Origin of the sequence: Kitasatospora sp. NPDC088346 (assembly GCF_044740765.1) — a bacterium.
In the GTDB taxonomy this organism is placed as follows: Bacteria; Actinomycetota; Actinomycetes; order Streptomycetales; family Streptomycetaceae; genus Kitasatospora.
This window is the reverse complement of sequence record NZ_JBIURH010000006.1, coordinates 111,745-166,437: the sequence shown is the minus strand read 5'-3', so window position 1 is coordinate 166,437 and position 54,693 is coordinate 111,745. Positions and strand designations below refer to the sequence as shown.

Sequence of the window (54,693 nt, the reverse complement as noted above, 5' to 3'; positions counted from 1 at the left end):
CAGGAAGGCGGTGATCCGCCGGTACGCCGCAGGGGTGCCCAGCCAGTCGGCGGGCTCCCACTCCTGCCAGGCCACCAGGCCCTTGTTGCGCAGCAGTTCGATCCTCGGGTGGTCCTTGGGGTAGCCGCGCGGGGCGGTCTTCAGCGGGTCCCGCCCGGAGACCACCGGGCCCGCCCGGTGGACCTCGGCGATCACCCGTTCCAACTCCGCGCCGGTCACGTCCTCGGCCACGGCGGCGCGGTAGCGCTCCAACTGGTCGGAGGCCAGCTGGTACATCCCGTTGCCGCAGGCCAGCCCGTCGGCGGAGAGCTGGATGTAGCCGCCGGCGGCCAGGTAGCCGCCGATGTGGGTCTTGTACGGCGCCTTGTCGGCGCTGAACCGGACGTCGCGGTTGGGGCGGAAGATCTTGCCGGGGCCGAACTCCGGCTCCAGCCGTTCCAGCAGCTCGGCCATCGGCTCGCGCACCGCGCGCTCGTACACCTCCCGGTGCTCGGTCCAGAAGGCCTTGGAGTTGTCGGCCTCCAGTCGCTCGTAGAACTCCAGCGCCTCGTCCTGCCAACCGTCGAAAGTCACCGGGTCAGGCTATCCGCGGAGCGTGTGGCCCGCCGCACACCGTGCTCCCGTCGCCAGGGCGGCTACCGATCGGTAGCATGCGGGCATGACCAGCGCAGAGAACGCCACCACCGCCGCGCCCGACGCCCGCGCCGAGCGGCGTGCCAAGCGCATCGCCAAGCACCTCACCCGGTTCGCCGCCCAGCACGGCGGCAGTGCCGAGGGCGTCGTCGAGTACGTCGGCCGCACCGCGACCCGGATCGTCGTGGTCGGCGCGGACGGCGCCTGGGGCGACCAGGTCGCCCCGACCCACGCCGTCGGCCTGCGGGCCGCCCAGCTCGCAGGCCTGACCCTGCACGACAGCTTCGAGGGCGAGCTCGGGCTCAAGGTGAGGACCAGCGCCTACGAGTGGAAGCGGATGGCCGGTATCCAGATCGGCGGCTGACCGGACGGGGTTCAGACCGCGGTGGCCTGCGGGGCGGGTGCCGGCGCGTCGGGGGCGGGCACGACGGCGGCGGGCTCGTCGGCGCGGGTGCGGAGCGCGAACGGGATCCGCAGCGCGGCGATCCAGGTCAGGGCGGCGCCCACCATGTGCACGCCGACCATCACCTCGGGGGCGTCGGTGAAGTACTGGACGAAGCCCAGCAGGCCCTGCAGCACCAGCACCAGCATCAGGTCGCGGACCCGGTCCCGCGCGGCCCGCGGCGCCTTGACCGCGGCGAACACGAAGATCACCGCGATGGTCAGGCCGACCGCGACGAAGGCCAGGTCCGCGTGGGCCTGGGCGAGCCGGTCGTAGTCCAGCATGATCCGCCGGACCGGCTTGTCCATCGTCCCGGAGGAGCCCGGGTGGTGGCCCGCGCCGGTCACCAGGGTGCCGGCCAGCACCAGCAGGCCGACGACCAGCACCAGCACCCGGGACAGCCGCAGGATCGGCTCGGCGACCAGCGCCCGGGGCGCGCCGTCGCCCTCCTTCGAGCGCTCCCACATCAGCACCGCGACCCAGACCAGCGCCATCGCGGCCACCATGTGCAGCGCCACCACGTACGGGTTGAGGTGGGTCAGCACGGTGACGCCGCCGATCACGGCGTTGCTCATCACCAGCCAGAACTGCGCCCAGCCGAGCCGGGTCAGGCCGCGCCGCCAGGGGGTCGCGCAGCGGGCCGCCAGGGTGGCCCAGGCGATCGCCGCGCACAGCACGTAGGTGAGCATCCGGTTGGTGAACTCGATGACCCCGTGCAGGCCCATCTCGGGCGTCGGGGTGAGGCTCTCGCCGGTGCAGCGGGGCCAGGTGGTGCAGCCGAGGCCGGAGGCGGTGAGCCGGACGGCGCCGCCGGTGAGCACGATGACCACGCTCATCACCAGCGCGGCGAGCGCGGCCCGCCGGACGGTCTCGGCGGTCGGGTGCCAGCGGTCGGCGAGGAGGGAGGAGGGGGTACGCACCCGTTCATCCTAGGTGGGCTTACGTCCGATCTTGGGGCGGGGCGGCCGCTGCCGGGATCCGTCGCGCCCGGCGGACTCTTCGAGCGAATCGGACATTGGTCTCGACCAATCTGCCGGACGCTCGACCGGGCGCGCGCGGTCACGCACCCGCCCGCCGTCCACCTGTTGACCACGCCGCCCCCGCCCGTCGACCACTGCGGGATGTGACGGTTCGCCAGATGTGTCGGAATTGCGCCCGATTCGCGGGGATTCCCCCCGGGGTGGACGCAGTTCCGTCCCGGATCTAGGCGTGAGTGGACCTCCTGTGGTGAGGTGCGGCCAGATTCACGCCATTCGGCTGAAAAGAGGAGCAGAGCATGGCAGGGCAGCGACGCATATCCGGTGGTCTGGTCGCAGCGGCGGCCGGTCTGGGCATCGTGGCACCGCTGGTGCTGGCCGGAAGCGCCTCCGCGCACACCAACAAGACCCAGATCACCTGCGAGAAGGTCACCGTCGACCTGACCGCGTACAACTCCAAGAGCGGCAACACCGTCACCCTGGTCATCGGCGCCGACAAGGTGCTCGACAAGGTGGCCTTCGGCAAGTCGTTCCACCAGGAGTTCACGGTGCCGGCACACACTGCGGACGTCACCGCGACCCTGACCGTGCAGACCGACGAGGACAAGGAGGGGAAGAAGGGCTGGAGCTTCACCAAGCAGCTCACCGCCCACGAGTGCCCGGTCCCGTCCACCAGCCCGAGCACCTCGGTCTCCCCGTCGTCGAGCACCAGCGGCACCCCGACGGCCAGCACCACGCCGTCGCAGAGCACCTCGGGGACCCCGAGCTCCACCCCGAGCGTCTCCGCGACCGGCCCCGTCCCGAGCGCCTCCCCGAGCGGGCCGCAGCTGGCCTCCACCGGTGGCGGCGGCAACGCGGGGGTCCTCGCGGCCACCGGCGTCGGCGTGATCGCGATCGGCGGCGGGGTCATGTTCCTCGTCCGCCGCCGCCCGTCGCGCCGTCACTGACGCATGGTCACTCCCAGCGGAAGAACCGGCTGGCTGCGCCCAGTCCCAGAACGGCCCAGGCGGACAGGATCCCCAGGTCCGCCCACGGCACCGAACCGCCGTACTGGAGCACTGAGCGCAGCCCGTCGGACAGCGCGCCGACCGGCAGCAGCTCCAGCACCGGCCGCACGGCCGCGGGGAACTTCGACAGCGGCACCACGACACCGCCGGCCAGCAGCAGCAGGACGAACACCAGGTTGGCGGCGGCCAGCGTGGCCTCCGCGCGCAGCGTGCCGGCCATCAGCAGGCCGAGGCCGGAGAACGCGGCCGTGCCCAGCACCAGCAGCGCCAGCACCGCGGCCGGGCCGCCCTGCGGCGACCAGCCCAGCGCCAGCGCGATCGCCGACAGCAGCAGCACCTGGAGCACCTCGGTGACCAGCACGCAGCCGGTCTTCGCGGTGAGCAGCGCCCAGCGCGGCAGGGGCGTCGAGCCCAGCCGCTTGAGGACGCCGTAGCGGCGCTCGAAGCCGGTGGCGATCGCCTGGCCGGTGAAGGCGGTGGACATCACGGCGAGCGCCAGCAGGCCGGGCGCCAGGAAGTCGACCCGCCGGCCGGGCCCCTCCACCGCGACCACGTCCACCGCGCTGAACAGCACCAGCAGCACGGTCGGGATGACCACCGTCAGCAGCAGCTGCTCGCCGTTGCGCAGCAGCATCCTGGTCTCCAGCGCGGTCTGCGCCAGCAGCATCCGGCCGACCGGGGCGGCCCCGGGTCGGGGTTCGAAGGTGGTCACGAGCGCAGCTCCCGTCCGGTCAGTTCCAGGAAGACGTCCTCCAGGCTGCGCCGCTGCACGGCCAGCTTCTCGGGCATCACGCCGGCCTCGGCGCACCAGGCGGTGACGGTGGCCAGCAGGCGGGGGTCCATCGGGGCCTGGACCCGGTACGAGCCGGGGGTGGGCTGGGTGGCGTCCGCGCCGTCCGGCAGGACCTTGCGCAGGCCGGTCAGGTCGAGGCCGGGCGGGCCGTCGAAGCGCAGGCTGCTCTCGGCGCCGCCCCGGCAGAGCTCCTCCGGGCTGCCGCTCGCGATCACCCGGCCGCGGTCGATCACGGCGACCCGGTCGGCGAGCTGTTCGGCCTCGTCCATGTGGTGGGTGGTGATCACCACGGTCACGCCGTCCCGGCGCAGTTCCCGGACCAGCTCCCAGGTGGCGCGCCGGGCCTGCGGGTCGAGTCCGGCGGTGGGCTCGTCCAGGAAGACCAGCTCGGGGCGGCCGACCACGGCCATCGCCAGGGCCAGGCGCTGCTGCTGGCCGCCGGAGAGCCGGCGGTAGGTGGTGCGGCCGCAGGAGTCGAGGCCGAGGCGCTCGATCAGGGGCTGCAGGGGGAGCGGGTCGGCGTAGAGGCGCGCGGTGTGCCGGAGCATCTCGACGGCCCGGGCGCCGGCGTAGACGCCACCCGTCTGGAGCATCACGCCGATCCGGGGTCGCAGCCGTGCGGCGTCGGCGACCGGGTCGAGCCCGAGCACGCGGACGGTGCCCGCGTCGGGGCGGCGGTAGCCCTCGCAGGTCTCGACGGTGGTGGTCTTGCCGGCCCCGTTCGGACCGAGCACGGCGGTGACCGTGCCGCGCTCGATGGCCAGGTCGAGGCCGTCCACGGCGAGCTTGTCGCCGTAGCGTTTGACCAGCCCGGCCACCTCGACGGCGGGTGTTGTCTGCATACCGGGGAGTCTAAGAGGGCCGCACGCGGGGGCCGTCCACCGCCCTCCTGTGATCGTTTTCGCAGGTCAGGTAAGCCTTACCTGCGTGATTGAAGCCACGGATGAGGCGTGGGTCACGGCTTGTCCTTCCGGAAGGAATTACGCAACAATCGTGTTGTGAAATACATGCGCGAGCACAGCCCTGAGTCGGAGGCCGAGTCGGCCTCCGGCCCCGTGCTGCCCGCGCCGGCGGCCGAGGCCCCGCTCGACGGGCACCGGGCGACCCGGGACCGGGTCGCCCGCTCGATCCTCGACCACGGGCCCTCCTCCGCCGCCGACCTGGCCAGCCGCCTCGGGCTGACCGCCGCCGCAGTCCGCCGGCACCTGGACGCCCTGGCCGCCGCCGGCCTGGTGGAGTCCCGGGACCAGCGGGTCTACGGCAGCCGCGGCCGGGGCCGTCCGGCCAAGGTCTTCGCCCTGACCGAGTGCGGCCGGGACGCCTTCTACCAGGCGTACGACCAGCTCGCCGCCGACGCACTGCGCTGGATCTCCGACGCGGTGGGCGGCGGCCCGGCGGGCGAGGAGGCGGTCGCGGCGTTCGCCCGGGCCCGCTTCCACAAGCAGGGGGAGAAGTACCGCAGTGCCCTCGACGAGGCCGACGACGGCCGCCGGGCCGAGGCGCTCGCCCTGGCGCTGAGCGCCGACGGGTACGCTGCCACGGTGCGGCGAGTGCCCGCCGCGACGGCCGCCAAGGCCCCGGTGGGGGCCCAGCTCTGCCAGCACCACTGCCCGGTCGCGCACATCGCCGAGCAGTTCCCGCAGCTCTGCGAGGCGGAGACCGAGGTCTTCTCCCAGCTCCTGGGCACCCATGTGCAAAGGCTGGCCACGATCGCCCACGGCGACGGGGTCTGCACCACCTATGTGCCGGCACCCGGTGCCGCACCGTCTCCCGCGCGTGAGCGGGAGCCCGGTGCCGTGCCGACTGTCGGTACGTCCCGACACGAATCGGCTCGTCCGCGCGGAGGAACCTCGCATGACTGACATCGCACACCCGGAGCTCGAAGGCCTGGGCACCTACGAGTACGGCTGGTCGGACCCCGACGCCGCCGGTGCCACCGCCAAGCGCGGCCTCAGCGAGGACGTCGTCCGCGACATCTCGGCGAAGAAGTCCGAGTCCGAGTGGATGCTCAACCTGCGCCTCAAGGGTCTGAAGCTGTTCGGCAAGAAGCCCATGCCGACCTGGGGTTCCGACCTCAGCGGCATCGACTTCGACAACATCAAGTACTTCGTCCGCTCCACCGAGAAGCAGGCCGAGTCCTGGGAGGACCTGCCCGCCGACATCAAGGCGACGTACGACAAGCTCGGCATCCCGGAGGCGGAGAAGCAGCGCCTGGTCGCGGGTGTCGCCGCGCAGTACGAGTCCGAGGTCGTCTACCACCAGATCCGCGAGGACCTGGAGGAGCAGGGCGTCATCTTCCTGGACACCGACACCGCGCTCAAGGAGCACCCGGAGCTCTTCAAGGAGTACTTCGGCACCGTCATCCCGGTCGGCGACAACAAGTTCGCCTCGCTCAACACGGCGGTGTGGTCCGGCGGTTCGTTCATCTACGTGCCGAAGGGCGTGCACGTCGACATCCCGCTGCAGGCCTACTTCCGGATCAACACCGAGAACATGGGCCAGTTCGAGCGGACGCTGATCATCGTCGACGAGGACGCCTACGTCCACTACGTCGAGGGCTGCACCGCCCCGATCTACTCCTCGGACTCGCTGCACAGCGCCGTGGTGGAGATCATCGTCAAGAAGGGCGGCCGCTGCCGCTACACGACCATCCAGAACTGGTCGAACAACGTCTACAACCTGGTCACCAAGCGCGCCGTGGCGTACGAGGGCGCGACCATGGAGTGGGTCGACGGCAACATCGGCTCCAAGGTCACCATGAAGTACCCGGCCGTCTACCTGATGGGCGAGCACGCCAAGGGCGAGACCCTGTCGATCGCCTTCGCGGGCGAGGGCCAGCACCAGGACGCCGGCGCCAAGATGGTGCACATGGCGCCGAACACCTCCTCCAACATCGTCTCCAAGTCGGTGGCGCGAGGCGGCGGCCGGACCTCCTACCGCGGGCTGATCGAGATCGGCGAGGGCTCCAAGGGCGCCAAGTCCAACGTGCTCTGCGACGCGCTGCTGGTCGACACCGTCTCGCGCTCGGACACCTACCCGTACGTCGACGTCCGCGAGGACGACGTGTCGATGGGCCACGAGGCGACCGTCTCCAAGGTCAGCGAGGACCAGCTCTTCTACCTGATGAGCCGGGGCATGACCGAGTTCGAGGCGATGGCGATGATCGTCCGTGGCTTCGTCGAGCCGATCGCGCGCGAGCTGCCGATGGAGTACGCGCTGGAGCTGAACCGGCTGATCGAGCTGCAGATGGAGGGATCGGTCGGCTGACGCCCGCCGCCCGCCGTCCCACCCGCACTTTTCAGGAAGAGAGCACTACGACAGCCATGGCTGACGTCAACACCACCTCCGGCGCCACGACCGCCGGCTCGATCGAGGTCGGCACCGCCGGCGCCGGCGCGCAGCTGGCCGGCCCCGGCACCGGCCGGGCCGCGGTCACGCAGCCGATCGACGCCCGCGTCGCGGTCAAGCCCTCGTACGACGTGAACGACTTCCCGGTGCCGACCGGCCGCGAGGAGGACTGGCGGTTCACCCCGCTGCACCGCCTCGCCGGGCTGCACGACGGCACCGCGGCGGAGGCCGTCCGGGGCGAGGACAAGATCGACCTCGGCCTGCCCAAGGGCGTCAGCGCCTCGCTGGTCGGCCGGGACGACGAGCGGATCGGCCGCGCCGGCAAGCCGGTCGACCGGGTCGCCGCGCAGGCGTTCAGCTCCTTCGAGCAGGCGCTCGTGGTCACCGTCCCCCAGGACGCCGTGCTCACCGAGCCGGTCCGGATCGACGTGCACGGCGAGGGCGGGGTCGCCTTCGCCCACGTGGTGATCGACGTCAAGCCGTTCGCCGAGGCGGTCGTGGTGATCAACCACACCGGTACCGGCACCCGGGCCGCCAACGTCGAGCTGCTGCTCGGCGACGGCGCCAAGCTCACCTTCGTCTCGGTCCAGGACTGGGACCGCGACGCCGTGCACGTCGCGCAGCACACCGCGCTGGTCGGCCGGGACGCCTCGCTCAAGTCCGTCGTGGTCACCTTCGGCGGCGACCTCGTCCGGCTGCACCCGCGGGTCAACTACGCGGGCCCCGGCGGCGAGGCCGACCTGTTCGGCCTGTACTTCGCCGACGCCGGCCAGCACCTGGAGCACCGTCTGGTCATCGACCACGACACCCCGCACTGCCGTTCCAACGTGGCGTACAAGGGCGCGCTGCAGGGCCGGGACGCGCACGCGGTCTGGGTCGGCGACGTGCTGATCCGCGCCGCCGCCGAGGGCACCGACACCTACGAGCTCAACCGCAACCTGGTGCTCACCGACGGCGCCCGGGTCGACTCGATCCCGAACCTGGAGATCGAGACCGGCGAGATCACCGGCGCCGGCCACGCCTCGGCGACCGGCCGCTTCGACGACGAGCAGCTGTTCTACCTCCAGGCCCGCGGCATCCCGGCCGACGAGGCCCGCCGCCTGGTGGTCCGCGGCTTCTTCGCCGAGCTGGTCCAGCAGATCGGCGTCGCCGAGATCCAGGACCGCCTGATGGAGAAGATCGACGCGGAGCTGGAAGAGACCGTCGCATGAGCTTCCTCCGCGCCTGCGCGCTGACCGACCTCGCCGAGGACGAGCCCAAGCGGGTCGACCTCAACGGCGTCCCGGTCGCGCTGGTCCGCACCGAGGGCGAGGTGTTCGCGATCAACGACACGTGCTCGCACGCCAACGTCTCGCTCTCCGAGGGCGAGGTCGAGGACTGCATGATCGAGTGCTGGCTGCACGGCTCCAGCTTCGACCTGCGGACCGGCAAGCCCTCCGGACTGCCCGCCACCAGGCCGGTCGCCGTCTACCCCGTAAAGATCGAAGGGGACGATGTGCTCGTCTCCGTCAACCAGGAGTCCTGAGTCCACATGGCAACGCTTGAAATCCGCGACCTGCACGTCTCCGTCGAGGCCGAGAACGGCCCCCGCGAGATCCTCCGCGGCGTCGACCTGACCGTGAAGCAGGGCGAGACCCACGCCATCATGGGCCCCAACGGCTCCGGCAAGTCCACCCTGGCGTACTCGCTGGCGGGTCACCCGAAGTACACCGTCACCAGCGGCTCGGTGCTGCTGGACGGCGAGGACGTGCTGGAGATGTCCGTCGACGAGCGGGCCCGCGCCGGCGTCTTCCTGGCCATGCAGTACCCGGTCGAGGTCCCCGGGGTCTCGGTCTCCAACTTCCTGCGCACCGCCGCCACCGCCGTCCGCGGCGAGGCCCCCAAGCTGCGGCTGTGGGTCAAGGAGGTCAAGGAGGCGATGGCCGCCCTGCACATGGACCCGGCGTTCGCCGAGCGCAACGTGAACGAGGGCTTCTCCGGCGGCGAGAAGAAGCGCCACGAGATCCTCCAGCTGGAGCTGCTCAAGCCGAAGATCGCGATCCTCGACGAGACCGACTCCGGCCTCGACGTCGACGCGCTGCGCCAGGTCTCCGAGGGCATCAACCGGGTCGCCTCCTCCGGTGAGGTCGGCACCCTGCTGGTCACCCACTACACCCGGATCCTGAAGTACATCAAGCCCGACCACGTCCACGTCTTCTCGGCCGGTCGGATCGTCGAGTCCGGCGGTCCCGAGCTGGCCGACAAGCTGGAGAACGAGGGCTACGCGGCTTACGTGAAGGGCGGCGCTTCCGAGTGACACTGCATCCCGGCTCGGCGCTCGCCGGGCCCCTGTCCGAGGCCCAGGACTTCGGCGACGCGATCCGCAAGGACTTCCCGATCCTGCAGCGCGTGCTGCACGACGGGAAGCCCCTGGTCTACCTCGACAACGCGGCCACCTCGCAGAAGCCCCGTCAGGTGCTCGAAGCCCTGAACGCCTACTACGAGCGGCACAACGCCAACGTGCACCGCGGCGTGCACGTGCTGGCCGAGGAGGCCACGGCGCTGTACGAGGGCGCCCGCGACAAGGTCGCGGCGTTCATCAACGCGCCGAGCCGGGACGAGGTGATCTTCACCAAGAACGCCTCGGAGTCGCTCAACCTGGTCGCCAACATGCTCGGTTGGGCCGACGAGCCGTACCGCGTGGACGCGGACGCGGAGATCGTCATCACCGAGATGGAGCACCACTCCAACATCGTGCCGTGGCAGCTGCTCGCGCAGCGCACCGGCGCGGAGCTGAAGTGGTTCGGGCTCACCGACGAGGGACGGCTCGACCTGTCCACCATCGACGAGCTGATCACCGAGAAGACGAAGATCGTCTCGTTCACGCTGGTCTCCAACCTGATGGGCACGGTCAACCCGGTCGAGGCGATCGTCCGCAAGGCCCAGTCGGTCGGCGCCCTGGTGCTGATCGACGCCTCGCAGGCCGCCCCGCACATGGTGCTGGACGTGCAGGCGCTGGAGGCCGACTTCGTCGCCTTCACCGGCCACAAGATGCTGGCGCCGACCGGCATCGGCGTGCTGTGGGGGCGCCAGGAGCTGCTGGAGGACCTCCCGCCGTTCCTGGGCGGCGGCGAGATGATCGAGACCGTCACCATGGGCGCGTCCACCTACGCCCCGGCGCCGCACAAGTTCGAGGCGGGCACCCCGCCGATCGCCCAGGCGGTCGGTCTCGGGGCGGCCGTCGACTACCTGTCGGCCATCGGCATGGACCGGATCGCGGCCCACGAGCACACCATCACCGAGTACGCGGTGGAGCGCCTGCTGGAGGTGCCCGACCTGCGGATCATCGGTCCGCGCACCGCCGTGGACCGCGGTGCGGCGATCTCGTTCGTGCTCGGCGACATCCACCCGCACGACGTGGGCCAGGTGCTGGACGAGCAGGGCATCGCCGTGCGCGTCGGCCACCACTGCGCGCGCCCGGTCTGCCTGCGGTACGGAATTCCGGCGACCACCAGGGCGTCGTTCTACCTGTACTCGACGCCGGCCGAGGTCGATGCGCTGATCGACGGCCTGCACCACGTCCGCAACTTCTTCGGCTGAGGAGACGGGGCCCACGATGAAGCTCGACTCCATGTACCAGGAGATCATCCTGGACCACTACCGCAACCCCCACGGCAAGGGGCTGCGGGACGGTGACGCGGAGGTGCACCACGTCAACCCCACCTGTGGTGACGAGATCACCCTGCGGGTGAGGCTGGACGGCTCGACCGTCGCCGACGTGTCCTACGAGTCGCAGGGCTGCTCGATCAGCCAGGCCAGTGCCTCGGTGCTGAACGACCTGGTGGTCGGCCGGAGCGTGGGCGACGCACAGGTGATCCAGGAGGCCTTCCTGGAGCTGATGCAGAGCAAGGGCCAGGGCGAGGGCGACGAGGAGGTGCTGGAGGACGCGGTCGCGTTCGCCGGCGTCTCCAAGTACCCGGCCCGGGTGAAGTGCGCCCTGCTGAGCTGGATGGCCTGGAAGGACGCCACCGCCAAGGCCCTGGCCGAGCAGCCCGCCATCCATGACTGACCTGCCCGAGGAGGGCGTACACATGAGCGACACCGAGACCACCTCGGACGCGGAGCCGAAGGCCCCCGAGGCCGTCGCCGGCGAGGGGCCGACGGTCATCGTCGGCACCACGGCGGGCACCGTCTCCGTCGAGGACCTGACCGAGGCCCTGATGGACGTCGTCGACCCCGAGCTGGGCATCGACGTGGTCAACCTGGGCCTGATCTACGGCATCCACATCGACGAGTCCGATGTGGCCACCATCGACATGACGCTGACCTCGGCGGCCTGCCCGCTGACCGACGTCATCGAGGACCAGGCGAAGACCGCCACCGACGGCCTCGTCCAGGACCTGCGGATCAACTGGGTCTGGATGCCGCCGTGGGGCCCGGACAAGATCACCGACGACGGTCGCGACCAGCTGCGGGCGCTCGGCTTCAACGTCTGAGCCCCGCCGCCGGCCCGCTGACGCCACTGCCCGGCCCTCCTTCGGGAGGACCGGGCAGTGGCGTTTTCGCGCTGTCGCGGTTCAGGGCCAGGGTTCAGGCCCGCGGTTCAGGCCCGCGGTTCAGGGCCAGGGTTCAGGCGCGCGGTTCAGGCCCGGGAGGGCCGCAGCACCGCCACCGCCAGCGCCACGCAGGCGACGGCGGCCAGCCCCACGAAACCGCTGACGGCCGGCAGCAGACCGAAGCGCTGGGTCAGCGCACCGACCGCGACCACCGGCGCCGAGCTGCCCAGGTAGACGATCACCCAGAGCGCCGACAGCTCGCTGCCCCGGCGCTCCGGGTCCATCGCCGCCGAGGCGGCGGTGAACAGCGAGCGGAACGCCACGCCCTGGCAGGCGCCGCCGAGCACGCTGCCGATGAACAGCAGCGCCGGGGTCCCGGTGTACTGGGCGGCCACCACCAGCCCGAGCCCGGCCGCCAGACCGGCCGTCCCGAGGGCGATCACCAGCCGGTCCGAGGTCGGCGGCACCAGCAGCTGCGCCGCGGCCGAGGAACCGAGCAGCAGCGCGGCGACCACCGCGCCGGTCATCCGCGACGGCGAGTGCAGCAGCTGCGCGGAGAAGGCCGGCGCCAGGCTCAGGTAGGTGCCGAACACCGCGTACGAGGTGAAGCCGGCCGCGGCGGCCAGCAGGAACTCCCGGCGGCCCCGGCGCGGCAGCCGCAGCCGCTGTGGGCGCAGGTGCGCGGGGGTGGTGATCCGCGGCGGGGAGGCCGGCGGGCGTTCGCGGCCCGGCATCCTGGGGTGCACCAGCGCCAGCGGCACGCACAGCGCCAGCAGCGCCACGGCGTGCAGCAGGAACGGGGTGACCAGCGGGTGATCGCCACCCGAGAGCGAGGCACCGACGACCGGGCCGATCGCCACGCCGCCGGCCGAGCAGGCCAGCGTCAGCTTGGCCGCCAGCGTCGGGTGACCGGGCAGCAGGTCGCCGAGGGCCGCTCCGGCGGCTCCGGTCGACAGGCCCACGGCGACGCCCTGGACGGCACGCCCGACGGCCAGCTGCCAGAGGCTGCCGGCGGTGGCGAACAGCACGTCGCCCGCGGCGGCCAGCGCGATCGCGGGCAGGATCAGGGCGCGCCGGCCGAGATGGTCCGACCAGTGGCCGACCGCGGCGAGCACCGGGATCAGCGCGAACACGTACACCGTGAACAGTCCGGTGACGGCGACCGGGGTGAGGCCGAGGCGGTCGGCGAGCACCGGGTAGATCGGCGTGGCCAGGTTGGCGCCGATCAACAGCAGCAGCAGGGCGACGGCCACCAGGCCGACACGGATGCCGCGCAGCGCGTTCCAGCGGCTGACGGCGGCGAGCCGGAGCTGGGCGCGGGGCGCGAGCTCCAACGGGAGGAGGGCCTCCGACAGTCGGCTTCCGGGGAACCTGGTGGGTCCGGAGCCGGCGGGGGAGAGGTCCGCCATGGCAGGGATCTCCTGTGGCCGGGCACCACCGGGACCCGGCTGCGCCCGGGGTGGTGGCACGGCGGAGGAGCCCGGTTGGGGCGGGTGGGTGCAGCAAGGGGAGTGGGCTTCGTTGCCCGGGGGCGCGCGCGGGGTGTGCGCGGTGCCCAGCGAAGGATACGTGGTCCGCACGGACGCCCCGCGCCGTCCCCCCGGTCGGCCGGGCATCGGGTGTGCCAGGCCGATACGCTGGGTGGACGGGCCGACACACAGCGATCGGCCCGGCAGTGCCCACCGTCACTACGGGAGATCGCGCAACGATGGCCGGACGAAGCCGCAACACCCCTGACCACCCGTCCGCCGCCGGGGACGGCGAGCCCGGCGAGGGCCTGCTGCCCGCCGACTTCGACCTGGCCGACCTGTACGGGGCCCGGGGCGGTGACGACGAGGACCTGGACGACTCGGCGGTGCTGGTGCCGCCGATCACCCTGCCCGCCGACGCCGAGCTGGTCACCGCCGCGCTGGCCGTACCGTTGATCGCGCACGCGCTCGCGCTGGCGCGCTGGACGGCGCCGCGCCGCCCGGTCGACGAGTTCGGCGACCTCACCGAGGAGGACCGGGAGGCCGCGGCGCGGCTGCTCGGGCTGGCCCCCGCCGAGGGCGAGGTGTCGGAGGAGGCGGTGGTCGAGGCGATGCGCTCCTGGGCGCTGGCCTGCGACCTGGACCTGGTGGAGACCGGCACCACCGCCGAGGGCACGCACGCGGCCGTCCCCGGCCCGGACCTGGAGGCCGCCGAGCAGGGTGACCCGTCGGTGGTGCTCGGCCTGTGGCTGGACGCGGCCGGGATCATGCGGGAGCTGGCCGCCGAGGCCGACTCGCTCGCCCCGGAGGGCGAGAGCGACGACGAGGACGCCGCCGAGGCCGAGCTGGCCGACGTGGAGCAGGCCAGGGAGGCCGCCACCGAACTGCTCGACGAGGCCCTCCAGGTGCTGTACGAGATGACCGCCTTCGCCGACCCGGGCGAGGAGACCGTCCCGCTCGGCGTGCTCGCGGCCCTGCTGGTGGTGCCGGAGGGCGAGGAGCCGGACGAGGAGATGCTCGGCGAGATCACCGACCTGATGGTCGCGCTCGACCCGATGCTGGGCGACCTCGCCGAACTGGGGCTGATGGAGCACCGCCCGATCGATCCGGAGCTGTTCGAGGAGGAGGACGGCGAGGACGTCGTCGCCCCGGCCCCGGACACCGAGCCGGACGACGAGGAGGCGGCCCGGTTCGGCACCGTCCGGCTGACCCCGCTCGGCCAGTACGCGGTGCGCGAGTGGCTGATGGAGCAGGGGTACGACGCGCCGCTGATCGGCGAGCTGGCCGACGGGGACGCCCAGGCGCTGCTGCGCGGCATCACGGAGGCGGGCAACGTGCTGCCCGACAAGGAACTGCTGGCCTGGCTGGCCGGCCGGGAGCCGGAGGGGGCGGCCCGCGAGCTGCTGGCCGCCGCCCGCGGTCTGGACGCCAACAGCCCCGTCCGCCGGATGCTCTGCGCGGTGGCGCTGGAGGAGCTCGGCGAGCCGGCCCGCCCCGCGGCGCTGGAGGTGGTGGACGACCCGGAGCTGGGCGGGGGCGCCCGCGCCTGGCTGCGCGCCCAGGGCGTCGACGTCGCGGCGCCGGAGCGTCCGGTGGCGCTGTGGACGGCGGTCGACTCCTTCGCGGCGGTGATGCTGACCAGCGAGGGCGACGCGGGCCGGCTGCGCGAGCTGGTCGCGGGGCTGCCCGTGACGGACAACCCGGCGAGCTACTTCGGCGAGCTGTGGCGGGTCGAACACCCCTACACCGCGCAGGTGCTGGAGATCGTGGGCGAGCTGCACCTGGACCGGTCGGTGGCCAAGGAGGCCCGGAAGGCCGCCTTCAGGGCCAGGTCGCAGCAGCGGTAGCCGGAGGTCGGTGATCCGGGCGGGCCGGGGTCGGGCCGGGCCGGCCCGGATCAGGGCAGGTCGAGCTGGCCCGCGGCGGTGAACGGGAAGAACGGGTTGTGGGCCAGCTCCCACAGGTGGCCGTCCGGGTCCTCGAAGTACCCCGAGTAGCCGCCCCACGAGGTGGCGGTCGGCGGCTTGACCACGGTGGCGCCGGCCTCGACGGCGGCGGCGAGCGCCGCGTCCACCCGTTCGGGGGACTCCAGGTTGACGGCCAGGGTGACGCCGCGGAAGCTCGGCTCGCCGGCGGCCGGGATGCCGGCGTCGGCGGCCAGTTCCTCGGTGGGGAAGAGGCCGAGCGCGGAGTCGGCGGTGCGGAACCAGACGATCTCCGGGCTGGAGGCGGCGGAGCGCTGCCAGCCGAGCGCCTCGTAGAAGGCGGTGCTGCGGGCCAGGTCACCGACGCCGAGGGTGACGATGCTGATGCGGGCCGGGAAGGCCGGGGTTGCTGTCATGGCGCCAGCGTAGGCAGGGACGCCGACATCCCGGCGCGGGCGCGGCCGGGAGGCCGGTGCCGCGCTCGTGCTCGTGCGGGGGAAGCTGATGCCCCGGTAGGTGGCTGGGCCGTATGGTGGGGCGGACGCGGCGCAGGTGGCGGGACAGGGCCGCCGGCCGGGGAACACGAGGCTAGACGCGGGGGTGCGGCAGAGGATGAAGAGGCAGCGCACGAGCGGGCCCCAGGATCCCGAGGACTTCTACGCGGACCACGAGGCGTACAACCGCCGGGTGCTGCGGGAGGCCGACTTCCCGGTGTACGGCGTGGACCGGGGCGTGCACGAGTCCGCCGGGGCGCGCGAGGGCGGCGGCACGCTGCCGGGCACCGCGGACGCGGGCCCGGGCGCCCCCGTCCGGTCCGGCCCCGAGCACCTCGGCCGCGAACCCCTGGGCCGGGAGCCCCTCGACCGGGAACCCCTCGACCGGGACGCGCCCGACCGGGACGCCCTCGCCGAGTACGAGGTGAGCGACGGCGAGGTGGGCTGGGTCGAGGTCCGCTCCGGCGACTGGAGCTCGGTCGAGGGCCCGTACGTCACCGTGCGCACCTACCGTCCCGGTGCCGAGCGGGCCAGACCGCTGCCGGACCTGGAGGACGTCGTCGAGGACGAGCGGGACCGCATCTACGAGCAACTGGACGTCGACGAGGGCGACGGTCCGGGCCGGGTGCGGGCGATGCGGGAGTGGATCACCGTCGAGGGCGAGCCCCGGGCGGTGCAGATCCACGAGGACCGCCGGCCGGACGCCGGGGCCGGGCCGGTCTGGGCGGGCCGGCTGCGGGTGGACGGCATGACCGTGACCGTGACCGGCCGGGGAGTGCCGCCGGGCGAGGTCGAACTGCGCAGGATCGAGGACTTCGAACGCTACGTGCTCGGCCGCACCGCGCTGATGCGGCGGCTGGCGAGCCGTCAGCAGGGCCAGGACGTCCCGGTGGAGGAGCGCGAACTGCCCCCCGTCAGCGGGCTGGAGGCCCACCGCGGGGTGATCGAGCACAGCGTCAGCGAGGTGGTCGCGATGGAGGCGCAGATCCGCTCCCGACGGGCGCCGCGGCTGCCGCGGCGGCTGCGCGGCGAGGCCGGCACCCTGCGCTGGGAGGCCGCCGTGCGCCAGCAGATGCGGCTCGCGTCGGAGACCCGCGAGGAGGCCGGCGAGGCCGTCAGCGCGATGGTCAACCAGCTGACCAGGCTGGCGCAGAACACCGACTGGCTGGTGGGCACACCGGACGGCCGGGCGGCGGTGGAGGAGGCCATCCGGTACACCGTGTTCGCCAGCGAGGTACCGAGCCTACCGGCCCAGCGGGCCTGGGAACGGCTCTGGGCGGGCGCCGGACCGGAGGAGTCGGCCGGCCTGGAGGAGAGCTGGCTGGGGGCCTGGGAGCAGTGGCGGGCGGAGCGCCCCCGGCACTGAGACCGGGGTGGACGGGGCCCCCGGGGGAGCGTACCGGGCCGCGCGGGCGGGGTAAAGATCAGGTCATGGCTTCGAATACGGTTCGCCAAACGCCACGCTGACGCAGTGTCGGATTCACCTCCGGTTCACCCGGCGGGCCCAGCCTGCTGGGCGTCGGCGGTCTCCGTCGAAGACCCCTCAGCCGCGACACCGGGTGCCCCCGGTGGCGGCCATCCCACAGGAGTGACCGATATGCCGCTGTCCCGTCGGGACTTCGTCAACCGTTCCACCCTCCTCGGCGCCGGTGTGCTGGTCGCCGGCAGCGCCGAGGTGCTGGCCACCGCGCCCGGTGCCATCGCCGCGCCGACGGGTGGCGAGGCCCCCGCCACCGAGGCCGTCGAGGCGGCCCGTCGGGCCACCGGCTACGGCGAGCTGGTCAAGGACCCGGCCGGGGTCCTGGCGTTGCCGCACGGCTTCAAGTACCAGGTCATCACCTACACCGGGAAGACCAAGCTGGTCACCGGCGAGTCGACGCCGAGCAACCACGACGGCACCGCCGCCTTCCCCGGCAAGCACGGCGGCACCCTGCTGGTCAACAACCACGAGCTGGCCGGCGCCCGCGCCAACTGGCCGCACCCGGTGCCGCTGCTGGAGGGCCACGTGTACGACCCGGGCGCGGCCGGCGGCTGCACCGTGGTCGAGGTCCGCCAGGGCGGCCGGAAGGTCACCGAGTGGGTCGGCATCGCGGGCACCGCCACCAACTGCGCCGGCGGCGCGACCCCGTGGGGCACCTGGCTGTCCGGCGAGGAGACCGAGGACAAGGCCGGCAAGAACGGCTTCACCAAGGACCACGGCTACATCTTCGAGGTCGACCCGTACGACCAGGCGGCCAACCGCGACCCGCAGCCGATCAAGGCGCTGGGCCGCTACGCCCACGAGGCGGTCGTCGTCGACCAGAGGCGCGGCCACCTCTACCTGACGGAGGACGCCTCCAACCCGAACGGCCTGCTCTTCCGCTGGACCCCGCCGGCCGGCTTCCGGCACGGCAAGGGCAAGCTCCGCGGGCTCGCCGCCGATGCCGGCAAGCTGGAGGCCTTCAAGGTCTTCGACTCGCACGGCACCTTCGTCGACGACCTCTCCCGGGCCGTCAAGGTCGGCACCACCTACGGCGTGGACTGGGTGAACGTCCCGGACCGCGACGCCAAGACGGTCTCCGTCCGCAAGCAGTTCACCGACGGCCAGGTCACCCGCGCCCGCAAGCTGGAGGGCATGTGGTGGGGTGACGGCGGCTTCTACTTCGTCTCCAGCTTCGCCCGCACCGAGAGCCCGGTGCAGCACGACGGCCAGGTCTGGTTCTACAACCCGGCCCGCCGCACCATCACCCTCAAGGTGCTGCTCGGCGTCAACACCGACGTGATGGGCGACCACGGCAACTACGACGGCCCGGACAACATCACCGTCTCCCCGTACGGCGGCCTGGTCATCGCCGAGGACGGCGAGGGCCAGTCGCACCTGTTCGGCACCACCGAGGACGGCCGCACCTACCCGATCGCCCGCAACGACCTGAACATCGGCACCGCGGAGAAGCCCGAGTTCAGCGAGTTCACCGGCGTGACCTTCTCGGACGACGGCGAGACCCTGTTCGCCAACATCCAGGTCCCCGGCATCATGGTCGCGATCACCGGCCCGTGGTGGCGCCTCCAGCACCGCCGCGGCCACGGCTACGACTACTGACACCACCCGGCGCCGCACCCCGGCCCCGGAGCACCGGCCGGCTGCCCGCCGAGGACCCGTCAGGCGTCCTCGGCGGGCAGCCGCAGTTGCAGCATCGCCAGCAGCCGCTGCTGCGGCTGCGCCAGGTCGAGCCCGGTCAACTGCTCGGCCCGGCGCACCCGGTAGCGCAGGGTGTTGGGGTGGATGTGCAGGGCGTCCGCGGCCACCCGGACCTCGCCCAGGGCGTCCAGCCAGGCCAGCACCGACTCCGCCAGCCGGGTGCCGTGCCGCCGGTCGTAGCCGGTCAGCGCCGTCAGCCGCGGGTCGCGCAGCCCGTCCCGCTCCTGGAGCAGCGCCAGCACCTCGCTGACCAGCACCTCCGCCTGCACGTCGATCAGCGCGGCCACCTCCGGGTCGACCCCGCCACGGCCCATCGCGTCCAGGATCCGGTCCGCCTGCGCCCGCGACTCGGTCACCGCCGCCAGGCCGTCGACCGTCGGGCCGATCGCCGCCCGCAGCTCCACACCGAGGTGCTCCCGGGCCGCCGCCACCACCTCGTGCGCCCAGCTGCGCAGCGTCGCCACCGGCAGGGCCGGCGGCAGCTCGGGCAGCAGCACGTACACCCGGTCCTCGATCGGGGCGAGGATGCCGCCGCGGTGGCGGGCGGCGGTGTGCACCGAGATCAGGCCGGTCACCTCGGCCCGGGTCAGCTCCCGCTCCGGGCCCTGCCCCGCCGCGTACGCCAGCACGGTCGCCGGGCGGCGCAGGTCGAGCCCGAGGTGGGTGGCCAGCGACTGCGGCCCGGTGGACCCCTCCAACAGGCCGGTGAGCAGCGTCCTGGTCAGCCGGACGTCCGCCGACAGCTCGCGCCGGCGCCGGATCAACTGGGCCGCCGCCACCCGGGCCGCGCCGACCAGCGACTGCTCGGCCAGCGGGGCCAGCGGCCGGGCGCCCTCCTGCACCCAGATGGTGCCGAGCGGCTGGGCGCCGGCCCGGATGCCGATCGCCAGGCGCCGGCGGATGCCCAGCTCGGGATGGGCGTCGATCTCGATCACGCCGTCCGAGCTGCGCAGATGCTGGAACACGCCCCACTCCCGCAGCTTGGAGAGGTACGGCTCCGGGCCCTGCCAGCCGAGGATGGACAGCCGTCGCAGGTCGTCCACCTCGTCCGAGTCGGAGGAGCGCGAGTACGCCAGCACCCGGCTGGAGGTGTCCTCGATCGAGACGATCCCGCCGGTCAGCACGGCGACGGTCTGGGCCAGCGAGAAGAGGTCGCCCGTATTCGGCTCGGCCGACGCCGGGGTGTCGGGGCCGGCGATGATCGCCCGGGCGAGCGAGTCCAGGTGCTCCCAGCGGGTCTCGCGGCGCACCGACAGCAGTGCCACGCCGGCCTCGGTGGCCGCCTCGCGCAGCGCGGCCGCCTGCCCCGGGGCGTCCAGCTTCACGGCGACGGCCGCGGCCCCGGCCCGTCCGGCGGCGCGCAGGGCGGGCAGGGCCGCCCGGCCGCGGGCACCGATCGCCAGCACCAGCTCACCGGCCGCGGCGGTCGCCTCGTCCTCCGGATCGAGGATCGCCACGTCCCGGACCGGGACGTCCAGCCCGGCCGGCGCGGCCTGGAGCTCGACCAGCGGCTCACCCAGCGACATCAGCAGGTGACGCAGCGGGATGCCGCCGGAGGGGGCGGGCGCCGTCATCGACCCTCCTTGGTCCGCTCGGACAACTCCGTCCGGATGACTTTAGCCGCCAGGCCAAATAAGTGCCCCCGTCCACGGGTTTAGCGTTCGTCCATGGCCGCCGTGTGACCCGCGCCGGCTCCCCGCCCACGACTCGAAGGAGAGCGCGCCCCATGGATGCTGTGACCCAGGTCCCCGCGCCGGTGAACGAGCCGGTCCGCAGCTACGCCCCCGGCAGCCCGGAACGGGCCCGCCTGGAGGCCAAGCTGAAGGAGCTGGGCGGCCAGGAGCCGATCCAGCTGACCATGACGATCAACGGGGAGCGCCGGATGGGCGCCGGCTCCGAGATCCACGTTGTTCAGCCGCACAACCACGCGGCACGGCTCGGCACGCTGCGCAACGCCACCCAGGACGACGCGCGCGACGCCATTGACGCTGCCCTGGCCGCCGCCCCGGCCTGGCAGGCGCTCTCCTTCGACTCGCGGGCCGCGATCTTCCTCAAGGCCGCGGACCTGCTGGCCGGCCCCTGGCGCGAGACGCTGGCCGCCGCCACCATGCTCAACCAGTCCAAGACCGCGCAGCAGGCCGAGATCGACTCCTCCTGCGAGCTGATCGACTTCCTGCGCTTCAACGTGCACTTCGCCCGGCAGATCATCGCCGAGCAGCCGATCTCATCGGACGGCGTGTGGAACCGCAGCGACCACCGCGCGCTGGAGGGCTTCGTCTACGCGATCACCCCCTTCAACTTCACCGCCATCGCGGGCAACCTGCCCACCGCCCCCGCCCTGATGGGCAACGTGGTGCTGTGGAAGCCGTCCCCGACCCAGCAGTACTCCGCGCACCTGCTGATGCAGTTGCTGGAGGCGGCCGGCCTGCCCAAGGGCGTCATCAACATGGTCACCGGTGACGGCCTGGCCGTCTCCGAGGTCGCGCTCAAGCACCCGGACCTCGCCGGCATCCACTTCACCGGCTCGACCGCCACCTTCCAGCACCTGTGGCGCGAGGTCGGCAACAACATCGCCGGCTACCGCACCTACCCGCGGATCGTCGGCGAGACCGGCGGCAAGGACTTCCTGGTCGCCCACCCGTCCGCCGACCGCGCCGTGCTGAAGACCGCGATGACCCGCGGCGCCTTCGAGTTCCAGGGCCAGAAGTGCTCGGCGCTGTCCCGCGCCTACGTCCCGGCCTCGATCTGGGCCGAGATCAAGGACGACTTCCGCGACGAGGTCGAGTGGCTCACCATGGGCGACGTCACCGACCTGTCGAACTTCATGAGCGCCGTCATCGACGACCGTTCGTTCGCCAAGAACAAGGCGGCGATCGACCGCGCCAAGGCCGACCCGAAGGTCGAGGTCCTGGCCGGCGGCAGCTACGACGACTCGGTCGGCTACTTCGTCCGCCCGACCGTCCTGGTCTGCGAGGACCCGGCGAGCGAGTACTTCCGCGACGAGTACTTCGGCCCGATCCTGGCCGTGCACGTCTACCAGGACGAGAAGTACGACGAGATGCTGGCCCAGATGGAGTCGGTGTCCAGCTACGGCCTGACCGGCGCGATCATCGCCCAGGACCGTGAGGCGATCGAGCACGCGATGCGCGCGCTGCGCCACGCCGCGGGCAACTTCTACATCAACGACAAGCCGACCGGCGCCGTCGTCGGCCAGCAGCCCTTCGGCGGCGGCCGGGCCTCCGGCACCAACGACAAGGCCGGCGCCAAGCAGAACCTGATGCGCTGGACCTCGACCCGGTCCATCAAGGAGACGTTCGTCCCGCCGACGGACTACCGCTACCCGCACATGGGCTGACCGGCCCGGTGCCTCCGGGGGCGGCGGTGACCCACCCTCACACCGCCGCCCCGCCCCCTCTCCTCCCCGCTCCCTTCTGCTGAACCATCTTCAGGAGTACCGATGCTCCGTTCCGCCCTCCTCGCCGCGTCCCGCTCCCCGCAGGTGCGCACCCTGGTCGAGAAGTTCCCGCCCACCCACGCCATCGTCGAGCGCTTCGTCGCCGGCGAGCTGCTCGACCAGGGCATCTCGGCCACCGACGAGCTGGTCGCCACCGGTCGCAAGGTGACGCTCGACCACCTCGGCGAGGACACCAAGGACGCCGCCCAGGCCGCCGGCACCGCCGAGGCGTACGAGCACCTGCTCGCCGCGCTCAAGGACACCGGCCTCGCGGCCGACGCCGAGGTCTCGGTCAAGCTCTCGGCGGTCGGGCAGTTCCTCCCGGTGGACGGCGAGAAGATCGCGCTGGAGAACGCCCGGCGGATCTGCGAGGCGGCGGCCGCCGCCGGCACCACGGTCACCCTGGACATGGAGGACCACACCACCACCGACTCCACCCTCTCCATCGCCCGCGAGCTGCGCGCGGACTTCCCGTGGCTGGGCGTCGTGCTCCAGGCCTACCTGCGCCGCACCGAGGCGGACTGCCGCGAGTTCGCGGCGGCGGGTTCGCGGGTGCGGCTGTGCAAGGGCGCCTACAAGGAGCCCGAGTCGGTCGCCTTCCAGGGCAAGCACGAGGTGGACCTGGCGTACGTCCGGGCGCTGAAGGTGCTGATGGCCGGCGACGGCTACCCGATGATCGCCTCGCACGACCCCAACATGATCAAGATCGCCGGCCAGCTGGCCGAGTGGAACGGGCGCTCGCGGGACAGCTTCGAGTACCAGATGCTCTTCGGCATCCGCCCGGAGGAGCAGCTGCGGCTGGCCGAGGCCAACACCATGCGGGTCTACCTGCCGTACGGGCAGGAGTGGTACGGCTACTTCATGCGGCGCCTCGCGGAGCGCCCGGCCAACCTGACCTTCTTCCTGCGCGCGATGGCCACCCGGGGCTGACCTCCGGTCGGCCTCGGACGGGGCGCGGTGCACCGGGGTGCACCGCGCCCCGTCGCCGTGCCGACCCGGGGCCGGTCGGTCCGGTGATGCGGGGCGCGGCGTGGCCGCGGCGGCGATCTGGCAGGATGCCCGCCGATGACAGAGATCACGAACTGTGTCCGGTGCGGTGGGACGGTCGCCCCCGACGGACACTGCTGGGACTGCGGACAGGCTCAACCCGGTTTCCGCGCACGGGTGGAGAGCACGCTGGGGGGCGGCGCGGAACGGGACGGCGCGGACGGGGACCGTGCGGCCGGGGTCAGCGACCGGGGGCGGCAACGGGGTGTCAACGCCGACGCGATGGCACTGACCCGGGCGGCGGGCGGCTGGACGATCGGCGTCGTCTGCGACGGGGTCTCCATGTCGCCCCGGTCCGAGCGGGCCGCCCGGGTCGCCGCCGAGGTCGGTGCGGCCACGCTGGCCGCGCGGCTGGAGTCGGGGACGCTGCCGGAGTACGCCCTCACCGAGGCCGCCGTCCGGGCCGGCCGTGCGGTCAGCGCGCTGGCCGCGTCCGCGGACGCCGCGCCCGCCTGCACGTACGTGGCGGGCATCGCCGGCCCCGGAGGGATCTGGAGCGCCTGGATCGGCGACAGCCGGGCCTACTGGCTCCCGGACACGGGCCCGGGCATGGCGCTGACCGAGGACGACACCGGCGAACTCGACGCCCTCGCCGCCTGGTTGGGCGCCGACGCGGACGCCCCCGAGCCGCAGGTCCGCAGCTACCGTCCGTCGGGGCCGGGCCGTCTGCTGCTGTGCACCGACGGCCTGTGGCGCCACCTCCCCGACGCCGGAGGCCTCCGCGCCGCGCTCGGCCCGGCCGGTGGCGGCCTGCTCCCGCAGGCCCGGGCGCTCGTCGGGCACGCCCTGGACGCCGGCGGCCAGGACAACATCACCGCTGTCCTGCTCGCGGTGCCCGGAGCTCGGCCGCCCGCAGCCGGTACGGTCCGGTACGCGTCCCCCTGACGCTTGTCCGACCGTTCCCGCCGGGGCCGTTCAGCCGCGCGAGCCGTGGCGGCGGCGCAGGGCGATCAGGATGCCGGTGCCGAGGGCGACGGCGGCCGCGCCGGTGACCGCGAGGGGGCGGGCCGCGGCTCCGCCGCCGGTCTCGGCCAGCTCGGTGGCGGCCAGCTCGGTGTCGGCCGCGGCCGGGACGGCGCGGGGTGCGAGGGTCGGGGCGGACGGGGTCGGGGTCGCGGTGGGAGCCGGCGTCGGGGTCGGCGTCGGCGTGGGGGTCGGCGTGGGCGTGGGCGTGGGCGTGGGTGTGGGGGCCGCGATCACGCTGAAGGACTGTTCGGCCCGCGAGTAGTACTCGGTGCAGGTGCCCTTGCCACCCGGTGCGGCCGTGCCGTTGACCAGGTCGTCGAGGGTGAGGAAGCGGTCGGTGTCGTCGTCCAGCAGGGCCGAGCCGGCGGCCCAGGAGAAGGTGTAGTCGGCGGCCGTCGCCTCGCGCTTGGCGGAGGCGCGGAACTTCAGCGTCAGCGTCTCGCCCGCCGCGAGCCGGTACTTCCCGGGCGTGTAGCGGAAGTTGAGGTGGACGACGTCCCACGGCACGGGCTTCCAGTCGCCACCCGCCGTCTTCGACTCCAGCAGCACGGCGTCGCCCTCGTCCACCGCGGGTTGGATGAAGACCAGGGCGTCGAGGTCCTGGACGGCGTGGCCGGAGGTGTTCCGGATCGTCAGGGAGGTCTCGACCGGCGCCCCGCCGCGGACCAGCTTCGCCCGGTCCAACCCCTGCCAGGTGGTGGGCAGTTGGACGCCCGTCCGGCCGCTGTGGCAGGGCCGGTCCGGAAGGCTCCCGGCGGGAGCGGCGGCCGCGGCGCCGGCGGCCGGGCAGAGGACCAGGAACGCTGCGGCGGTGGCAGCGAGAACGCGAGAAGTCTGCACGGTGTGAATCCCCCATCATCACCACGTCGGTGGCCGCCGTCCGGTGCGGCCTGCGCACACGAACGACGGTGTGGCGGGCAGCCTACTGAAGCGCGGACCCGCGCCGGGCCGGGGTGCGCGAAAGGGTGCGCGAAAGGGTGCGCGCTACGCCGTCCGGTGCTTGAATGGCTGGTTTCACTACGGTGGTCGGCCAACGGGGAAGCAGGCACGGAGATGCGGAAGTCGTACTACGCGGCGCACACCTACATGATCCTGGGAGTGATCTCGGGGCTGTACTACCGGGAGTTCACCAAGGCGCACCACTTCGTGGGCGACACCCAGCTCGCCGTCGTCCACACCCACCTGCTCGCGCTCGGCATGCTGGGCTTCCTCATCGTGCTGGCCCTCGACAAGCAGTTCGGACTGTCCGGGACGCGGCAGTTCACGGCGTTCTTCTGGTGCTACAACGCGGGCATCGCGATCACCGTCTCGATGATGCTCGTCCGGGGCAGCGGAACCGTGCTCGGCAGCCGGGTGCCCGAGGCCGTGTCGTGGATCGCGGGCCTCGGCCACACCGTGCTGACGGTCGGGCTCATCCTGCTGTTCGTGCTGCTCGGCAAGCGCATCGGCCCGGCGGGGAAGGGCTCGGCGGAGCCGGAGGCGGTCACCGCACCAGTCGGCTAGGAACCGGCGGACGAGCCCCGGCCGGTCGGTCGGTCCTGTCCCGGGTCCTCCCACAGCCCGGTGGCGCGGGCGTCCACGCGGGCGGCGATCCGGGCGAGCGCCTCGGCGGCGGGCACCGGCTCCGGGCGGCGGCCGTCCCGCAGCCGCAGGGCGACCCGGCCGTCGACGGCCTCCTCGGGGCCGATCACCGCCTGGTACGGCACCAGCCGGGCACCGCGGACACGGGCCCCGAGGGTGCCGTGCTCCGGCCCGGCGAGTTCGGCGCGCAGGCCCAGGTCGAGGCAGTCCCGCACGAGCTCTTCGGCCTGCGGGAGTTGCGCGTCGGAGACCGGCAGGACGGCCACCTGGACGGGCGCCAGCCAGGCCGGGAACGCGCCGCCGTACACCTCGATGAGGTGCGCGACGGCCCGTTCGACGCTGCCGATGATGCTGCGGTGGACCATGACCGGGCGGTGCCTGGCGCCGTCCGGGCCGATGTAGTGCAGGTCGAACCGTTCCGGCTGGTGGAAGTCGATCTGCACGGTGGACAGGGTGGCCTCGCGGCCGGCGCCGTCGACGATCTGCACGTCGATCTTGGGTCCGTAGAAGGCGGCCTCGCCCTCGACCGCCTCGTAGGTGATCCCGGCGGAGTCCAGCACCTCGGCGAGGAGGGCGGAGGCGCGTTCCCACATCGCCGGGTCCGCGACGTACTTCCCGCCGGCGCCCGGCAGCGAGAGCCGGTGACGGACCGCCCGGATGCCGAGCGCGGTGTACGCCTGCCCGATCAGTTCCAGCGCGGCCCGGGCCTCGTCGGCGGCCTGGTCGAGGGTGCAGAAGATGTGGGCGTCGTTCAGCTGGATCGCCCGGACCCTGGTCAGGCCGCCGAGCACACCCGACCGCTCGGCGCGGTACATGCCGCCCAACTCTGCTATCCGCAAAGGAAGTTCCCGGTAGCTGTGGGATCGGGAGCGGTAGATCAACGCGTGGTGCGGGCACAGGCTCGGCCGCAGCACGACCTCCTCGCCACCGAGTTCCATCGGCGGGAACATGTCCTCGCTGTAGTGCGACCAGTGCCCGGAGAGCTCGTACAGCTCCCGTTTGCCGAGCGCGGGGGAGTAGACGTGCCGGTAGCCGGCCCGGCGCTCGACACCACGGACGTACTCCTCCAGGGCGTGCCGCACGGCCGCGCCGTCGGGCAGCCAGTACGGCAGCCCGGCGCCCATCAGCGGGTCGGTGTCGAACAGGTCCAGCTCGCGGCCGAGCTTGCGGTGGTCGTGCATCGCGGTCTCCTCGCGGGGGTGGAGGCGAGTGCGAACGCGGCGAAGCCCCGGGGCACTCGCCCCGGGGCTTCGGACAAAGACGACTGTCAGCGCGCCGGGACACTCTCCGGCGTCGTCGTCACAACAGCAGCGCGCTTCATACCGGCCACGCTAGCAGCACCCCGGTCCACCCGAAACGCCTTTTCCCGGCCCTGCCGATCAGAGCAGCGGCTGCGTGTCGAGCTCGAACCCGAACGGCTCCGGGAGGGCGAGCGGCTTGCCGAAGGGAGCGAGGTGCACCTCGGTGTACTCGTCGCCCTCGGGCCTGCTGAAGATCGTCGCGAGGGACTCCTCGCGGTCGATCAGGAGGTGGAGCGGGATCGCGGCACGTGCGTAGCAGTGGCGCTTCGCGATCCTGTCCTGGAGGGGCTTCGTCGAGGTGATCTCGGCGACCACGGCCACGCCATCCGGGTCCATCCAGGGGGGAGCTCCCCGGAAGAGCCGCAGGTCGAGCCGTGCGAACGTGGCATCCGGGATGGCGTGGTCCTTGGGACACCGCCCTCCGCTCGCAAGCCGCAGGCCCTTGTTCCCGGAGACCTGCATCCGCACGGACGACTGCCGGGTCACCTGATCGATCAGGAGGCCGATGAAGTCCTCGTGGTCCCCGTCGGCCGGTGGCGTCACGACGATCTCCCCCTCGATGATTTCGGTCGGAAGCCCTCGGGGGTGGCGAGACCCAGGAAGCCCTGGAGGAGGGTGTCGTCCTGCGTCGGGTCCTCGTGTGCCATGGCACTCATGATGCCCCCTTCGGTGAGTCGGGAGCACGTTGTCGGCCGTGCCGGCGGCGCAATCCGTACCCGGTCGATGTTCATCCGATCGGGTGCGCGCCGCCGGTACTCCCGCGAGCTGTCGCCTCCGTGCCGCACCGGCCCGTGTGCTGCTCGGCGCCGCGGAGGAGCGGGCGCGGTTGCCGGCCGGCACCCGGCCCCGGGCGGCGGCCGGTCAGCGGGCGAGGGCTGCGGTCGCGGCCCTGACCTGGGCTTCGACCGAGGCCTTGGCCGCGGCCATGTTCCCGGCGTCGGCGCTGATGGCCTGTTCCTGGTAGGCGAAGTCGACCGCGTACCAGACGCCGACCACGTTGAACCTGGTCCGGCAGGCCGCGTCGGCCGTCGCCACCTGCAGTTCCCGTGGCGAGGGCTGGGGGGACCTGCGCCACTCCAGGTCGCCGATCGCGGCCAGCGGGTCCGGGTAGTCGTGGCCGCTCTCCTTCATGCACTGCGACCAGCGGGCGAACACCGCCTTGGTGCGGTCGTCGTCCATGGACTGCCGCAGGGTCGCGAACTTGGCGTCCGTGGAGGTCTTCGGGTCGCCCACGGTGCCGTCGGCCGCGCCGGTGAGCTGCGCGGCGGCCTCCCCGATGCAGCCGTGGTCCGGCACCTTCTGGCCGTTGAGGGTCTGCCCGCCCGGGCCGAACCTCGTCTTCGGGTCGTCGGCGCCCCGTTCGGCGAGCGCCACCTGCGGTGTGGTCTCCGCGGCGGGGGGCGTCCGAGGCGTCGTGTCCGGCGGGGTCCCGCCCTCCGGGTGGTAGCCCCACTTCGCCATCAGGGCGGCGTCCTGGTGGCCGTACCGGCCGTCCGTCCGCAGGGTGGGCGCGTCGCTGTCGCGCGGTACCGCGGGCGACTCGGGCGGCGTGTAGGAGGCGAATCCGAGCCGCTGCATGCAGCGGGTGAGCAGGAGCTCGCGTCCCTTGGTCACCGTCGCCAACTGGTCGGGGTCGAGCAGGTAGGCGTCGAGCGGCAGCGGCTTGTCGTTCGCCGAGTCGAACGTGGGGGTGGCCGTCACCGGGGGCGGTGCGACGGGGGCCGCCTGCCGGGTCTGCTGCCGCCCGCCGTCGGACGCCGGTCCGGCGGCCTCGGTGCAGCCGGCCGCGAGCAGGGGCAGGGCGATCAGGAGGGCGGCGGTGCGACGCGAGCGGCTGAACACAGGCGTGATCACTTCCGGATCGGTGGGCGGGCGGGACGGGACGCCGGTGCGGCCGGCTGACGGACGGTCACGTAGGCTTCGGCGAAGCGGTCTCCGGCCAGTGCGAATGGCCGGAGACCGCGTTTGTTCGCCCGACGGTGTCAGGGCAGGGTCACACCCCGGTTACCACCGGCCGGACGCGTTGTTGTTCTTGACGGACGCGTTCAGGTCGCCGGTCGCGAACGAGCCGAAGCTCTGGCACGCGACGCTGCAGTCGTAGCCGCTGTTGTAGTAGACCGTGAAGGTGCTGTTGACCCAGCTGTCGACCGACGCGGCGTGGTTCTTCACCGCGACACCGGCGCCGCTGCCGCCGTTGCGACCGGCCTGGAAGGTCTTGCCGGCGTAGTCCGACACCGGGCCGGTCTGGACGTAGACCGCGCCGTACCCGTAGGCGGCCGAGTTGTAGTACAGGCAGACCTGGCCGGACGTGCAGTCGTAGGCCGGGGCGGCCGAGGCGGGGGCCGCCGTGGCCAGTCCTGCGGCCAGCAGGCTGCCGGCGACCGCACCTGCTGCGAGAAGCTTCTTGACGAGCATGCGATGCCCTTCCTTCCCATGGAGCCGGAATCTCCGGCGCCGCTACGGAGGCGGTTCCGCCCTCCGTTTCGTGCCCGCGAGGCGGCCTTGCGTTTCCCCCAAGTCCCGCTCGCAAGGCCATACTTGTTCCGGGTTGTATCGTCCGCGTAGCGTCTCGGCGACCTCATGCTGATGGATCATCAGGTCGGTGAATCGGCGCTGATGGGAGGGGTGTTGGGGCGATACGCGAGCTGTTTCCCGAGTCAACTCCTGAGCAACTTGCTTCCGGTTGTGACGAGTTGGTCCGGGGCAATTCCGGTTCCGCGTCGCGCGGGACGGTTCGCCCGCCGACCGTCCGCGGCCGAACCCCGGCCCCCGGTGCAGGGCGGCGGAACGGCGAAAGCCCCGCCGGGCTCGGAGCCGGGCGGGGCGGACGCGGGAGACGGACAGGCCGGCAGCAGCGGCGAGCAGGACGGCAGAGCTACCCGGCTACAGCATCGCCGCGGCGGGCTTCACCATGCTGCGGGCGGTCTTGGCGTCCACGTACTCGCCGAGCGCGGTCATCACCCACTCGCCGGAGAACTGGCGGACCAGCTTGCACATCGCGACACCGGTGTGCGGCTCGGACTGGGCCAGCTCGAAGCGGACCAGCTCCTGGCCGCTGCCCGCGTCGACCAGCCGGCAGTAGGCGTTCTTGATGTCGGTGAACTTCTGGCCGGAGAAGGAGTTGACCACGAAGACCAGGCCGCAGACCTCGGCCGGCAGGCCGTCCAGGTGCACGGTGATGGCCTCGTCGTCGCCCGCGCCCTCACCCGTGAGGTTGTCGCCGGAGTGCGCGATCGCGCCGTTGAAGATCGAGAGCTTCATGAACCACGCCGTCTCGATCTTCTTGCGCTGGGCGTCGAAGGCGATGCAGGAGGCGTCCAGGTCGATGTTCCTGCCGCCGCGGGCCGGCTCCCAGCCCAGACCCATCCGGACCGAGGACAGGAACGGCTTGCCGCCCTTCTCCAGCGACACCGAGCCGCCCTTGACCAGGTTGACCCGGCCCTTGTCGAGGGTCACCTTGCCGACCGACGGCGGGCCGCTGGGCCGCGGCGGGGCGACCGACCCGTCCCGGCTCCCGGCCGTCGAGGGGGCGGCCGCAGGCGCCGGAGCGTCCTCGACCGAGACCCCGAAGTCGGTGGCGATGCCCGCCAGCCCGTCGGCGTACCCCTGGCCGACCGCCCGGACCTTCCACTCGCCGCCGCGCCGGTAGACCTCGACCACCACCAGCGCCGTCTCCCGGCCGAGCCGGGGCGGGGTGAAGGTGAAGAGCACCCGGCCGGAGTCGGCGTCCCGGACGGTCGCCGTCGGCTCGGTGCCGGCGAAGGCGGCCCCCGTCTCGTCCAGGCTGGCCGTGACCACCACCCGGGCGATCGCGGACGGCACCGCGCCGGTGTCCACCGTGATCGCGTCCGGCCGGCCCGACCCGGCCGGGCGGTGGGTGACGCCGGGGCCGTTCGGGGCGTTGAAGAAGACGAAGTCGTCGTCCGACCGGACCTTGCCGGCCTCGGTCAGCAGCAGCCCGGAGACGTCCAGCGCCTTGGGGGCCGTCACCTCGACCGTCACCCGGGCGACGGGGAGCGGGGCGTTGCCGCCCTGGGTCAGGACCGTGGTCACAGTGATCCTCCTCGACAGCTTCGGACATGGGGCGGCGGCGACCGCCCCCACCCTAACCACACCGGCACCGCGGCAGGGCGCGACTCGGCTGGAAGCGGAATCACTTGTCCCGCCCCGCCCGGCCGGGCAACGATGCAGGTATGTCAGCCCTTCAACGCTCCGAGGCGATCCGGCGTGCCCGCCTGCTGGACGTCCGCTCCTACACCGTCGACCTCGACCTGGACCGGGGCGAGGAGGTGTTCGGCAGCACGACGGTGATCCGCTTCGGCTGCGCGGAGCCCGGTGCGGACACCTTCGTGCAACTGGAGGCGGCCGGGTTCCGCCGGGCCGAGCTGAACGGCCGCCCCCTCGACCCGGGCGCGCTCGCCGGCCACCGGCTCGCCCTGGACGGGCTGGCCGCCGAGAACGAGCTCCTGGTCGAGGCCGAACTGCCGTACTCCAACACCGGGGAGGGCCTGCACCGGTTCACCGACCCCGCCGACGGTGCCGGGTACGTCTACGCGACCCTCGGCCCCGACCTCGCGCCCCGGCTGTTCGCCTGCTTCGACCAGCCCGACCTGAAGGCGCCGTTCACCCTCACCGCGACCGCCCCCGCCGACTGGACGGTGGTCGCCAACGGCGCGCCCGCCGAGCACCGCGACGGCCGCTGGGCCTTCCACCCGACCGAGGCGATCAGCACCTACCTGGTGACGGTCGTCGCCGGGCCGCTGCACTCGGTGCGCGCCGAGCACGACGGCATCCCGCTGGCCCTGCACGCCCGCCGCTCGCTCGCCGCCGAGCTGGACCGCGAGGCACCGGAGATCTTCGAGGTCACCCGCGACTCGCTGGACCGCCTGCACCAGCTGTTCGACCGCCGCTACCCCTTCGGCGAGTACCACCAGGCCTTCGTGCCGGAGTTCAACTGGGGCGCGATGGAGAACCCCGGCTGCGTGGTCTACCGCGACGAGCTGCTGTTCCGCTCCGCGCCCACCGACGCCGACCGCGAGCTGCGCGCCATGATCGTGTGCCACGAGATGGCCCACATGTGGTTCGGCGACCTGGTCACCATGCGCTGGTGGGACGACCTCTGGCTGAACGAGTCCTTCGCCGAGATGCTCGGCTACCGGGTCGCCGCCGAATCCACCCGCTTCACCGGCGCCTGGACGGGCTTCGCGGCCCGCCGCAAGGGCTGGGGCTACGACGCCGACCAGCGGGCCTCGACCCACCCGGTCGCCGGCAACGGCACGCAGAGCGTCGCCGAGGCGATGGGCAACTTCGACGGCATCTCGTACGCCAAGGGCGCCTCGGCGCTGCGCCAGCTGGTCGCCTGGCTCGGCGACGAGGCCTTCTTCGCCGGCGTCAACCGGTACTTCGAGCGGCACGCCTTCGGGAACGCCGAGCTCGCCGACTTCCTCGCCGCACTCGCCGAGACCAGCGGGCGGGACGTCCGGGCCTGGGCCGACGCCTGGCTCGGCACCAGCGGCGTCGACACGCTGCGCCTGGAGGTCCGGGTCGAGGGTGACACGATCACCGCCGTCGAGGTCGTCAACGACGGCACCCGGCCGCACCGGATCCACCTGGGCGTCCACGACCTGCACGGGAGCGGACCGCGGGCCACCGTACGGCGGCGCGCGGACCTGCCCGTCGAGCTCGGACCCGGCGCCCGGGTCGAGGTCCCGGAGCTGGCCGGAGCCGGCCGGGCCGCCCTGCTGGTGCCCAACGACGGCGACCTCAGCTGGGCCAAGATCAGGCTGGACGAGGACTCCTGGCGGACCGTCACCGGCTCGCTGTCCGCGATCGAGGACGAGCTGACCCGGGCCGTGCTCTGGGAGCACGCCCGCGACCTGGTCCGGGACGGCGAACTGCCGCCCGCCGGCTACCTCGACCTGGTGGCCGCCCACCTGCCGGCCGAGAGCGCCGTGGCCGCCGTCGAGGCGGTGCTCGCCTTCGCCCGGACCGAGGCGATCGGCCGCTACCTCACCCCCGGCGACCGGCCCGCCGCCCTCGCCCTGCTCGGCCGCACGGCCGACGCCCTGCTCACCCGCCCGGGCGCCGGTCACAGCCTGCGGCTGGCCGCCCTGCGCGGCGCGGTGCAGAGCGCCGACGCGCCCGCCGACCTGGAGCGCCTGCGCGACTGGCTGGCCGGCACCGGACTGCCGGAGGGCCTCGACCTCAGCCCGGACCTGCGCTGGGCCGCGCTGGCGGTGCTGGCCGCCCGGGGCGCCACCGACGAGACGGCGATCGCCGGCGAACTCGACCGGGACCGCAGCGACGCGGCGGAGCAGGGCGCGGCCCGGGCCCGCGCCGCCCTGCCGGAGCCGGCGGCCAAGGAACGGGCCTGGGCGGCGCTGTTCGAGGCCGGCACCTCCAACCGGCTGCTGGCGGCCACCGCCGACGGCTTCTGGCGGTCCGGGACGGAGGAGCTCACCGCCGAGTACGTCCGGCGCTACTTCGAGGCCGTCCCGGTGGGCGGCCGGCGCGGTGACCGGGTGGCCGCGGTGCTGGGCCACTCGCTGTTCCCGCGGGACCGCGCCACCGACGAGGTGGTCGCCGCCACCGAGGCGTGCCTGCGCCGGCCCGAACCGACGCCGGCGCTGCGGCGTTCGCTCGCCGACGAGCTGGACGACCTGCGGCGCACGGTCAGGGTACGGCGGCTCCAGGCACCGGGGCTCCAGACGCCGGGCCGCTAGGTGTCGGGGCTCCGGGCACCGGGACGTCAGGCCGGACATCAGGCGGGACGTCGGGCGTCCGGCGGTCAGTACGGCTCGAAGGCGCCCCGGGCCGCGACCGCCCGGGGCCGCTGCAGCGCGAACGCCGAGGCGCTCCAGCTCTCCGCGGCCGGAACCACCACCGAGGTGCGGGCGGCGGTGCCGGCCGGGAGGACGGCGCCGCCCACGGTGAAGCCGTACACCCCCGGAGCGACGTCCAGGCCCGGCGGCAGGGTGAAGCGGTAGACCAGGCTGTCGTACTCCAGCGAGACGGTGGGCACCGCGCCCGGCAGGTCCGTCCAGGGGGCGGTGCCCGGCAGGACGTCCGGCCGGCGCAGCCGGAGCTCGACCTGGACGGCGGTCAGCGGTTCACGGACCGTCAGTGTCACGGTGTGCCGGGTGCCGGAGCGGCCGAGCGGTGTCAGTTCGGCGGTGCCGGTGAGCGCGGTGTCGGGGTGCTCGCTTGGTGCGGCCTGGTTGGGCGGGGTGGGCTCCGCGACGGGCGAGGCCGGGCCGGTCGGCTCGGGGGAGGGGGACCCGCCGGTCTTCGCGGCCGCGGCGGAACCGGAGCCGGACCCCGAGGGTCCGGGGGAGACCGGGGGCCGTGACGGGGTGCCGCTGGGCCGGACGGTCACCGGGCGGGCGGTGGAGCCGGGCCGGGAGCCGGGCAGCGCGGTGGCGGCCTGGGTCGCGGTCGCGGTGGCCGTCGCGGTGGGCTCGGGACCGGCCTCGGCCGCCGCTGCGACCGGTTCGGCCGCGGCGGTGGGGGTCGGCGCCTCGGGGCTCGGCAGCGGCGGGCTGGCGCCGACCGACATCCGGGGCTGGCGGCCGACCTGCTGCTGCTCGTTCAGCAGCCAGGTGGTGAGCAGGCTGATCCCGACCACGGTCGACATCGCCATCGCGGCGCCGGAGAACCTCAGGGTGGGAAGCCGGAACCTCCCGCCCACCGGTTTCGGCCGGCCGTGCCGGCCGACCGGCCGGTGCGTCCTGTTGTCCTCGCGGAGCACCACCGGGCTCCCCTCCCTCTCCGCCTCGCACGGGCGCCGGCCGCTGCGGCGGGTCCTAGAGATTACCAGCGGCCGGTGCACCCGCCGCCAGTCCCAGGAACCGCACCTTTCCCCCCATCCTAGTGACCTACGGTGCGCGGGAGTTGACGGAGTGTCCGGCGATCACCGGGGCCGGGGTCTGCAACCCCGTTGCAACCCTTGCCGTGGGCCCTTCGGTGGCGCACGCTGGCCTCTAACCCAGCCGCCCCGGAGAGACCGTCTATGCCGCGCGACCCGCTGTCCGCTCCCTCGAACCAGCCACTCGCCGCCACCCCCACGGGCGGCGAACCAGGCCGGGTCGCCGCCGTTCCACCGGTGGTCGAGGAGGTCCTGACGCTGCGGATCGCGTTGGACCAGGACCTGGTGGGTGAGGTGCGCACCAGGTTCCGGTACGAGGCCGAGCGCCCGTTCGAGGTGCGGCTCACCTTCCACCTGGGACGTCCCGACGAGGCGGACTGGGTCTTCTCGCGCGAGCTGCTGCGGGACGGTCTGGCCTCGCTCAGCGGTCAGGGCGACATCAAGCTGTGGCCCGCCTACTGTCCCTGTCACGGCTCCACGCTGCACCTCGCGCTGGACTCCCCGCACGGCAGCGCCCTGCTGGAAGCCTCCCGTCCGCACGTCAAGGCCTGGCTGGAGCGCACCTACGCCTGCGTGTCGGCCGAGGCCGAGGCGGTCTCCGGCCCGACGGACGAGCAGCTCGCGGCGCTGCTGGCCGGGAGCTGACGGGCCCGTCCGCCGTGCCGGCCGGAGCCGTGCGGCGCGTCGAGCCCGTTCAGCCGGGCAGCTCGAGGGTGCCGGCCGCCAGCGCGGCCCGGATCTCCCGCACCCCCGGCGCGTTCGAGCCGGGCAGCAGGTCGTACGGCTCGGCCGGGGCCCGCACGGACACCTCCGCCGCGCCCGTCAGCCGGTACGGCCGGTGTTCCAGCAGTCCGCCCAGGTGGCGCCGGAGCCGGGAGAGTTCGGCCCGCACCGTGACGGTCCTGGCCCGGTCGCCGAACAGCGCCCCGGCGAGGTCGGCGGCGCTCAGGCCGTTGCGGTGCACGGCCAGCAGCAGCAGGAGTTCGGCGTGCCGGGGGCTCGGCCCGTACGACCAGCTGCCGGCCGCCCCGGATACCCACAGCTCGGGCCGGTCGGGGCTGGTGAGGTCCAGTCGGACGCGGGCGCCCTCGGTCTGCTCGGCGAGGTCGGCGGGCGGACCGCCGACCGGGCGCACCAGCCAGCCGCCGGCCAGCGGCTCGACCCGGCACTCGCCGAGGCCGGGCAGCCGGTGGACGGCGGTGGTGCCCCAGCCGTCGGCGGGCAGGTGCAGCCGGGGCATGTTCGGCATGCCGCTGGCCGCGGCCGTCCAGCCGGTGTCGTCCACCACCAGGGCCGGGCCGGCGAACCTCGCGAGCAGCGGCGCCGCGACCGTGCGCAGCCGGTGCAACGACTCCAGGTGTCGGGCGCGCAGTTCGGTCTCGGCCAACCGGGCGGCGGTGAGGGTGAGTTGGAGCAGGTAGGGGGCGCCGGCGTGGGCCGGTCCGCTGAGGTCGATCACCCCGGTGAGGGCGCCGGTGCGGGGGTCGCGGACGGGGGCGGCGACGCAGGTCCAGGCGTGGTGGCTGCGCAGGTAGTGCTCGGCGGAGTGCACCTGGGTGGCCCGGCCGGTCCGGACGGCGAGGCCGATGCCGTTGGTGCCCACCTCGTCCTCGGCCCAGCGCGCGCCGTGCTCGAAGCCTATCGAGTCGGCACTGCGCAGCAGCGGGCGGTTGCCCTCGAGCCACAGCACGTGGCCCTCGGCGTCGGCGATGGCGAGCAGCAGCGGGGCGTCGCCGCCCGGGCGTATCAGGCAGTCCCGCAGCACCGGGAGGACCTGGTCCAGCCCGTTGTCGCGGCGCCGGTGCTCCAGCTCGGCCGGGGTGATCCGGCGGGCGTTGCGGCCGCGGTCCGGGTCGAGGCCCAGGCGCCGCAGTCGGGCCCAGGAGTCGCCGATCTCGGGACGCTGGTCCTCGAAGGGCAGCCGGCCGCCGGGCGTCTCGCCGTCGGTGCCGTCGGCCCGGCCGGTGCCGTCCGGGCCGTCCGGTCCGTCGCCACCCACGGGGGTGTCGCCGCCCATGGCGCGGTCGTAAGCCCGGACGAGTGCCGCGGTACCGCCCTGCGCTCGGTGGCCACGGGTGGGCCGATGGCTCCGGTGCACTTCGGTCCCCCTGGTCGTGCCGCGGTCATTGCCACACAGGGTACGACCGACTGGCCGGGACATGCCGAGTGAGGCGCAATCCGCTGTCCGGTGAGGGGTCCTGAGGGACACTGATCGGTTCACCCGGTGTTCGGACGGGCCGTCACGCCCGCGGGGCGGCGGGGCGCCACTTGTGTCCGCCCGTCCCGCGGCGGCAGCATGTGGCGAGGGCGGGCTGGGCGCCGTCCGGGCCCGCCGGTTCCCGTAGGTCACAGCAGTGCGGAGGGACGCACCATGCCGTACCGGCTCGAAGTCACCCAGGGCGACTGGCCCGCGGCCGAGCTCGGGAAGGGGGTGGAGGGCATCCTCGCGGAGAGCACCGTGCTCACCCTGGCCACGGCCGGCCACGAACTCGGCCCGCACGCCAACCTGGCCTTCTTCGCGTACGACGACGACCTCGTCCTGTACTTCGTGAGCGAGCGCGCGACCCGCCACAGCCTGCACCTGACGGAGGACGCCCGGGCCGCCGCGACGGTCTTCCTGCCGCCGCCGGCGTTCGGCGAGCAGCTGCGCGGGGTCCAGCTGGCGGGCAGCGCGGGGGAGGCCTGGGGGCGGCAGGCGGAGGCCGCGCTCGCGGCGTACCGGGCGCGCTTCCCGTCGTTCGGGCAGGACCCGGAGGTCCGGGACCGGCTCCTGGAGGGGCGGGGTGCGGCCGCCCTGTACCGCTTCCAGGTGGACGAGCTGACCGCCGTCGACGAGCCGCAGTTCGGGCGGCGCAACTACCTGCGGGCCACGGTGCTGCGCTGAGCGGCCCTGTCGCCGCCGGGTTGTCTGTACAACTTTTGCCAGGCGGTTCATGTCCCCGACCCCGGGCGGACGAACTCCCGTCACCTGGGCGCCCGAGCCTGGCCGCATGAGAGTCATCGTGGTAGGAGCGGGCGTACTCGGCACCATGCACGCCTGGCAGGCCGTCGAACGCGGCCATGAGGTCGTCCACATCGAGCGCGAGACGGAGGCCCGCGGCGCCTCCGTCCGCAACTTCGGCCTGGTCTGGGTCAGCGGCCGGGCCGGCGGCGAGGAACTCGCCACCGCGCTGCGCGCCCGCGAGCTGTGGGAGACCATCGGCGAGCGCGTCCCCGGACTGCACTTCCGGCCCAACGGCTCCCTCACCGTGGTCCGCACCGACGCCGAACTCGCCGTCGCCGAACAGGCCCTGAAGCTCCCCGACGCCGCCCTGCGCGGCTACCGGCTGCTCGACGCCGACGAGGTCCGGGCCGCCAACCCCGCCCTGCGCGGCGACTTCCTCGGCGGCCTGTGGTGCGAGCGCGACGCCGCCGTCGAACCCCGCCTCGCCCAGCCCGCCCTGCGCGCCGCCCTGGAGGCCTCCGGCCGCTACACCTTCGTCCCCGGCCGCGAGGTCAGGGAGGTGGTCGGCGGCCGCGCCGTCCGCGACGACCACGGCCGGCTGCACCAGGGCGACCTGGTCATCCTCTGCACCGGAGCCTGGCTCGGCGGCCTCGTCCGCGAACTCGCCCCCGAACTCCCCGTCCGCCGCGTGCGGCTGCAGATGATGCAGACCGACCCCCTGGACGAGCCGCTCACCACCTCCGTCGCCGACGGCGACAGCTTCCGCTACTACCCCGCCTTCGCCGGCCCCGCCCTGGAAGCCCTCAGGGCCGCCCAGCCGCAGCCGCCCGTCGCCGCCGAGCACAAGATGCAGCTGCTCATGGTCCAGCGGCAGCACGGCGGCCTCACCATCGGCGACACCCACGAGTACGACCAGCCCTTCGGCTTCGACGTCGACGAGGAGCCGTACGAGCACCTCACGACCGTCGCCGAACAGCTCCTCGGCCGCCCGCTGCCCCGGATCCGCCGCCGCTGGGCCGGCGTCTACGCCCAGTGCACCGACACCACCCGGGTCGTCCACCGCGAACAGCTCGCCGACGCCGTCTGGCTGGTCACCGGACCCGGCGGCCGCGGCATGACCTGCTCCCCGGCGATCGCCGAAACCACCGCCAACCTCGCCAACCTGTAAGGCAGTTGAACATGAGCAACGACATCCGCCTGGTCGTCCTCGACATGGCCGGCACCACCGTCGCCGACGACGGCCTGGTCGAGCGCGCCTTCGACGCCGCCGCCGCGGCCCTCGGCGTCCACGCCGGCACCGACGAACACGCCCGCATGCTGGAGCACGTCCGGGTCACCATGGGCGAGTCCAAGATCTCCGTCTTCCGCCACCTGTTCGGCGGCGACGAGGCCAAGGCCCGACAGGCCAACCTCGCCTTCGAGGCCGCCTACCACGACCTCGTCGACGCCGGACACTGCGCCGCCCTGCCCGGCGCCGCCGACGCCATCGAGCAGCTGCGCACCGCCGGCCGCACGGTCGTCCTCACCACCGGCTTCTCCCGCGCCACCCAGGACCGCATCCTCAAGGCCCTCGGCTGGCAGGACATCGCCGACCTCACCCTCTGCCCCGCCGAGGCCGGCCGCGGCCGCCCCTACCCCGACCTCGCGCTCACCGCCCTGCTGCGCACCGGCACCGAGTCCGTCCGGCAGATCGCGGTGGCCGGCGACACCGGCTACGACATGCTCACCGGCACCCGCGCCGGCGCCTCCGTCGTCGCCGGCGTCCTCACCGGCGCCCACGGCGAGGACCGCCTGCGCGCCGACGGCGCGACGCACGTGCTGCCCTCGATCGCCGAGCTGCCGGCCCTCCTCGCGGGCTGACACCCCGCACCCGCGGGGACGTCCGCAGGCACCCGGGGGCCTGCCCGCGGAACCGCGCCGGAATACGCGCAGCGGGGCCCGCACTTGGCCCGGGCGCGTCGGTCCTCCCGCATGCCACGTCCGGAGCGTGCAGGCCGGCGCGGCATACTGGGGTCTGCGCACGTCGGGGCGAACCGGTGCCTCTTCGGTGTCCAGGCCCCCCGGCGTCGCGGAAGCCCGTCCCGGTCGGTGCCCCTCGTGGGTGCGGGCCGGGGCGGGGCGGCCGTTCTATGCTGCCGGTGACCTGACGAATCGTCGGACGGCGGCCCCCACCGGTGGCGGCCGGTCCGGCCCGGAGCGGGAGGGGTCGGCGTGGCGGACGGCCTGCGGCTCGCCCTCACCGAACGGCAGTGCGGCGACGCCCGGCTGCTCTGGGAGTACCTCCGGCTCGGGCACCCGCCGCGCCCCTGCGACGCCGCGATCGTGCTCGGCAGCCACGACCTCGGGGTGCCCGTCCGGGCGGCCGAGCTGTATCGGCGGGGCCTCGCCCCGGTCCTGGTGTTCAGCGGCGGCGCCAACCGCACCAGGCCGGACCTGTTCCCCCGCGGCGAGGCCGTCCGCTTCGCCGAACGGGCCCGCGAGCTCGGCGTCCCCGACGAGGCGATCCTGCTGGAGCCGGAGGCCCGGCACACCGGCGAGAACATCGCCCTCTCCCGCCAGGTCCTGGCCGACGCCGGGGTGCGGGCCGTCCGCTCGGTGCTGCTGGTCTCGATGCCGTACATGGAGCGCCGCGCGTACGGGACCTGCCGCCGGCTGTGGCCGGAGGTCGAACCGGTCTGCGCCTCGGAGGACACCCCGCCGGACGCGTACGCGCGGGCCATCGGCGACCTGCGGCTGGTGGTGGAGAAGCTGGTCGGCACCCTGCAACGGGTCGTCGAGTACCCGGCCCGTGGCTTCGCCGTCGAGCAGCGCGTGCCGGAGCAGGTCCGGGCGGCGTACCGGCGGCTGGTCGGGGACGGGTTCACCGGCTGGCTCATCCCGGAACGGACGCCGTCGTAGTGGTCAACTGCTCTCAATCAGAGCAAATCTGACGATCCATCGGAGCTGGTGGCGTAGGCTCGCCCGCATGAGACAACGGATACCGCGCTGGGCCTGGTGGGCATTCGGGGTCACCGCCGTCGTGCTCTACCTGGCCACCGACTGGGCCGACGGAGTCTTCGAGGACGAGACCGCGGGGGGCCAGCTCGGCTGGTACGAGACCAGCCCCTGACCCCCGCAGATGGACGAGCGCCCGGCGCACCGCCGCCGCCTCGGTCGCCGGCATCCCCGACTCGGCGCCGCGCGCAGTGCCGTCGGCCGGCTCGCCCAGGCGGCCGAACCCGTGCACGGCCACGGACCGGCAGGCCGGGCTCATCCGGCGTCCCCGCGCGGCGCGAGCCGCACGTCCCCCGGGTCGACGTCCCACTCGTACCCGCCGCCGCGCGGACGCAGCCACCACCGGCCGTCCTGGACGTCCCGGAACTCGCCCACCCGGCCCGTCCTCGTGTCGACCAGGAGCAGGCCGATCTCCGGTGCGAAGGGAATCCCCGGCTCGTCGGTGTCGTGCATCGTGCCGCCGTCCTTCCGTCGGACCGCTCGCGCGGTCCTCACTTTCCGTACCCCAAGCGTCGCCCGACGGAGCTACCATGCACAGCAGGTCGGGGCTTACGCCTGGCTCCGTAAGGAGAAGTGATCTTTTGGGCAACGAAGTTGACCCCTCGTCGTCCATGGCCGCGCTCTTCGGCGCCCGGGTCCGCAGGCTGCGGCTCGCCGCCGGCCTGACCCAGGCCGAGCTGGGGGAGCGGACCTTCACCCACAGCACCCGCATCAACCAGATCGAGCGCACCACCGGCCACCGGCCGACGCTGGACCTGGCCAGGGCGCTCGACAACGCCCTCGGGGCCGACGGCCTCTTCGCGGACCTGTGGCAGCACGTGAACCGGGAGAGCTTCCCCGACTGGTCGCGCGCGTTCATGGACCGCGAGGCTCGGGCGACGGAGATCCGTACCTACATGGTGCAGACCGTGCACGGACTGCTCCAGACCAGGGCCTACGCCCGCGCGATCCTCAGCATCGGCAAATCACTGCGGACCGAGGAACAGCTGGCCGAGCGGCTCGACGCACGCATGGGCCGACAGGACCGGCTCGTCGGGCCGGACGCCCCGGAGCTGTGGGTCGTCCTGGACGAGGCCGTCCTGCTGCGGCCTGTGGGTGGCGTGGAAGTGATGCGCGAGCAACTGGCCCACCTCCTGGCCGTCGCCCGGAACCCGCTGGTGACGATCCAGGTGCTGCCGTTCGACCAGGGGGAGCACCGGGCGATGGGCGGCTCGCTCACCGTCCTCGTCCTGTCCGACGGGACGGAGGCCGCCTACACCGAGGGCGCTGACCACGGCCGGCTGATCGAGGATCCGACCGAGGTCGAGCCCTACTCGGTGACCTACGATCGGCTCAGGGCGCTCGCCCTGCCGCCCAACCTGTCGCTCAGCATGATCCGATCTGTGATGGAGGGGACGTACCGTGCTTCCCGATCTGCGCGTCGCCGTGTGGCGCAAGTCCAGCTACAGCAATCAGGAGGGCGGGGAGTGCGTGGAGGTGGCCGACGGCTTCCCGGCGGTGGTGCCCGTACGTGACAGCAAGGACCCGGACGGGCCGGTGCTGCTGTTCCCGGCCGGGGCCTGGCAGCGGTTCGTGACGGCCGCTGCGCGCGGCGCCTACGGCGGGGTCCGGCCGTAGGCCCTAGCGTCCGTTTGCCCCTGCGCGGCGTCTGCCTCGGACGTTCGAATCGTGCTTAACCTACGAAAAGCCCGGTTTCGGACGGAACAGAGAGGGGAGAGGCCGTGAATGCGCGCCTGCTTGCGGCGGCCGTCGGTCTGCTGATGCTGTCGGCCTGCTCCTCGGCCCCGCCCAGGGCCCAGCAGTCGCCGACCGTGAGCCCGACGCCGAGCGGGAGCTCCACGCCGAGCCCCACCCCGACACCGAGTCCGACGCCCAGCCCGACGCCCACCCCGACCCCGACCCCCAGCCCGTCCGCCGAACCGACCTCCGCCCAGCTCGCCGGGCGCCGCGTCGTCTACTCGTACCCGGGGCTGACCCCGCCGGCCACGCTGCTCCAGGCGATCCGCGAGGGGCGGGTGGCCGGGGTGGTGTTCTTCGGGGAGAACGTCTCCAGCACCACCCAGCTGAAGGCCGCCGTCGAGCAGCTGCGGGCGGCGCAGCGGCAGAGCCCGGTGAAGGAGCCGCTGCTGCTGATGACCGACCAGGAGGGCGGCCAGATCAAGCGGCTGCCCGGTGCGCCGGTGCCGTCGGCCAAGGAGATCGGCCACTCGCCCGACCCGGCCGCGGCGGCCGCCACCGCGGGCGGCGGCGCGGGCAGGAACCTCGCCGGCCTCGGGCTGAACGTCAACCTGGCGCCCGTCCTCGACGTGTACGACAAGCCGGGCAACTTCATCGACGCGACGGGCCGCTCGTACAGCAGCAACCCGAGGACGGTCGGCACGCTCGGGACGGCGTTCATCACCGCCCAGCAGAAGGCCGGGGTGGCGGCCACCGCCAAGCACTTCCCCGGGCTCGGCTCGGCGCCCGCCGGCAAGAACACCGACCTCGGCCCGGTCACCCTGCCGATCTCGCTGAAGACGCTGCGGGACGTGGACGAGGTGCCGTACCCGCCCGCGATCGCCGCCGGGGTCAAGCTGATCATGCTGTCCTGGGCGGTCTACCCCGCGCTGGACCCGGGCCGCCCGGCCGGTCTGTCGTCCACCGTCGTCCAGCAGGAACTCCGCGGCCGGCTCGGCTACCAGGGCGTCACCGTCACCGACGCGATCGAGGCGGGCGCGCTGAACGCCTACGGCAACGCCGGTCAGCGCTCGGTCGCCGCGGCCGGCGCCGGGATGGACCTGCTGCTCTGCTCGGCCCGCAGTGTCGCCCAGGGCGACCAGGCGGCGGCCGCCCTCGCCCAGGCGCTGGACTCCGGGAGCCTCGACCGGGCCGCCTTCACCGCCGCCGCCGACCGGGTCACCGCCCTGCGGGCGGGCCTGCACTGACGGCACGCCCGTTCCGAGCGGACGGGCCGGTCAGCCGGTCGGCCCCCGGGGCCCGCGATATTCGCTCGCGCCGCCGACCGCCCGTTTCCTACGATCGGGTCACCACCAAGCGTTGAGCGCTGGGACGCAAGCGGGGCTGTAACCCCTGCTCCCTCCGGGATGGCGAGGTTCGATTCCTCGGCAACGCACTGGTCCGTAGCTCAGTCGGTAGAGCAGCCGTCTCCAAAGCGGCGTGTCGCAGGTTCGAGTCCTGCCGGGTCAGCCACTGTCACCACCACCGCCATCACGGCGGTCACGACCACTGGTCCTGCGGCTCGTCGGGCTGCTCGACCCAGCCCGCCGTGAGGACCAGGCGGGAGGTGCGGTGCACGGCGAGGAAGCCGAACGGCCGGTCGACCGTGAAGCGCACCGCGCGGACCACGTACGGCAGCCACGCCGCGCTGCCCGCCGCCGCGGCGACCGCCGAGACCGCCGCCGCGCGGAAGCCGGTCGCCCCGAAGGTGGCCGTCGCGGACTGGGCCGCGGACTGCACGGCCAGCGGGAAGCCCGGGGTGATGCCCGGGAAGTGTCCCCGGCTGTCGTCGGAGGCCGTCGCGAGGCCGAAACAGGCGGCGTCCTCCAGCAGTTGGTGGTGGGCCGCGACGGTGAAGCCGGGGGTCAGGACGGTCAGGGTGGACTCGGGCTCGTAGCTCCCCTCCCGCCGCACCTGGACGCCCGGGCCCGGACTCCCGTACGGCAGCACGTCGCCGGACACCCGGGGGTACCGGCGGTGGAGGAGGTCGATCCCGGCCGTGAGGACGTCCCCCGGGCGGGCCGGCTCCTCGCCGAGCAGCAGGTGGACGTCGATGCCACCGGTACCGAGGACCCGCAGCTCGGACACCGTGCCCGCGGCGGTGTCGGCGACGCCGAGGCGGTCGAGGAGCGCGGTGGTGCGGCCCAGGGCCGCGAGCTGACGGTCGGACCACGGACCCGTCGCGGGCCACAGCGTCGCCGGGAAGAACCGCCGGATCCACTCGGTGCGGACGGCGAGGGCGCCGGCCAGCACCAGTCGGGTGCTCTCGTCGACGGTCACGGGGAAGCGGTCGATCCGACCGTCGGTGTGCCGGGCCGCCCAGGCGTCCAGGTGCCGCTGGGGGTCGACCTCGGCGATCCGCTGGTGGACGTGGGCGGGCAGCCGAGCCGTCCAGTCGGGGGAGACCGCCAGGTCGGGGCGGGTCCACAGGCCGATCGCCGCGGCCGTGCCGGGGAGGCCGCCCAGGGCGGTGAGCAGGTCGTGGGCATGGCGCGCGGCGTCCTCGGCGGGTATTCCGACGGCGTCGGCCAGCTCCTTGCGGGCCGCGCCCTCGGCGCCGTCCGCGAGCGCGGCGAGCAGCGGCCACAGGCCGGCGGCCGAGAAGACCGTCCCGCCGCTGGTAGCGGCGCTCCGGGCCCAGCGGGCCGTCAGCGCGTTGACGGCGCGTACTGCGGTGTCAGACAGCATGGTTCCCCCACCTCTGGTGTTCCGAACGGCCGAGACTACGGCCGCCGGGTGGTGCGCCGCGACGTGGTTCCGGGTGTCGGTGGCGGCTGCCAGGATGGTCCGATGACCGACCCCGCCGCCGCCATCGCCGCGTACTGGGACGCCGCCGCGCCCGCCTTCGACGACGAACCCGACCACGGCCTGCGGGCCGCGGCCACCCGAGCCGCCTGGGCCCGGCTGCTCGACGCCTGGGCACCGGCCGGTCCGGCCGACGTCCTCGACGTGGGCTGCGGCACCGGCTCGCTCTCGCTGCTGCTCGCCACGGCGGGGCACCGGGTGACCGGGGTCGACCTGGCGCCGCGGATGGTGGAGCGGGCCCGTGCCAAGCTGGCGGCCACCGGGCTGCCGGGACGGTTCCTGGTCGGCGACGCGGCCGCGCCGCCCACCGGCGAGGAAGCGTTCGACCTGGTGCTCTGCCGCCACCTGGTGTGGACGCTTCCCGACCCGGTCGCCGCGCTGCGCGGCTGGGTCGGGCGGCTGCGGCCCGGCGGCCGGCTGGTCCTGGTCGAGGGCCGCTGGCGGGAGTCCGGGCAGGCCGCGGCGCCGTACGTGGCCGGGGCCGAGTCGCTCCCGTGGAACGGCGGGATCACCGCGGACGACCTGGCCGCCGCCGTGCGGCCGCTGGTTCGGGAGCTGCGGACCGAACCGCTCGGCGGCGTCGTCGACCTGTGGGGCGGCCCGGTGCCGGACGAGCGGTACGCGCTGATCGCCGACGTCTGACGGTCCCGCTGGTCCGTTGCGACGCGCCCCTAGGGGGTGGTGGCCCGGGCACCCGGGACGAGCCGGGGCACGAGGCGCACGTAGGCCACCATGCCGAGGACCTCGACCAGGGTCTGGGTCACCACCACGACCGCCGCCACCGCGAGGTCACCGGGGAGGGCGAGGGCGAGCGGGAGGACGACCAGCGAGTTGCGGGTGGCGCCGGTGAAGACGACGGCGCGGGCGGCGGGGGAGCCGAGGCGGAACAGGCGGGCCACCGCGCGGCCGGCGAAGGCCATCACCAGCAGGAACAGGACGTAGCAGGGGATCACCGCGGCCACGTCGCCCAGGCTGCCGCCGAGCCGGGGGACCTGGGAGGCGACCACGACCAGCAGGGTGGCCGCCATCAGCGGGACCATCGTGGTGCCCGCCGCTTCGGTGGCCCGCCGTCCGGTCGGGCGCCGGGCCGCCCAGGCCTGACAGGCCCAGGCCACGGCGAGCGGCGCGGCGATCAGGGTGGCGAAGGCCGTCAGGAACGGGCCGACGGCCACCACCTCGTCCAGCCCGGGGCCGAGGAACAGGCGCAGGAACACCGGCAGCAGTGCCAGCTGCACCACCAGCAGGACCGGGGTGACGGCCAGCAGCCGGCGGTGGTCGGCGCCGGCCAGACCGCTGAACACGATCACGTAGTCCACACAGGGGCACAGCAGCACCAGCAGCACCCCGAGCCGCACCGCCCGGTCGTCCGGCAGGAACGGGAACATCGCGGCCACCACCACCGGGACGACCGCGAAGTTCACCACCAGGACGGCGGCCGGGAAACGGCCCCCGCGCAGCGAGCGGAGCAACTCGGCCGCCGGCACCTGGAGGAAGGTCACGAACAGCAGGGCGGCCAGCAACGGGTTGACCGCCTGCTCCAGCCCCGGCCCCGCGGCCGGCACGGCCAGGCCGAGGGCGGCCCCGGCGGCCAGCGCGCCGAGGTAGACGGCGACCTGGTGGTGTTCCATCCGCTCGACCAGATGCCGCCCCACCGCGACCGTCCCTCCGCCCGTACACCGCCGACCTGCGGCGATCCTACGGGCAGGCACCCCCGCCACCGTCGGGCGGCGGGGGCGTCGGGAGTACCCGTCAGTGCACGGTGCCCGCGTAGCGGCGGGTGAAGCGGGTGCCGGTGGCGGCTGTGACGGTGATGTCGTAGCGGCCCTGGTTGAGCGGCCAGTCCACGATGGCCGAGGAGTTGGGGGCGGCCCAGACGGTCTTCGGCTGGCCGCCGAAGTCGTTGGGGGTGACGGTGAAGGAGACGGCCGTCGCGCCGCCGTTGGACAGTCGCAGGCAGACCTTGCCGCTCCGCACGGTCGCGGTGACGGCGGGCACCGGTATGTCGTCCTGGCCGGCGCGGACCACCGAGCCGGCGAACCGGCGGACGAAGCCGTCGGGGCCGTGGACGGTGAAGTCGTAGCGGCCGTCGGTCGCCGCGGCGTCCCAGGTGTACGTCTTCGTGGCGCCCGGGGCCACCGTGTACGGCGTGCCCGCGAAGGCGTACACGATGTTCGGGTACACGGTGTACGGGAAGGCCACCGTGCCGGTGTTGGTGAGGGTGCAGGTGACGGCGCCGGTGGTGCGGTCGACGGTGACGTCCGCGCCGGGGGCGTAGGGCAGTCTGCGGTGGGGGCGCTCGCCGGGCTCCTGCGGCGGCAGCGCCTGGGCGCCGACGGCGGGGAGCTTGACGGCGGGCAGGCTCGCGTTGGCGTCGGCCTTGGCCATCAGGGCGACGGTGTCGGGCAGGGCCGGGACGGAGTGGTCCGGCGCGGTGAAGTCGAAGCAGCTGGTCAGGTCGCCGCAGACGGCCCGGCGCCAGGCGGAGATGTTCGGTTCCTGGACGCCGGTCACCACCTCCAGGAAGCGCAGCACCGAGGTGTGGTCGAACACCTGGGAGTTGACGTACCCGCCGCGGGACCAGGGGGAGGCGACCCACAGCGGGACCCGGTTGCCGAGGCCGATCGCCCGGCCCTGGGTGTACTCCTCGGGGGTGCCGGGTTCGGGGGTGGGTGGGACCATGTGGTCGAAGTAGCCGTCGTTCTCGTCGTACATGACCAGGAAGACGGTGTGCTGCCAGACGTCCGGGTTGGACATCAGCGACTTGAGGGCGGTGTCCACCCAGTACGCGCCGTAGTCGGGGCTGGCGTTGGGGTGTTCGCAGAAGAGGTACGGCGCGACCAGCCAGGAGACCGTCGGCAGGGTGCCGTCCTTGCAGTGCCGGTCGAACGCCGCGGGGTCGAACTTGGTCATCGCGTTGACGTAGCGCGGGTCGGTGGCGGGGAAGTTGTGGAACTGCTTGAAGTACGACAGCGCGTTGTCGTCGTAGTCGCCGGTGCGGTCGTCCTTGCTGGGGTTGTGGTAGACCCGCCAGCTCACGCCCGCGGCCTGGAGCCGTTCCGCGTAGGTGGTCCAGTCGGCGACGGGGTTGTCGGTGACCGGGGTGTTGTCGATCCACGGGCCGGTGGTGCCGTCCCGGCCGGGGCCGCTGGTGCCGGTCCAGAGGTAGAGGCGGTTGGGGTCGGTCGGCCCGGCGAGCGAGCAGAAGTAGGCGTCGCAGAGGGTGAAGGCGTCGGCCAGCGCGTACTGGTAGGGGATGTCGGCGCGGGTGAAGTACCCCATGGTGCGCTCGCCCTTGGCGGCGATCCACTTGTTCATGGCGCCGTTGTTGACGGCCTGGTGGCCGGTGGCCCAGTCGTGGGCGAGGCCGGCCGCGTTCTGGGCGTTGTACTTGGTGGTGTCCATCCGGTACGGCAGCATCACGCCGCCGTCGCTGCGTCCGGCGTCGGGCTGGCGGAACACGTTGCCGCCGTCGGGGAACTGCAGGGCCTGCCTGTCGCCGAAGCCGCGGACGCCGTTGAGGGTGCCGAAGTAGTGGTCGAAGGAACGGTTCTCCTGCATGAGGATCACCACGTGCTTCACGTCGGCCACGGTGCCGGTGGCGGCCGGGGCCGCGGCCGCGGCGGTGTCCGGCAGGCCGACCACGGCGGCCGCGCCGGCGGCGGCGGTCGCCGAGACGAAGGTGCGGCGGCTGAGCTGGGGGGTCATCGGTCGGCCTCTCAGAGGGTGAAGGTGGCGACGGCGGCGGCGGTGTCCGAGGGCCATTCGTTGGCGGCCGTGCCCGGGTCGGGCTGCGGCCAGCCGGTCGCCAGGGTGTGCGCCTCCAGGAGGGTCAGCGGGCCGGCGAACTGGACCTGGTCGATCCGGTCCTGCGGTTCGGCCTTGCCGGCGCGGACCTTGCGGGTCGGCGACCAGGTGGTGCCCGGGGAGGCGGCCGGGTCCGGGTGGGCGAGGCGGTAGGCGTCGGTCAGGCCGGCGTTCTGCAGTGCCACGGTGACCGGCCAGGCGAGCGCGGTGACGCCGCTGTGCGCGGTGGCGGTGGCGGGGGTCCAGTCCAGGTGCGAGGGCGAGGCCAGGCCGGCGGCCAGCACCACGGCCTTCCCGGCGGTGATGTCGGCCTTCACGGCGGTGGCCAGTGCGGTGGCCTGCTGGCCCCGGGTGGAGGCGCTCTCGCTCGCCACCGTCGCGGCCGCCGTGCGGCCGTCCTGCACGGCGTACGGGCCGTAGTCCGACTCGTTCAGGTGGGCGGCCCAGAAGCGCACGCTCCGGCCGCCCGGCAGCTGGAGGGTGACGCCGGCGGCGGGCAGGGCGGCGGTGGTGCCGGTGACCGCGGTGAGCGGGTAGCGGCTGACGATGCCGACGCTGCCGGCGGACTGGTGGGCGTACCAGCCGAGGGCGGTCGCCAGCGCGGTGGCGGCGGTGCCCGCGGTCTCCTGGAGGGCCACCACGTCGAGGCCCTGGGTGAGGATCGCCCGGAGCTGCTTCTCCAGGCCGTCGTCGACGTGGGTGCCGGCGTCCCAGAGGTTCCACGCGGCGGTCTTGAGCCGCAGCGGGGCGGCCGCGGTGACGACCGGGACCTGCACGGTGACGGTGTCGGTGTTGCCCGCGGCGTCCTTCACCCCGACGGTGAGCACGGACGGATCGGCGGGGGCGGTGGCGGGCGCGGTGCCGGCGACCGTGCCGTCGGCGGCGACGGACAGCCAGGCGTCGCCCGCGATCTTCCGGAAGGTCGGCGCGCCGGAGGAGCGCATCCACAGGCCGCCCAGCTTGATGCTCACCGCCGCGCCGGGCGCGACCCGGGTGGCGGTGAGCGCGTCGACGGCGGCGTGCGGACGGGGGGAGACCGGCTTGGGCCGGAAGCTGAACGGTGCCGTCTGGGCGAGGATCCCGTACCCGTCCTTGGCCAGCAGGTACGCGGTGTACGGGCCGCCGGTCAGCGCCGAGGTGTCCAGCTGGACGTCACCGGAGCCGCCCGGGGTGTACTTCCACAGCAGCGAGGAGCCGGTGCCGGGCTGCCGGGTGCCGTCGTAGACGCCCACCCAGTTCTTGGCGTCGGGTGCGTCGGTGGTCCAGTGGAAGGTGAGCCGGTCGCCTTCGGCCGGGCTGGGGGGTGTGGAGAGGACGAGGGAGGATCCTGTCGCCACGGGGGTCCTGTCCGCCGCGCCAAGTCCGGTGCGGCTGAGTCGAGTTGACTGTACAACTGACTCAATTCACTCTAGCCGCGGCGGACTTCGGATGAACAGGGTGTGACCGGCCGTCGGGAGTTGCGGTAACTCGCGTCGAGGACCGGCGTGTTTGCCGGCCGCGTGCCGGGTTAGGCGCGGGGCATGAGAGGACTCACATCAGCCGTCAGAACGCTCGCCCACGTCGTCGCAGGCATCCTGATCGTGTGGATCGTGCTCGACCTGCTGGAGGCCGACCCGGGCAACACGGTGGTCTCCTGGATCCACCACGCCGCCGACTGGCTCGCCGCCTGGAGCCGGGGGCTGTTCGCGGTCTCCAGCCGGGTGCTGCAGATCCTGCTGGACTACGGCATCGCCGCCGTGGTCTTCCTGGTGGTCGGCAACCTGGTCACCCGACGACGCGTCGGGTGACCACGGCCCGGGCCGGTCAGTGGCTGCCCCGCAGGTTCAGCACCACCACCCCGACGATGACCAGCGCGATGCCCAACCACTGGGCCCGGCCCAGGGATTCGCCGAACGCGACCACGCCGATACCGGCCACCGCGGCCGTGCCGGCACCGGACCAGACGGCGTACGCGACCGACACCGGTATGTGCCGCAGCGCACGGCCGAGCAGCGCGAAGGACAGTGCGTACCCGACCCCGACGCCCAGGCTCGGCCACAGCCGGGTGAAGCCCTCGGTCAGTTTGAGGCAGCCGGTGGCGCACACCTCGCTCGCGATCGCCAGCGCCAGGAACAGGTACGGCATCAGAGCGGCCGGGCCGCGGTGAGCCCCGCGAGCAGGCCGAGGTCGGCCTGCTCCAGGCTCTCCAGCAGGGTGATCCGCTCGGCGGCCGGGATCGGGACGGTCGAGGGCACCGCCAGCACCGCGCAGCCGGCCGCGTGCGCCGAGGCGACGCCGGTCGGGGTGTCCTCGACGGCCACGCAGTCCGCGGGGTCGAGGCCGAGCCGCGCGGCGGCGGCCAGGTACGGGGCCGGGTCGGGCTTGGTGCGCGGGGTGTCCTCGGCGGCCAGAGTCACGCTGAACCACTGCCGGCCGATGCCGTCGAGCACCAGCTCCACCACCCGGCGCGGGGAGGCCGAGACCAGCGCGGTCGGCACCCCGGCGCCCTGGAGCGCGGCCAGCAGGGCCAGCGCCCCGGGCCGCGGCACCACCTCGGCGGCGACCTTGCGGCTGAACGACTCGTTCAGCCGCTCGACCAGCTCCTGCTCGGGCCGCCCGGTACCGCTCGCGCGGTGCAGGTGGGCGGCGGTGTGCTCGACCGCGCGGCCGAGCACCTCGGGCAGGTCCCGGTCGGTGAGGGTGAGGTCGAGCTCCACGGCCAGCTCGGCGGCCGACTGCCACCAGAGGTGTTCGGTGTCGACCAGGGTGCCGTCCATGTCGAACAGGACGGCGGCGGGGTGCGGAATCGGGTTGTCAGGCATGGCGGTACCTTCGGGTGGAGATCGGCGGGGAGCGGTGGCCCGGTCGTGCGACCGCTCAGGAGGGCGGCGGTCGACCGGGACCGGCCGCTCAGGAGGGGCGGCGGTCGACCAGCACCGGCCGCTCCGGCAGGGCGAGGTCGGCCCGGGAGCCGACCGGGAGGGCGGCGGCGAGCTCGGTCGCCAGGTCGGCCTTGACCGTGGTCCCGTCGGCCAGCCGGACGGTCAGCCGGGTGACGGCGCCCAGGAAGGACGCCCCGACCACCTGGGCCGGGCCGCCGGCGGAGGGCCGCAGCGCGACGTTCTCCGGCCGCACCAGGACGTCCAGCGGACCGTCGGCGGGGATCGCGCCGTCCACCGCGTGGCGGCGGCCGAGCACCTCGACCCCCTCGCCCGAGCGGATCGCCGGGATCCGGCTCATGGTGCCGACGAACTCGGCGACGAACGCGGTCGCCGGACGGGCGTACAGCTCGGACGGCGCGGCGCACTGCTCCAGCCGGCCGCTGCGCAGCACCGCGACACGGTCGGCCATGGACAGCGCCTCCTCCTGGTCGTGGGTCACGAACAGGGTAGTGATGCCCAGCTCCTGCTGCAGACGGCGGATCTCCTCGCGGAGGTTGAGCCGGACCTTGGCGTCGAGCGCCGAGAGCGGCTCGTCGAGCAGCAGCACCCGGGGCTGCAGGGCCAGCGCGCGGGCCAGCGCGATGCGCTGCTGCTGGCCGCCGGACATCTGGTGCGGGTAGCGGTCGGCGTGCTGCGGCAGGCCGACCAGCTCCAGCAGCTCCTTGGCGCGCTTGCGGCGCTCGGCCTTGCCGACCCCCCGCATCCGCAGCCCGAAGGCGACGTTGTCGGCCGCGGTGAGGTGCGGGAAGAGGCTGTACGACTGGAACACCATGCCCGCGTCCCGGCGGTGCGCCGGGATCCTGGTGATGTCCTCGCCGTCGACCAGCACCTGGCCCGAGTCGTGCTGCTCGAAGCCGGCCAGGATCCGCAGGGCGGTGGTCTTCCCGCAGCCGGACGGGCCGAGCAGGGCGAGCAGCTCACCGGGCTCGACGGCCAGGTCCAGGCCGTCCAGCGCGGTGGTGGCGCCGAAGGAGCGGCGCAGCGAACGGAATTCGACGGTCGCGCTGCCGGATGCGAGCGGCGCGCCGGCGGCGGGGGCGGTAACCGTGGTCATGGGGGTTGTCTCCGCTGGTGGTTCAGGAGTGGGCGGGCTGGTGGCGGCGCTCGCGGCCGGCCGCGGCCAGCAGGAGCAGCAGGACCCAGGTGATCAGGAGGCTGAGCACCGAGACCGCGACGGACATCTGGCCCTGGCTGTTGCCGACCGCGTAGATCCAGACCGGGAAGGGCTGGTAGCCGAGGATCGAGGCGGCGGTGAACTCGCCGAGCACCAGCGCGAGGGTGAGGAAGGAGGCGTTCAGCAGCGCGCCGCGCAGGTTCGGCAGGATCACCGTGAAGACCGAGCGCGGCCAGCTCGCACCGCAGTTGCGGGCGGCCTCGACCAGGGTGCGGACGTCCACCGAACGCAGTCCGGCGTCCAGGGCGCGGTAGGCGAGCGGCAGGGCCATCAGCACGTACGCGAGCACCAGCACGATCGGGAACTCGGGCTGCTGGATGAACACGAAGGTCTGGAAGAACGGCGTGTCCATCAGGTAGTCCGGGCCCCAGCGCAGGACGCCGATCATGCCGGCCGTCAGGGCCACCGGGGGTACCACCAGCGGCAGGGTGCAGAGCACTTCGAGCACGGTGCGCAGCCGGGGCGAGCCCAGCCGGGCGGCGATCATCGCGGGCACCAGCAGCAGCAGGAGCAGCACGACGGTGGCCAGCGCCAGCTTCAGGGTCAGCCACAGGCTGTCGGTGAAGCCCTCGGCGCCGAGCAGGCCGGTGTACGCCTGGAAGCCGATGCCGTTCTTGTCGCTGATCGAGAACCACACGGAGGCGGCCATCGGGATCAGGAAGTACAGCGCCGCCACCAGCAGCACGATGCCGCGGCCGGGCTGGATCCGGCGGAGCCGGGAGCGGGAGGTCAGCTGAGCCATCGGGCGCTCCGGCGCTGGAGGGGCAGGTAGATCGCCATCACCACGACGGCGACGATGATCATGTCGAGGCTGAGGGCGAGCGCGAGGTTGCCCTGTCCGACCAGCACGTTGCCGGAGAGCGCGTCGGCGATCTGGCGGCTGATCAGGGGGACGGTCGCGCCGACCATCGCGGCGGCCGTCGCGTAGGCCGCGAAGGCGCTGCCGAACAGCAGCACGAAGCCGCCGAGCAGCGAGGGCAGCAGGATCGGCAGCGCGACGTACCGCCAGTACTGCAGGCCGGTGGCCCGGTTGTTCTGCGCCGCCTCGCGCCACTGGACCCGCAGGCCGTCCAGGGCCGGGGTGATGGTGAGCACCATCAGCGGGATGAGGAAGTACAGGTAGGCCACGGTCAGGCCGGTGAAGCTGTAGAGCGTCCAGCCGTGGTCGGTCAGGTGGAACAGCTTGGTCAGCTCGCCGGCGTTGCCCAGGGTCGCCACGAAGGCGAAGGCGAGCGGCAGGCCGCCGAAGTTGGCGAGCACGCCGGAGGCGGTCAGCACCGCCTCGCGCAGCATCCGGAACCGGGAGGTGACCACGGCCTGG

Annotated in this window: 53 protein-coding genes, 1 tRNA gene and 1 pseudogene (2 of these 55 cut by a window edge); 30 read left to right on the top strand and 25 right to left on the bottom strand. The window is 73.6% G+C overall.

The window, feature by feature from the left end; genetic code table 11:
• A protein-coding gene (locus ACIOFR_RS11615) for a DUF2461 domain-containing protein (RefSeq protein ID WP_400995092.1) crosses the window boundary here: on the bottom strand, positions 1–573 show its 5' portion. 69 nt of this gene lie to the left of the window's left edge; the window shows 573 of its 642 coding nt (coding positions 1–573); it begins with the start codon at positions 571–573; its stop codon lies beyond the left edge, outside the window.
• Between the two features lie 85 nt (positions 574–658).
• Here ACIOFR_RS11615 and ACIOFR_RS11610 point away from each other — a divergent pair, with 85 nt between their 5' ends.
• Complete coding sequence (locus tag ACIOFR_RS11610) at positions 659–997, top strand: hypothetical protein (protein WP_400995089.1); 339 nt, start codon at positions 659–661, stop codon at positions 995–997.
• Positions 998–1,008: 11 nt separating this feature from the next.
• Here ACIOFR_RS11610 and ACIOFR_RS11605 read toward each other — a convergent pair whose 3' ends face one another.
• Positions 1,009–1,995, bottom strand: coding sequence for a heme A synthase (locus ACIOFR_RS11605; protein ID WP_400995087.1), 987 nt, complete (start codon positions 1,993–1,995; stop codon positions 1,009–1,011).
• Positions 1,996–2,351: 356 nt separating this feature from the next.
• Here ACIOFR_RS11605 and ACIOFR_RS11600 point away from each other — a divergent pair, with 356 nt between their 5' ends.
• Complete coding sequence (locus tag ACIOFR_RS11600) at positions 2,352–2,999, top strand: sortase-dependent protein (RefSeq protein ID WP_400995084.1); 648 nt, start codon at positions 2,352–2,354, stop codon at positions 2,997–2,999.
• A 7-nt stretch (positions 3,000–3,006) separates the two neighbouring features.
• On the opposite strand, the gene ACIOFR_RS11595 is transcribed toward ACIOFR_RS11600, so the two are convergent.
• Positions 3,007–3,726, bottom strand: a complete 720-nt coding sequence (locus ACIOFR_RS11595) for an ABC transporter permease (RefSeq protein ID WP_400995347.1) — start codon at positions 3,724–3,726, stop codon at positions 3,007–3,009.
• Positions 3,727–3,767: 41 nt separating this feature from the next.
• Positions 3,768–4,694 (bottom strand): ABC transporter ATP-binding protein, encoded by a 927-nt coding sequence (locus ACIOFR_RS11590; RefSeq protein ID WP_400995081.1) that lies wholly within the window; start codon positions 4,692–4,694, stop codon positions 3,768–3,770.
• Positions 4,695–4,850: 156 nt separating this feature from the next.
• On the opposite strand from ACIOFR_RS11590, the gene ACIOFR_RS11585 reads away from it, so the two are divergent.
• Genes ACIOFR_RS11585 through ACIOFR_RS11550 form a run of 8 tightly spaced genes read left to right on the top strand, consistent with a single transcriptional unit; the run spans position 4,851 to position 11,675 of the window.
• Positions 4,851–5,714 (top strand): helix-turn-helix transcriptional regulator, encoded by an 864-nt coding sequence (locus ACIOFR_RS11585; protein WP_400995079.1) that lies wholly within the window; start codon positions 4,851–4,853, stop codon positions 5,712–5,714.
• Positions 5,707–7,119 carry a Fe-S cluster assembly protein SufB gene (gene sufB, locus ACIOFR_RS11580; RefSeq protein WP_371499872.1) on the top strand — a complete coding sequence of 471 codons (1,413 nt, stop codon included), beginning with the start codon at positions 5,707–5,709 and terminating at the stop codon, positions 7,117–7,119. Before ACIOFR_RS11585 ends, sufB begins: the two co-directional genes overlap by 8 nt.
• 56 nt (positions 7,120–7,175) lie before the next feature.
• Positions 7,176–8,411, top strand: coding sequence for a Fe-S cluster assembly protein SufD (sufD, locus tag ACIOFR_RS11575; protein WP_400995076.1), 1,236 nt, complete (start codon positions 7,176–7,178; stop codon positions 8,409–8,411).
• The gene (locus tag ACIOFR_RS11570) at positions 8,408–8,725 is read left to right on the top strand and encodes a bifunctional 3-phenylpropionate/cinnamic acid dioxygenase ferredoxin subunit (RefSeq protein ID WP_400995073.1); all 318 of its coding nucleotides are present in this window, start codon (positions 8,408–8,410) and stop codon (positions 8,723–8,725) included. The genes sufD and ACIOFR_RS11570 overlap by 4 nt, the downstream gene beginning before the upstream one ends.
• A gap of 6 nt (positions 8,726–8,731) precedes the next feature.
• The gene (gene sufC / locus ACIOFR_RS11565) at positions 8,732–9,496 is read left to right on the top strand and encodes a Fe-S cluster assembly ATPase SufC (RefSeq protein ID WP_400995070.1); all 765 of its coding nucleotides are present in this window, start codon (positions 8,732–8,734) and stop codon (positions 9,494–9,496) included.
• A gap of 2 nt (positions 9,497–9,498) precedes the next feature.
• Positions 9,499–10,779: a cysteine desulfurase gene (locus ACIOFR_RS11560; RefSeq protein ID WP_400995344.1), complete on the top strand. Its 1,281-nt coding sequence runs from the start codon at positions 9,499–9,501 to the stop codon at positions 10,777–10,779.
• A gap of 16 nt (positions 10,780–10,795) precedes the next feature.
• On the top strand, positions 10,796–11,248 hold the full coding sequence (gene sufU, locus ACIOFR_RS11555) for a Fe-S cluster assembly sulfur transfer protein SufU (protein WP_400995067.1): 453 nt from the start codon (positions 10,796–10,798) through the stop codon (positions 11,246–11,248).
• 22 nt (positions 11,249–11,270) lie between these two features.
• Positions 11,271–11,675, top strand: coding sequence for a metal-sulfur cluster assembly factor (locus ACIOFR_RS11550; protein WP_400995064.1), 405 nt, complete (start codon positions 11,271–11,273; stop codon positions 11,673–11,675).
• Between the two features lie 146 nt (positions 11,676–11,821).
• Here the strand turns inward: ACIOFR_RS11550 and ACIOFR_RS11545 are convergent, their stop codons facing one another.
• Entirely contained in the window at positions 11,822–13,144 is a 1,323-nt protein-coding gene (locus tag ACIOFR_RS11545) for an MFS transporter (RefSeq protein ID WP_400995062.1), read from the bottom strand.
• A gap of 299 nt (positions 13,145–13,443) precedes the next feature.
• Between ACIOFR_RS11545 and ACIOFR_RS11540 the strand changes: the two genes are divergently transcribed.
• On the top strand, positions 13,444–15,051 hold the full coding sequence (locus tag ACIOFR_RS11540; protein ID WP_400995060.1) for a hypothetical protein: 1,608 nt from the start codon (positions 13,444–13,446) through the stop codon (positions 15,049–15,051).
• Between the two features lie 50 nt (positions 15,052–15,101).
• Here the strand turns inward: ACIOFR_RS11540 and ACIOFR_RS11535 are convergent, their stop codons facing one another.
• Positions 15,102–15,545, bottom strand: coding sequence for a VOC family protein (locus ACIOFR_RS11535; RefSeq protein WP_400995058.1), 444 nt, complete (start codon positions 15,543–15,545; stop codon positions 15,102–15,104).
• Positions 15,546–15,741: 196 nt separating this feature from the next.
• On the opposite strand from ACIOFR_RS11535, the gene ACIOFR_RS11530 reads away from it, so the two are divergent.
• Together ACIOFR_RS11530 and ACIOFR_RS11525 are read left to right on the top strand one after the other, a co-directional pair.
• Positions 15,742–16,989 (top strand): hypothetical protein, encoded by a 1,248-nt coding sequence (locus ACIOFR_RS11530; RefSeq protein WP_400995056.1) that lies wholly within the window; start codon positions 15,742–15,744, stop codon positions 16,987–16,989.
• A gap of 231 nt (positions 16,990–17,220) precedes the next feature.
• A complete protein-coding gene (locus ACIOFR_RS11525) occupies positions 17,221–18,702 on the top strand; it encodes an alkaline phosphatase PhoX (RefSeq protein ID WP_400995054.1) in 1,482 nt (493 codons plus the stop codon).
• A gap of 59 nt (positions 18,703–18,761) precedes the next feature.
• On the opposite strand, the gene ACIOFR_RS11520 is transcribed toward ACIOFR_RS11525, so the two are convergent.
• Positions 18,762–20,375, bottom strand: coding sequence for a PucR family transcriptional regulator (locus ACIOFR_RS11520; RefSeq protein ID WP_400995051.1), 1,614 nt, complete (start codon positions 20,373–20,375; stop codon positions 18,762–18,764).
• Between the two features lie 152 nt (positions 20,376–20,527).
• On the opposite strand from ACIOFR_RS11520, the gene pruA reads away from it, so the two are divergent.
• From pruA to ACIOFR_RS11505, 3 genes are all read left to right on the top strand, one after another.
• The gene (pruA, locus tag ACIOFR_RS11515) at positions 20,528–22,156 is read left to right on the top strand and encodes an L-glutamate gamma-semialdehyde dehydrogenase (protein WP_400995049.1); all 1,629 of its coding nucleotides are present in this window, start codon (positions 20,528–20,530) and stop codon (positions 22,154–22,156) included.
• A 102-nt stretch (positions 22,157–22,258) separates the two neighbouring features.
• Positions 22,259–23,185, top strand: coding sequence for a proline dehydrogenase family protein (locus ACIOFR_RS11510; RefSeq protein ID WP_400995047.1), 927 nt, complete (start codon positions 22,259–22,261; stop codon positions 23,183–23,185).
• A 234-nt stretch (positions 23,186–23,419) separates the two neighbouring features.
• Complete coding sequence (locus tag ACIOFR_RS11505; protein ID WP_400995045.1) at positions 23,420–24,187, top strand: PP2C family protein-serine/threonine phosphatase; 768 nt, start codon at positions 23,420–23,422, stop codon at positions 24,185–24,187.
• Positions 24,188–24,217: 30 nt separating this feature from the next.
• Here the strand turns inward: ACIOFR_RS11505 and ACIOFR_RS11500 are convergent, their stop codons facing one another.
• Positions 24,218–25,108: a hypothetical protein gene (locus ACIOFR_RS11500; protein ID WP_400995042.1), complete on the bottom strand. Its 891-nt coding sequence runs from the start codon at positions 25,106–25,108 to the stop codon at positions 24,218–24,220.
• 213 nt (positions 25,109–25,321) lie between these two features.
• Here ACIOFR_RS11500 and ACIOFR_RS11495 point away from each other — a divergent pair, with 213 nt between their 5' ends.
• Entirely contained in the window at positions 25,322–25,771 is a 450-nt protein-coding gene (locus tag ACIOFR_RS11495; RefSeq protein ID WP_400995040.1) for a DUF2871 domain-containing protein, read from the top strand.
• On the opposite strand, the gene thrS is transcribed toward ACIOFR_RS11495, so the two are convergent.
• The 5 genes and pseudogenes from thrS to ACIOFR_RS11470 form a co-directional block, all read right to left on the bottom strand.
• Positions 25,768–27,120: a threonine--tRNA ligase gene (gene thrS, locus ACIOFR_RS11490; protein WP_400995341.1), complete on the bottom strand. Its 1,353-nt coding sequence runs from the start codon at positions 27,118–27,120 to the stop codon at positions 25,768–25,770. The two genes, ACIOFR_RS11495 and thrS, sit on opposite strands and share 4 nt — an antisense overlap.
• 108 nt (positions 27,121–27,228) lie before the next feature.
• Positions 27,229–27,797, bottom strand: a pseudogene (locus ACIOFR_RS11485) (Uma2 family endonuclease).
• Between the two features lie 214 nt (positions 27,798–28,011).
• Positions 28,012–29,004, bottom strand: a complete 993-nt coding sequence (locus tag ACIOFR_RS11480; protein ID WP_400995038.1) for a hypothetical protein — start codon at positions 29,002–29,004, stop codon at positions 28,012–28,014.
• 150 nt (positions 29,005–29,154) lie between these two features.
• The gene (locus ACIOFR_RS11475; protein ID WP_400995036.1) at positions 29,155–29,565 is read right to left on the bottom strand and encodes a hypothetical protein; all 411 of its coding nucleotides are present in this window, start codon (positions 29,563–29,565) and stop codon (positions 29,155–29,157) included.
• Between the two features lie 468 nt (positions 29,566–30,033).
• Positions 30,034–31,191, bottom strand: coding sequence for a TerD family protein (locus tag ACIOFR_RS11470; RefSeq protein WP_400995338.1), 1,158 nt, complete (start codon positions 31,189–31,191; stop codon positions 30,034–30,036).
• A 152-nt stretch (positions 31,192–31,343) separates the two neighbouring features.
• Here ACIOFR_RS11470 and pepN point away from each other — a divergent pair, with 152 nt between their 5' ends.
• Complete coding sequence (gene pepN, locus ACIOFR_RS11465; RefSeq protein ID WP_400995033.1) at positions 31,344–33,872, top strand: aminopeptidase N; 2,529 nt, start codon at positions 31,344–31,346, stop codon at positions 33,870–33,872.
• Positions 33,873–33,937: 65 nt separating this feature from the next.
• Here pepN and ACIOFR_RS11460 read toward each other — a convergent pair whose 3' ends face one another.
• Positions 33,938–34,900 (bottom strand): hypothetical protein, encoded by a 963-nt coding sequence (locus tag ACIOFR_RS11460; protein ID WP_400995031.1) that lies wholly within the window; start codon positions 34,898–34,900, stop codon positions 33,938–33,940.
• 258 nt (positions 34,901–35,158) lie between these two features.
• Between ACIOFR_RS11460 and ACIOFR_RS11455 the strand changes: the two genes are divergently transcribed.
• Positions 35,159–35,659 carry an SsgA family sporulation/cell division regulator gene (locus ACIOFR_RS11455; RefSeq protein ID WP_400995029.1) on the top strand — a complete coding sequence of 167 codons (501 nt, stop codon included), beginning with the start codon at positions 35,159–35,161 and terminating at the stop codon, positions 35,657–35,659.
• Positions 35,660–35,708: 49 nt separating this feature from the next.
• Here the strand turns inward: ACIOFR_RS11455 and ACIOFR_RS11450 are convergent, their stop codons facing one another.
• Entirely contained in the window at positions 35,709–37,031 is a 1,323-nt protein-coding gene (locus ACIOFR_RS11450; RefSeq protein ID WP_400995026.1) for a GAF domain-containing protein, read from the bottom strand.
• Between the two features lie 354 nt (positions 37,032–37,385).
• Here ACIOFR_RS11450 and ACIOFR_RS11445 point away from each other — a divergent pair, with 354 nt between their 5' ends.
• The 5 genes from ACIOFR_RS11445 (at position 37,386) to ACIOFR_RS11425 (ending at position 41,067) form a co-directional block, all read left to right on the top strand.
• Complete coding sequence (locus tag ACIOFR_RS11445; protein ID WP_400995024.1) at positions 37,386–37,898, top strand: pyridoxamine 5'-phosphate oxidase family protein; 513 nt, start codon at positions 37,386–37,388, stop codon at positions 37,896–37,898.
• A 106-nt stretch (positions 37,899–38,004) separates the two neighbouring features.
• Positions 38,005–39,126, top strand: a complete 1,122-nt coding sequence (locus tag ACIOFR_RS11440; protein WP_400995022.1) for a TIGR03364 family FAD-dependent oxidoreductase — start codon at positions 38,005–38,007, stop codon at positions 39,124–39,126.
• A gap of 11 nt (positions 39,127–39,137) precedes the next feature.
• Positions 39,138–39,818, top strand: coding sequence for a phosphonatase-like hydrolase (locus ACIOFR_RS11435; RefSeq protein WP_400995019.1), 681 nt, complete (start codon positions 39,138–39,140; stop codon positions 39,816–39,818).
• A gap of 351 nt (positions 39,819–40,169) precedes the next feature.
• Positions 40,170–40,856, top strand: a complete 687-nt coding sequence (locus ACIOFR_RS11430) for a YdcF family protein (RefSeq protein WP_400995016.1) — start codon at positions 40,170–40,172, stop codon at positions 40,854–40,856.
• Positions 40,857–40,923: 67 nt separating this feature from the next.
• Positions 40,924–41,067, top strand: a complete 144-nt coding sequence (locus ACIOFR_RS11425) for a hypothetical protein (RefSeq protein WP_400995014.1) — start codon at positions 40,924–40,926, stop codon at positions 41,065–41,067.
• A gap of 140 nt (positions 41,068–41,207) precedes the next feature.
• Here the strand turns inward: ACIOFR_RS11425 and ACIOFR_RS11420 are convergent, their stop codons facing one another.
• Positions 41,208–41,405 (bottom strand): hypothetical protein, encoded by a 198-nt coding sequence (locus ACIOFR_RS11420; RefSeq protein ID WP_400995011.1) that lies wholly within the window; start codon positions 41,403–41,405, stop codon positions 41,208–41,210.
• A gap of 158 nt (positions 41,406–41,563) precedes the next feature.
• On the opposite strand from ACIOFR_RS11420, the gene ACIOFR_RS11415 reads away from it, so the two are divergent.
• From ACIOFR_RS11415 to ACIOFR_RS11400, 4 genes are all read left to right on the top strand, one after another.
• The gene (locus ACIOFR_RS11415) at positions 41,564–42,466 is read left to right on the top strand and encodes a Scr1 family TA system antitoxin-like transcriptional regulator (RefSeq protein WP_400995336.1); all 903 of its coding nucleotides are present in this window, start codon (positions 41,564–41,566) and stop codon (positions 42,464–42,466) included.
• Complete coding sequence (locus ACIOFR_RS11410) at positions 42,378–42,569, top strand: DUF397 domain-containing protein (RefSeq protein ID WP_400995009.1); 192 nt, start codon at positions 42,378–42,380, stop codon at positions 42,567–42,569. The genes ACIOFR_RS11415 and ACIOFR_RS11410 overlap by 89 nt, the downstream gene beginning before the upstream one ends.
• 104 nt (positions 42,570–42,673) lie before the next feature.
• Positions 42,674–43,876 (top strand): glycoside hydrolase family 3 N-terminal domain-containing protein, encoded by a 1,203-nt coding sequence (locus ACIOFR_RS11405; protein WP_400995007.1) that lies wholly within the window; start codon positions 42,674–42,676, stop codon positions 43,874–43,876.
• A gap of 189 nt (positions 43,877–44,065) precedes the next feature.
• Positions 44,066–44,141 (top strand) — tRNA-Trp (locus ACIOFR_RS11400).
• Between the two features lie 27 nt (positions 44,142–44,168).
• Here the strand turns inward: ACIOFR_RS11400 and ACIOFR_RS11395 are convergent.
• Positions 44,169–45,356: a serpin family protein gene (locus tag ACIOFR_RS11395; RefSeq protein WP_400995005.1), complete on the bottom strand. Its 1,188-nt coding sequence runs from the start codon at positions 45,354–45,356 to the stop codon at positions 44,169–44,171.
• A gap of 102 nt (positions 45,357–45,458) precedes the next feature.
• Between ACIOFR_RS11395 and ACIOFR_RS11390 the strand changes: the two genes are divergently transcribed.
• Positions 45,459–46,115: a class I SAM-dependent methyltransferase gene (locus ACIOFR_RS11390; RefSeq protein ID WP_400995003.1), complete on the top strand. Its 657-nt coding sequence runs from the start codon at positions 45,459–45,461 to the stop codon at positions 46,113–46,115.
• A 29-nt stretch (positions 46,116–46,144) separates the two neighbouring features.
• On the opposite strand, the gene ACIOFR_RS11385 is transcribed toward ACIOFR_RS11390, so the two are convergent.
• From ACIOFR_RS11385 to ACIOFR_RS11375, 3 genes are all read right to left on the bottom strand, one after another.
• Positions 46,145–47,101 carry a bile acid:sodium symporter gene (locus tag ACIOFR_RS11385; protein WP_400995000.1) on the bottom strand — a complete coding sequence of 319 codons (957 nt, stop codon included), beginning with the start codon at positions 47,099–47,101 and terminating at the stop codon, positions 46,145–46,147.
• Between the two features lie 121 nt (positions 47,102–47,222).
• Positions 47,223–49,178, bottom strand: coding sequence for a phosphocholine-specific phospholipase C (locus tag ACIOFR_RS11380; protein WP_400994997.1), 1,956 nt, complete (start codon positions 49,176–49,178; stop codon positions 47,223–47,225).
• A gap of 11 nt (positions 49,179–49,189) precedes the next feature.
• Entirely contained in the window at positions 49,190–50,614 is a 1,425-nt protein-coding gene (locus ACIOFR_RS11375) for an endonuclease/exonuclease/phosphatase family protein (protein ID WP_400994995.1), read from the bottom strand.
• A 183-nt stretch (positions 50,615–50,797) separates the two neighbouring features.
• On the opposite strand from ACIOFR_RS11375, the gene ACIOFR_RS11370 reads away from it, so the two are divergent.
• Entirely contained in the window at positions 50,798–51,064 is a 267-nt protein-coding gene (locus tag ACIOFR_RS11370; RefSeq protein ID WP_400994992.1) for a hypothetical protein, read from the top strand.
• Between the two features lie 16 nt (positions 51,065–51,080).
• Here the strand turns inward: ACIOFR_RS11370 and ACIOFR_RS11365 are convergent, their stop codons facing one another.
• From ACIOFR_RS11365 to ACIOFR_RS11345, 5 genes are all read right to left on the bottom strand, one after another.
• Positions 51,081–51,401 (bottom strand): DMT family transporter, encoded by a 321-nt coding sequence (locus ACIOFR_RS11365; protein ID WP_400994989.1) that lies wholly within the window; start codon positions 51,399–51,401, stop codon positions 51,081–51,083.
• The gene (locus ACIOFR_RS11360; RefSeq protein WP_400994987.1) at positions 51,401–52,078 is read right to left on the bottom strand and encodes an HAD family hydrolase; all 678 of its coding nucleotides are present in this window, start codon (positions 52,076–52,078) and stop codon (positions 51,401–51,403) included. The genes ACIOFR_RS11365 and ACIOFR_RS11360 overlap by 1 nt, the downstream gene beginning before the upstream one ends.
• An 88-nt stretch (positions 52,079–52,166) precedes the next feature.
• Positions 52,167–53,252, bottom strand: coding sequence for an ABC transporter ATP-binding protein (locus tag ACIOFR_RS11355; protein WP_400994985.1), 1,086 nt, complete (start codon positions 53,250–53,252; stop codon positions 52,167–52,169).
• Positions 53,253–53,274: 22 nt separating this feature from the next.
• The gene (locus ACIOFR_RS11350; RefSeq protein WP_400994982.1) at positions 53,275–54,114 is read right to left on the bottom strand and encodes an ABC transporter permease; all 840 of its coding nucleotides are present in this window, start codon (positions 54,112–54,114) and stop codon (positions 53,275–53,277) included.
• On the bottom strand, positions 54,102–54,693 hold the 3' portion of the coding sequence (locus ACIOFR_RS11345) for an ABC transporter permease (protein WP_400994980.1). The gene runs 377 nt beyond the window's last position; only the last 592 of its 969 coding nucleotides appear in the window; the start codon falls outside the window, past its right edge; it ends in the stop codon at positions 54,102–54,104. Before ACIOFR_RS11345 ends, ACIOFR_RS11350 begins: the two co-directional genes overlap by 13 nt.

What these genes read in the sequence shown, in the direction of transcription:
- ACIOFR_RS11610 (WP_400995089.1), top strand. Translation starts at nt 659, where the DNA reads ATGACCAGCGCAGAGAACGCCACCACCGCCGCGCCCGACGCCCGCGCC.
- ACIOFR_RS11600 (WP_400995084.1), top strand. Translation starts at nt 2,352, where the DNA reads ATGGCAGGGCAGCGACGCATATCCGGTGGTCTGGTCGCAGCGGCGGCC.
- ACIOFR_RS11595 (WP_400995347.1), bottom strand. Translation starts at nt 3,726, where the DNA reads ATGCTGCTGGCGCAGACCGCGCTGGAGACCAGGATGCTGCTGCGCAAC.
- ACIOFR_RS11590 (WP_400995081.1), bottom strand. Translation starts at nt 4,694, where the DNA reads ATGCAGACAACACCCGCCGTCGAGGTGGCCGGGCTGGTCAAACGCTAC.
- sufB (WP_371499872.1), top strand. Translation starts at nt 5,707, where the DNA reads ATGACTGACATCGCACACCCGGAGCTCGAAGGCCTGGGCACCTACGAG.
- sufD (WP_400995076.1), top strand. Translation starts at nt 7,176, where the DNA reads ATGGCTGACGTCAACACCACCTCCGGCGCCACGACCGCCGGCTCGATC.
- ACIOFR_RS11570 (WP_400995073.1), top strand. Translation starts at nt 8,408, where the DNA reads ATGAGCTTCCTCCGCGCCTGCGCGCTGACCGACCTCGCCGAGGACGAG.
- sufC (WP_400995070.1), top strand. Translation starts at nt 8,732, where the DNA reads ATGGCAACGCTTGAAATCCGCGACCTGCACGTCTCCGTCGAGGCCGAG.
- sufU (WP_400995067.1), top strand. Translation starts at nt 10,796, where the DNA reads ATGAAGCTCGACTCCATGTACCAGGAGATCATCCTGGACCACTACCGC.
- ACIOFR_RS11550 (WP_400995064.1), top strand. Translation starts at nt 11,271, where the DNA reads ATGAGCGACACCGAGACCACCTCGGACGCGGAGCCGAAGGCCCCCGAG.
- ACIOFR_RS11545 (WP_400995062.1), bottom strand. Translation starts at nt 13,144, where the DNA reads ATGGCGGACCTCTCCCCCGCCGGCTCCGGACCCACCAGGTTCCCCGGA.
- ACIOFR_RS11540 (WP_400995060.1), top strand. Translation starts at nt 13,444, where the DNA reads ATGGCCGGACGAAGCCGCAACACCCCTGACCACCCGTCCGCCGCCGGG.
- ACIOFR_RS11535 (WP_400995058.1), bottom strand. Translation starts at nt 15,545, where the DNA reads ATGACAGCAACCCCGGCCTTCCCGGCCCGCATCAGCATCGTCACCCTC.
- ACIOFR_RS11530 (WP_400995056.1), top strand. Translation starts at nt 15,742, where the DNA reads ATGAAGAGGCAGCGCACGAGCGGGCCCCAGGATCCCGAGGACTTCTAC.
- ACIOFR_RS11525 (WP_400995054.1), top strand. Translation starts at nt 17,221, where the DNA reads ATGCCGCTGTCCCGTCGGGACTTCGTCAACCGTTCCACCCTCCTCGGC.
- ACIOFR_RS11520 (WP_400995051.1), bottom strand. Translation starts at nt 20,375, where the DNA reads ATGACGGCGCCCGCCCCCTCCGGCGGCATCCCGCTGCGTCACCTGCTG.
- pruA (WP_400995049.1), top strand. Translation starts at nt 20,528, where the DNA reads ATGGATGCTGTGACCCAGGTCCCCGCGCCGGTGAACGAGCCGGTCCGC.
- ACIOFR_RS11510 (WP_400995047.1), top strand. Translation starts at nt 22,259, where the DNA reads ATGCTCCGTTCCGCCCTCCTCGCCGCGTCCCGCTCCCCGCAGGTGCGC.
- ACIOFR_RS11495 (WP_400995040.1), top strand. Translation starts at nt 25,322, where the DNA reads ATGCGGAAGTCGTACTACGCGGCGCACACCTACATGATCCTGGGAGTG.
- ACIOFR_RS11475 (WP_400995036.1), bottom strand. Translation starts at nt 29,565, where the DNA reads ATGCTCGTCAAGAAGCTTCTCGCAGCAGGTGCGGTCGCCGGCAGCCTG.
- pepN (WP_400995033.1), top strand. Translation starts at nt 31,344, where the DNA reads ATGTCAGCCCTTCAACGCTCCGAGGCGATCCGGCGTGCCCGCCTGCTG.
- ACIOFR_RS11455 (WP_400995029.1), top strand. Translation starts at nt 35,159, where the DNA reads ATGCCGCGCGACCCGCTGTCCGCTCCCTCGAACCAGCCACTCGCCGCC.
- ACIOFR_RS11450 (WP_400995026.1), bottom strand. Translation starts at nt 37,031, where the DNA reads ATGGGCGGCGACACCCCCGTGGGTGGCGACGGACCGGACGGCCCGGAC.
- ACIOFR_RS11445 (WP_400995024.1), top strand. Translation starts at nt 37,386, where the DNA reads ATGCCGTACCGGCTCGAAGTCACCCAGGGCGACTGGCCCGCGGCCGAG.
- ACIOFR_RS11440 (WP_400995022.1), top strand. Translation starts at nt 38,005, where the DNA reads ATGAGAGTCATCGTGGTAGGAGCGGGCGTACTCGGCACCATGCACGCC.
- ACIOFR_RS11435 (WP_400995019.1), top strand. Translation starts at nt 39,138, where the DNA reads ATGAGCAACGACATCCGCCTGGTCGTCCTCGACATGGCCGGCACCACC.
- ACIOFR_RS11425 (WP_400995014.1), top strand. Translation starts at nt 40,924, where the DNA reads ATGAGACAACGGATACCGCGCTGGGCCTGGTGGGCATTCGGGGTCACC.
- ACIOFR_RS11420 (WP_400995011.1), bottom strand. Translation starts at nt 41,405, where the DNA reads ATGCACGACACCGACGAGCCGGGGATTCCCTTCGCACCGGAGATCGGC.
- ACIOFR_RS11415 (WP_400995336.1), top strand. Translation starts at nt 41,564, where the DNA reads ATGGCCGCGCTCTTCGGCGCCCGGGTCCGCAGGCTGCGGCTCGCCGCC.
- ACIOFR_RS11395 (WP_400995005.1), bottom strand. Translation starts at nt 45,356, where the DNA reads ATGCTGTCTGACACCGCAGTACGCGCCGTCAACGCGCTGACGGCCCGC.
- ACIOFR_RS11390 (WP_400995003.1), top strand. Translation starts at nt 45,459, where the DNA reads ATGACCGACCCCGCCGCCGCCATCGCCGCGTACTGGGACGCCGCCGCG.
- ACIOFR_RS11385 (WP_400995000.1), bottom strand. Translation starts at nt 47,101, where the DNA reads ATGGAACACCACCAGGTCGCCGTCTACCTCGGCGCGCTGGCCGCCGGG.
- ACIOFR_RS11380 (WP_400994997.1), bottom strand. Translation starts at nt 49,178, where the DNA reads ATGACCCCCCAGCTCAGCCGCCGCACCTTCGTCTCGGCGACCGCCGCC.
- ACIOFR_RS11370 (WP_400994992.1), top strand. Translation starts at nt 50,798, where the DNA reads ATGAGAGGACTCACATCAGCCGTCAGAACGCTCGCCCACGTCGTCGCA.
- ACIOFR_RS11365 (WP_400994989.1), bottom strand. Translation starts at nt 51,401, where the DNA reads ATGCCGTACCTGTTCCTGGCGCTGGCGATCGCGAGCGAGGTGTGCGCC.
- ACIOFR_RS11360 (WP_400994987.1), bottom strand. Translation starts at nt 52,078, where the DNA reads ATGCCTGACAACCCGATTCCGCACCCCGCCGCCGTCCTGTTCGACATG.
- ACIOFR_RS11355 (WP_400994985.1), bottom strand. Translation starts at nt 53,252, where the DNA reads ATGACCACGGTTACCGCCCCCGCCGCCGGCGCGCCGCTCGCATCCGGC.
- ACIOFR_RS11350 (WP_400994982.1), bottom strand. Translation starts at nt 54,114, where the DNA reads ATGGCTCAGCTGACCTCCCGCTCCCGGCTCCGCCGGATCCAGCCCGGC.